Consider the following 57,671-nt stretch of genomic DNA (forward strand, 5'->3'; position numbering starts at 1 on the left):
TGTTTGGTGCGGAGGGTTTTATCGGCTTTCCAGGATTCCTGGCGGGCGCACTGGCGGTCGGGATCACATCGGGTGCGCAGCAGACGGAAGTTTTTCGCGGCGCCTTCAAAGCCGTGCACCGCGGCGAGATCGAGGCGGCGATCGCCTGCGGCATGTCGCGCTGGCTGCGCTTCCGGCGCATCGTCGCACCGTTGACCCTACGGCACGCACTACCCGGTCTCGGCAATGTCTGGCAGGTGGTGCTGAAGGAATCCGCCCTCGTCTCGATCACCGGCGTTGCGGAACTGCTGCGCCAGGCGCAGGTCGGCGCCGGCTCCACCGGCCTGCCTTTCGATTTCTACCTGATCGCCGGGCTCCTTTATCTGGCCATATCGACGATTTCAGGCGAGCTGATGCGTCAGGCGGAACGCTACTTCAACCGCGGCGTCAGGAGGGCCTAATGGACTGGAACTTCCTCAGCGAAACCTTCGTCAGCCTGATCGCGGCCATCCCGCTGACGCTTTCGCTCGCCGGCCTGTCGATCCTCTTCGGCGCAGTACTGGCGCTGGCGCTCGCCATGGCGCGTCTGACAGGCGTTGCGGCCCTCGACTGGTTCGCGCGCTTTTATGTCTTCATCTTCCGCGGCACGCCACTGCTCGTGCAGATATTCTTGATCTACTACGGCCTCGGTCAATTCCCGGCAGTGCGTCATAGCATTCTCTGGCCGATCCTGCGCCAACCCTATTGGTGCGCCGTCCTGGCCCTCACGTTGAATACCGCCGCCTATGCCAGCGAGATCATTCGCGGCGGTCTGCTGTCGGTTCCGCATGGCCAGGTCGAGGCGGCGCGTGCCTGCGGCATGGGGCGCTTCATGCAGTTTCGCCGCATCATCCTCCCACTCGCCATCCGCCAGGCGCTTCCGGGCTATGGCAATGAAATGATCTCGATGGTCAAGGCGACCTCGCTTGCTTCCATCATAACATTGATGGAGGTGACCGGCGTTGCGGCCAAGATCATCTCGGAGACCTATCGCGCCATCGAGGTCTTCGTCGTTGCGGGTGCGATCTATCTTGCCATCAACTTCCTGCTCACCCGCCTCGTCCAACTGCTCGAATATTGGCTGAGCCCGCATCTGCGTCAGCCGCGACCCTTTCTCGTATCGACCACCGAAGGAGATGCGCCATGACCGATACGGCTCCCGCGCTGAGCGTCAGGAACCTGCACAAGAGCTTCGGCCCGGTCGAAGTCCTCAAGGGCATATCGCTTGACGCCCAGGAAGGCGACGTCGTCTCCATTCTCGGCTCGTCCGGATCAGGTAAATCGACCTTCCTTCGCTGCATCAACATGTTGGAAATGCCCGATTCCGGCGACATCACGGTAGCCGGTGAAACCATCCACATGCAGTCCGGCCGGAAGGGCATGCACCCGGCCGATCGCCGGCAAGTGGATCGCATCCGCTCCAGGCTTGGCATGGTCTTCCAGAGCTTCAACCTCTGGAGCCACAAGACCGTTTTGGAAAACATCATCGAAGCCCCTATCCATGTGCAGCGCCGCTCTAAAGCGGAATGCGTCGAGGAGGCGGAGGCACTGCTTGCCAAAGTGGGCATCGTCGACAAACGCAACCATTATCCTTCGCATCTTTCCGGTGGACAGCAGCAGCGCGCCGCCATCGCCCGCGCACTTGCCATGCGGCCGAAGGTGATGCTGTTCGACGAGCCGACATCCGCGCTCGATCCGGAATTGGTGGGCGAGGTCCTGCGCGTCATGCGCGGGCTCGCAGAGGAGGGACGCACCATGCTCATCGTCACGCACGAGATGAGTTTTGCCCGCGACGTCTCCAGCCGTGTGATCTTCGTCCACAAGGGACTGATCGAAGAAGACGGCGAGCCGCATGAGGTTTTCGCCGGCTCGAAATCGGAGCGCTTCCGCCAGTTTATTTCCAAATAAGCCAACCATCCGACAACAAAAAAGGGAACAATGACAATGAAATACATAGGGTTTCTGCTGAAAGCTCTCAGCGTTTTAACGCTTGTCTTCGCGTCCACCGTCGCACATGCGGAGGACAAGAAATGGACGCACGTGACGATCGCCACCGAAGGTGAATTCCGCCCGTGGAACTTCACCAAGTCGGACGGCACGCTGGATGGCTACGAAATCGACCTGATCAAATATCTCTGCGCCCACATGAAGGTGGAATGCACGACCGTCGTCCAGTCCTTCGACGGTATGATCCCGGCGCTGCAGGCCGGCAAGTTCGACGCCATTATTTCGGGCATGTCGGCGACGCCGAAGCGCGAGGAAGTCATTGCCTTCAGTGATTCCTACGGCACGACCGGGCAGACTTTCGCCACGCTGAAGTCCGATCCGCTGGCGCAATTGGCGCTGAAGGACCAGGTCTTCTCGCTCGCATCGAACGAACAAGGCGCGATCGATGCGCTTAAGCAGCTCGAACCCATGCTGAAGGGCAAGACCATCGGCGTGCAAACGGCCTCAATTGCCGAGACCTTCCTGCAGAAATATCTGAAGGACGTCGTCACCATTCAGGAATACAAGACGACTGAACAGCACGACCTCGACCTCAAGGCCGGCCGCGTCGACCTGATCATGGCCTCGACCGCTTACCTGTCGACAGCCGCCACCAAGCCCGGCAACGAGGACTTCGTGCTGACCGGTCCGCGCTTCCAGGGCGGCCTGCTCGGACGCGGCAGCTCCGTCGGCCTGCGCAAGACCGATCCGGAACTGAAAGCAATGTTCAACGACGCCATTGCCGCCGCCAAGGCCGACGGGACAATCGCGAAGCTCTCGCAAAAATGGTTCGGCTTCGATGTAACGCCGCGCTGAGATTTTTGACTTGGGGGATACGGATGCCTCCGTGGCAGCCGTATCCCCAAACCATTGCGAGACCTCATCCGCCAGCAAACTTCTGATCGCCGACAGGAACGGTCACTTGTGAAAAAGTGGCGCCTCGGAGTAAGCTATCCCCGCAAAGCAACGAAAACGCGCCTAAACAACAATCCCATCCTCGCGGCTGTTCCGATGCCGTCACGCCGATAGCTCACGCCACATGCTCGTAAGACAGGGTTCTCATCGTAACGAAAAGATCGACCGCGGGCTTGCGGCTTCGCTTGCCGCGATCGCCGGCGCGCTGAACGCGTCGGCTTTCTACGCCGTCGGCTTCTTCTCCGCCAACATGACGGGCAACGTCTCCACGCTCTCCGATCATCTCGCCATTGGCCAATGGCTCTCCGCGCTGTTCTATGGCGGGATCGTGGTGGCATTCGTGCTCGGTGCGGCGGTGTCGACACTGATCGTCAATGAAGGACGTCGCCGTGACGTCCATGCCATTTATGCCTACAGCATTCTGACCGAAGCGGCGCTGCTCGCCCTTCTCGGCTTCGCGGATCTCTGGCTGCTGGCCACCTGGCGCGTGCCGGTTCTTATTCTCGGCCTTGCTTTCCTGATGGGCGTGCAGAATGCCGTCGTCACCCGCATTTCGGATGCCCGCGTGCGTACTACGCATGTGTCCGGGATGGCCACCGATCTCGGAATCGAGCTCGGGATTGCCTTCGATATTTTATGCGGACGCGAGCCCAAGGCCGAGGCTCGGCACAACCTGACCAAGCTCCGGTTGCACCTATACACAATTGCTGCCTTCCTGATCGGCGGCATTCTGGGCGTCGTTGTCTATCGCGCCGTCGGTGGCTACCTTCTCATTCTGGCCGCGGTCGTACTGACGGTGATCGCACTGGACGCAATTCGGCGGGCGAAATGGACGCTGTCCGCTCCGGGCACCATCCCATCGGACATAAACCAGTGAGCCCACAATCGAGCTCTCTCAAATGCCTTAAGGCAAAGTCCCGATTTGCCCCCTGTCGCTCATCGCCGCTCTGTTCAGATCTGGAAATTGTGTATTTGACTTTGAGGCCGCGATAGTTCTTGCGCCTTCGTCGGTGCAAAGGATATCCGTTGTGATAACAGAGCCTGCCAAGTCGGGAACCGATTTCGACTTCGCCGCATGATCGGCGATGAGGTCGATTGACCTCGCAGATGAGCCTAATGATTTCGGCGTGGCTGGCGTGGCTTAAGGGTGAGATCAGAATGACGAGACCTGTGATCGGCGTAATCGGGAACACTCGCTTCGTGGAGAACCGAATTTCCGCCCAACAGGTTGGAGAAAATAATCTTCGGGCCATAGCCGAGGTTGCCGGCGCATTGCCGCTGATGTTTGCCGGCAATCCGGAACTCACCGACATTCCGGACTTGCTGGCGAGCGTCGACGGTGTGCTGCTGACAGGTGCAAGGGCCAACGTGCATCCAACCCATTTCAACACCGCGCCGGATCCCAAGCATGAACCGTATGACGAGGATCGTGACGCCGTGGCGCTGCCGTTGATCGCAGCCTGCGTTGCGCAAGGTTTACCGGTCTTCGGCATATGCCGTGGTTTTCAGGAAATGAATGTTGCTGCCGGCGGATCGCTGCATCCCGAAATTCGGGAATTGCCCGGACGTATGAACCATCGGATGCCGCGCCTGGAGAATGGCGAAATCCACCCTGATATGGAGGTGGTTTTTGCCGACCGCCACGATGTCCGGCTTGTCCCTGACGGAGTGTTCGCACGCATTTTTGGCCGGGATATAATCCGGGTAAACTCGCTTCACGGACAAGGCATTCTCGAGCTCGGCGAGCGCGTCGTCGCAGAGGGAATTGCCGAGGATGGTACGATCGAGGCGATCCGGTTCAAAGATGCCCGGGGTTTTGCGCTCGGCGTGCAATGGCATGCCGAATACGACCCGCAAACCAATCCCGTGAACCGTGCCCTATTCCAGACGTTTGGCGATGCGGTGAGAATGCATCGGGAAAGCCGTTGAAATTTGGCTTTCCGATACATTTAGAAATTCTGTTTTACCAATATGATATATAAGAATCTTATTGTTAAGCAAAAACTTCAAACAAGCGGCGGATTCAATTTGGCAAACCCTTCCTGGCGCCTGTAGGGGAAATAGGGATAGGGTGCCGTCACCGAACTGGCCCGATCCAACTTGTCGGTCTGCTCCTTCGTCAGCGACCAGCCGACTGCACCGAGATTTTGCCGCAACTGTTCCTCGTTGCGCGCGCCAATGATGACGCTTGAAACGGTCGGTCGGCTGACAAGCCAATTGATGGCGATCTGCGGTACCGTCTTGCCCGTCTCGGTCGCGATACCATCCAGCGCCCCGACAATGTCGAAGAGCTTCTCGTCATCGACCGGTGGGCCGTAGGCCGCGGTGTCGTGCAGGCGGCTTTTCTCCGGGAGCGCTTGGCCACGACGGATCTTGCCCGTCAGCCGGCCCCATGCGAGCGGGCTCCACGCCAGTGCGCCGACATTCTGGTTAGCGGCAAGCGGCATCAGCTCCCACTCGTAGTCGCGGCCGGCAAGCGAGTAGTAGACCTGATGCGCCACGTAGCGCGGATAGGCATGCCTTTCCGAGACGGCCAGCGATTTCATCAGCTCCCAGCCTCCGAAATTGGAGGCGCCGATATAGCGAAGCTTTCCCGCTGTTACGAGACGATCGAGCGTAGAGAGCGTTTCCTCGACCGGTGTCGAGGCATCGAAGGCGTGCAATTGCAGCAGATCGATATAGTCCGTGCCGAGACGGCGCAGGGCATCCTCGACAGATTTGACCAGCCGCGAGCGTGACGTGCCCCAATCGCCTGGTCCGTCACCGGTCGGAAGTGCGGTCTTGGTCGAGATCAGCACGGCATCCCGCCGGCCCCGGATCGCCTGGCCTAGCACCTCTTCGGATGCCCCTGCAGAGTAGACATCAGCTGTATCGAAGAGATTGACGCCGGCTTCGAGGCAGATATCGACGAGACGCCGTGCCTCCGTCGCATCCGTTGTCCCCCAGGCGCCGAACAGCGGGCCGCTGCCGCCGAATGTGCCCGCTCCAAAGCTCAACACCGGCACCCTCAGGCCGGATGCGCCGAGATTTCTGTATTCCATTGATCTGTCTCCTGTCGTTTCAACAGAGATAGACGCTCCCCTTAGCATGATATAGATTGCCTAGACGAAACTCATTTGTGATTTGAATTCATCATGAGCCGACAGGACACTAATCGCTCGGGCGAGATGGAAGTCTTCGTGCGCGCCGTCGAACTCGGCGGCTTCACCGCCGCGGCGGCAGCCTGCCGCATGACGCCGTCGGCTGTCAGCAAATTGGTGAGCCGTCTGGAAACCCGACTGGGCGCACGCCTTGTCAACCGCTCGACGAGGCGCCTGCAACTGACGCCGGAAGGATGCGCTTTCTATGAGCGCAGCGTTACCATCCTCGCAGATATTGCCGAGGCCGAGCGCTACGCTTCAGCCGGTGAGCAGGCTGCGGGACGTATCCGCATCAACACCAGCGGTTCCTTCGGCAATCATGTGCTGGCGCCGCTCATTCCCTCCTTCATGGCGCTGCATCCCGCCGTCTCGCTCGATATCCTTCACACCGACAGGGTCGTGGATTTGATGGAGGAGCGGGCCGATGTTGCAATTCGAACCGGTCCGCTCAAGAATTCGAGCCTGATCGTTCGCAAACTCGGTGCCGCGCGCAAGATCATCGTGGCCTCGCCGGACTATCTCCGCCGCCACGGTGCTCCGAAATCAATCGTCGAGCTCGAAAAGCACTGCAGGATCGGCTTTTCCTATTCTCGCGCCATCGAAGACTGGCCCGTGCGGAGCGGCAGCGAAACAGTGACAATTCCCGGTATGCCGGGCCTGCAGGTCGGCGATGGCGAAGCCATGCGCCATCTCGCGCTTGCGGGTGCCGGCGTCGCACGGCTTACGGCGTTCACAGTCAAAGCGGATATCGATGCGGGCCGTTTGGTGGCCATTCTCGAAGAGCTCAACCCAGGCGATATCGAGGAGTTTTATGCTGTCTACATCGGCCAGGGCGGACCGCTGCCGGCGCGCGTCCGCGCGCTTCTGGAGTTCCTACGCGACAATGTCAGACTGTGACCAGATGGGCCGCGCCTGCATCCCCACATTGCACCGACACGTGAAGCGTAGCTCCCAAACCCTGGCCGTCCCGGCGGGATAAGAGTCACGCTGACAAAAAGTGATATCGATCTCACAATATCTCTTGCCAAAATGTGAGATCGATATCACACTCCGATAAATCCATCGCATTTCTGGCATCAGCGACATGAGCGACAAGTCCGTTACCCTTTCAGACATTGCCAGCCACGCCGGGGTTTCCCGCGCTACGGTGGCGCGGGCCTTGAGCGAGAAGGGCTATGTCGCAAAGGAAGCCAAAGCCCGCGTCGAGGAGTCTGCGCGGCTGCTCGGATATCGTCCGAATGTGCTCGCCCGCGGCCTGCGCGCCAAGCGCAGCTTTACGATCGGGCACATGGCGCTCGGGATCACAGACAATCCGTTTTTCGCGCATGTGGCTCGCAGCGTCGAGCAACAGGCATTGTCGGTTGGTTACAAGGTCTTCCTGTATAATCAGGACGAAACAATGGAACATGAACGTCAGGGCATCGAACGCTTCATAGAGCGTCAGGTCGATGCGGTGATTTTCACCTACGCTCTCGATGCGCGCAATCTCGACCTCCTGCACAAGGCCAGGATGCCGATCGTTCAGATCGAGCGGGACCGGTCGAGCAATACCCATTCCGTTCTGGTGGACAATCGCCCGGGCGCGGAAGCCGCCATGCGGCACCTCGTCGGCCTTGGTCATCGCCGTATCGCATTCATTGGCGGGGATGCCTTGCTCAACCGCAGGTCGGTCAGTCGAGAGAGATCTGTCGAGGAAGAACGGCTGGACGCCTATCTGCATGTCCTCTCCGAAGCCGGAGTCGCGCCGGATCCCGCGCTGATCCGTCTTGGCCACTACATCGTGAGGGACGAGCGGGGGGAAAATGTCGTCGGCTATCGCGATACCCAAGCGCTGCTGCAATTGGCAGACAGGCCGACGGCGATATTCACCGGATGCGACATCATCGCGGCGGGTGCGATGCGGGCGCTCTATGAAGCGCGGCTTCGGATTCCCGATGATATTTCCGTTGTCGGCTACGACGACACGCTGGCGCCGATGTTGGCGCCACGGCTGACGACTGTTGCCCAGCCGATGGAGGAACTTGGGCGGACGGCAGTTCAATACGCGCTTGCGGCGATAGACGATCCCACCATCACGCCGCAGCACATCGCACTTCCGACCCATCTTATCGTTCGCGATTCGACAGGTCCGGTTCGTAAGAACTGATTGAAGCCGGCAAAGGAGGTCGGGAGGAGCATAACGAAGACCGAAGCTTGATTTGCACAATTGGGAGGAACCATCGTGACAAATTTCAATCGCATTGCCTTGACGCGCCGCCAATTGATGGCCTCGGCGGCAGCAACCATGTTCGTCGCAGCATCTCCATTTCCTCTGCTCGCACAGGAAAAGGTCAAACTGAATTTCTGGGACATGATATGGGGGCCGCCGGAATATATCGACGCTGCAAAAGAGCTCGTCCAGAAATTCAACAGCGAAAACCCGTCGATAGAGGTGACCTACCGTTCGATCCCGTGGTCCGACTGGTATCAGACATTTGTCACCGCGATCGGCTCCGGCACCGCACCCGATATCTCCACAGGAGCCGGTTATCAGGCAGTGCAGCTTTATGACCAGGGCGCGATCCGTCCCATGGACGACTATATCAGTGAGATCAAAGGCTCGGGAGAAGCCGACGACTTTCTGCCCAATACGATCGACACCTTGCGCTATGAGGATAAGTACGTCGCCCTGCCGTGGGGACTCGACATCCGCGTCTGGTTCTATCGCAAGGATCTGCTCGAACAGGCCGGTGTCAAACCGCCGAAATCCTGGGATGAGCTCCGCGCTGCGGCCAAGACCTTAACCAAGGATGGGAAATACGGGATCGTCGCTTCCGGCGACACCGGCGGATCGCACTATCTCTACAACGCCATCCTGAACAATGGCGGCGGCCTGTTCGACAAGGATCGCAAGCTCGATCTCCGCAGCGAGCGCAACATGGAAGCTTTCCAGGCGCTCGCCGACATGGTCAAGGACGGCTCGGTCAGTCCGGCGAGCACGGGCTATAGCAGCGATGACCGTCGCGCCGCCTTCTACCGTGGTGAGGCAGCCTTCATGCTGGATGGCCCGGGGGCGATCGCACAGGCCGGCGACGCCGCAGGCAAGATCGGCATCGTCGAACCGCTTGCGGGCAAGCACGGTGACAAGGGAACGATCTTCTGGGTCAACAATATCATGATCTACCAGCAGACCCAGCATCCCGATGAAGTCAAAACTTTCCTGAAATGGTGGTCCAAGAACCAGACGCCGCTGTGGTCGAAAGGCAAATGCGGGCAGATCCCGGCACGCAAGTCGATATCGGCCGATGCCTATTTCACAAACAACCAGCCGCTATCCTATGTGATCGCCAACTACATCCCGACCGGAAAAACAACCGCCACCAATGCGTCGGGAATCTTTCCGTCGTTGAACGATCTCGAAGGTGAAGGGGTGATGCAGTCGTTTGCCCAGGAGCTTTGGCAGGGCAAAGACCTGAACAGTGTCCTCGACACCGCAGAGGCCAGACTGAAATCTGTCGTCAAGGGATAAGACCATGTCCGTCGCACCACCACGGGTGTACGACGGCATCCACCCCCGACGCACCGGCGTCGGGGCTTGGTTGAAGTCGTCCAACAGCTTTCCCTATCTCCTGCTCGCGCCCTCGGTGGCAATGATCGTCGGTGTCATTGCCTATCCGATGATCCTGGGCTTCCTCTATGGTTTTACCGACAGTACGATGCTGAAGCAGGGCGATTTCATCGGCCTCGAAAATTACATCGACTTGCTGGCCGCCCCCGATTTTCGCAACGCCCTGCTGTTCAGCCTGATCTTTGCGCTGTTCAACGTGATTGGCTGCTATGCGCTCGGGCTCGGTCTGGCGCTGCTGATGAACGAGGAATTGCCGTTTCGCGGTTTCTTCCGGGTCGCTCTTCTGTTGCCATGGATCGTGCCCTCGATCGTGTCGATCGTTAGCTGGCGGTGGCTGATTGCCGATCAGAACGCCCTGGCAAACCAGATCATACGCGCCTTCGGCGGCAGTCCCATCTTCTTCCTGAGCGATGCCGGATGGGCTATCGCCGTCGTCATCGTCATCAAGATTTGGCGAAGCTTCCCCTTCATGATGCTGTCGCTGCTGGCCGCGATCCAGGGGCTCGACAGGACGCTTTATGAAGCAGCGGCGATCGATGGCGCCTCACGATGGAAGTCGTTCATCTACATCACCATGCCGCAGCTCAAGAACATTTCGATCGTCCTGTGCCTGCTCATGACCATCTGGACGGTCAACGATTTCGATACGCCGTGGCTGCTGACGCAGGGGGGTCCGGCGAACGCCACTGAGAACCTGGTGCTGCTTGCCTACCGCTACACCTTTGGCCGCAACGATGTCGGCATGGGATCGGCGGTGTCGTTTACGACCCTCATCATCCTCATGGTTCTCATCGTCTTCATGCTTCGCGCGCAAAGGGAGCGTTGATATGGCTTATCCCCGCACCTCCGCCAGGCGACGTCGCATTCTGTTTGTCGTGCTCGCGGCCGCCACGCTGGTCATAAATCTGCCTATCCTGCTGATGGTGCTCAACTCGTTCCAGACGACGGAACAACTGATGACGGCGCGACGCCTCATCCCCGAGCAGCCGACGATCGCCAACTATTTGTATCTCAGTCAGCGCACAGCATTCTGGACCTATCTCTCCAACAGCATGCTGATTTCCTTCGCCAGCACGATCGTCAGCGCCACCATCGCCTCGCTGGCAGGCTATGCCCTGTCCCGCTACCGCGGAGCGGTAACGGCGATCTATTCGCAGGCCTTGTTCGTCGTGCAGATGTTTCCGATCATCCTGGCGCTCATTCCCCTGTTCGTGCTCTTCCGTTCGCTCGGCCTGATCAATAGTCCTCTCTCGGTCATCATTCTCTACAGCGTCGTCCATCTGCCCTTTGCGACCTGGATGGCGCGGTCGTTCTTCGACAGCATTCCGCGCGAACTCGAGGAGGCTGCCCTCATTGACGGCTGCTCGGCATTCGGCGCCTTCGCGCGCATTGTCCTGCCGCTGTCCGGCCCCGGTCTCGCAGCCATCGCGATCTTTTCGTTCCTGTTTTCCTATAACGAATTCTTCGTCGCGAACCTCTTCTTGAAAGATCAAAGCGCCATGACGCTGCCGGTCGGCATCAGGATGTTCATGCAGCAATACTCGACCGATTGGGGGAGTCTCATGGCCGCCGCGACCGTTACCCTGGTCCCGACGTTCATCCTCTTTCTGTTTGTCCAGAAATACATCGCCTACGGGGCCGTCTCCGGCGGCGTCAAAGGCTGATCATAGTTCAACCCGTGAAAGGATATGTTATGGCTGAGCCCATTCGTGTCGGCGTCGTCGGTTGCGGCGAAGTCGCCCAGATCATTCACCTGCCGACCTTGCGAGATCTAGGCGACCTCTTCAGGGTCACCGCGCTGTGCGACGTCAGCCGAAACGTGCTGAATGCCGTGAGCGCCTCGCTTCCCGGCGTCAAAACCTTCACGTCATATCTTGACCTTCTGAACGCATCAGAGGTTGACGCGGTACTGATCGCAAATCCGAATGTCTTCCACGCGGAGGTCGCGCTCGAAGCGATGAAGGCGGGAAAGCACGTCCTCATTGAAAAACCCATGTGCATCACGCTCGACCAGGCCGACGAACTGCTCGCTGCGGAACAAAAATATGGCGTGACGGCGCAGGTCGGCTTCATGCGCCGTCATGCGCCGGCCTTTACCGAGGCGGTCGAACGCATATCGGCTATTCGCGCAGACATCATTCTTGCCCGCGTCCACGATGTCATCGGCCAGAATTCGCTTATCATCGATAGCACTACACCGGTCGTGCGCGGCGACGATGTGGACACCTCGATTGTCGCACAGGGGCGGTCGGCGCTGTCCGACGCGGTGAAGCGAGCGATCGGCTTCTCGGACGGTCCGAAGGCGGCGGCGTATAACCTCCTTCTCGGATTGAGCAGCCACGATATTTCGGCGATGCGCGAACTTATTGGAAAACCCGATAGCGTCATCAGCGCGACGGTTCGCAATGGCGGGCGAGCGATTACCGCAAGCTTCGATTATGGCCACTTCGTATGTCAGTTCCAAACCGCAGTTGACCGCATTCCTCACTTCGATGCGCATCTGGAGGTCAACACTCCCGATGAGGTGGTTCGGATCGACTACGACACACCCTATATCCGCCATCTGCCGGCAACCCTGACGGTGCAGAAGAAGCACGGCGAGGCGGGATGTTCGCAGGATAAAAGCTTCCCGACGCGCTACGACTCCTTTGGCGTCGAGTGGCGTGACTTTCATGCGAATATCGCCCGGAAACGGACGCCAAAGACCTCGATCGCCGACGCCCGGGAAGACCTGGTGATCTTCAAGCAGATGATCGAGCTGATGTAGCCACCGCCGGCCGGCCCATGACGCCTCAGGCATGGACGCCGGCTGTTTACCTCTTCCCTCTGAAGAGCTGTCGTTCAAAAGCAAGCGGATACCATCTCGGCAATCATCCCTGCTATGACCGCCGAGCTCCGTCCGGAACTCCGCTTGCATCGAGGGGATTTTGCACCGCAATAGGCGTCTCTCGTCTCTTGAAGACCATTTTGATCGCACCGTTGCCGCCCAGCTTGCCGCCGCTGCCAAAGACGCGCACCTCGCCTTCCGAGCTGATCTCCACCGAAAGCTCGACCTCATCGAGCGTCAATGCCAGCCTGCTTAGCGGCTGATCGAAGATGTGTTGCACGACCTCGAGCAGGTTGGTCATCTGATCCTTTAGCGCATCCGCGCCGATGCTGACCGCCTTGAACGGCGAGCCCAGGATGGAGCCGAAACCGCCGCCGATATCGTCGCCACTCCGTGCACCCTGATCGCCAATGACAGGCCCGGTAGCAACGCCGGGCGAGGAAGTTGCGTCGGTAATGATCGTAATTTCTCTGTTCATGTCACGTGCTCCTGTCGTGTCCCGTTAACGGACGTACACTGGAAAGTTCATCCGCATGCCGCTCAAATCACACAAACCACCCTGAAACCGACCCTCCCCTCCCATCCCGTCAGGGTCTCCTTCATCCAGTCCCGATATGCCGAGCGACAAATCGCCGGGTTGTGCGAGAAGGAGCCGCCGCGAAGGACACGGACGGAGGATTTGGGATCGACAAAGGGGCTGCCGTCGCGCGGTATCGATCCCAGATCGGGATTCCAGTTGTCGAGGCAATGCTCCCAGACGTTGCCATGCATTTCAAAGAGGCCAAAACGGTTCGGCGGATAGGATCGCACAGGCTTCGTCGACCCGTAAAAGGTGCCTGGCGGCCCCTTGGCATAGGCACCATCAGGATAAGCGACGTCGGCATAGTCTGGGCGGGAGACGTTCTCACCAAAGCTCATTCCGCAAACCGCGCCGCCCGTCCCGCAATAGTTGGCGAGCATCGGCGTCAAGGTTGGCCCGAAGTGGAAGGCCGTCGTCGTGTCCGCCCTGCAGGCACGCTCCCATTCGGCTTCGCTCGGCAACCGAATAATGCGCTCCATCAGATTGGAGAGCCTGGCACAGAATTCGTTCGCCTGCTGCCAGGTGACAGTTTCAACGGGGCGGTCATCGCCAGGAAAAGAGGACGGCGCGGCCAATAAAGAAATGCTAATCTGGTCGGGATGGGCAGCAAGTACGGCACGCCATATTCGCTGGGTGATCGTCGTGCGGCTGACAGCGATGCGGCCGATGGTAACCTCAATCTGCTGCTCAAATTTGCTGACGCGAAGCAGCTCGTCATTTGGCGAACCCATTTTGAAAGTACGGGCCGGCAGGACGCTGAATTCAACGGCATTGTCGGCATCGATCGGCTGGCTGAAGGTTTCAACACTCTCCCAGCGCGTATCAAGCATCTCGCCCATGGCATCGACAGTCGTCACCGGCACCGTCTCCGCGCGCATGGGCGAAGGGCGCAACGTCCCCCTGTTGCGAACCACCCACGCGCTTACCCCGATCGATGCAAGAAGACCCGTGGCCCCTACTCCATAGAGAAGCGTTCGCCGCGGGATCTTCGGAAGAGTGACAGCATTTCCCCGGCTTGCGATCTGCTGAGGCGATCCCGTGACGCCCCGATTATCGCCACTGTCGGGCTCGCGCTTCAAGGTGACGCGCCTGATACCTTCTCTGGTCTGTGCATCCGCCGGCGCGACAGCGTTGATGCGCCACCACAACTGCTCGGCTTCGGCAAAATTTCCGTTCGCTTCAGCCTCCAGCGCTTCGAGCTTCAGCGGCTCCAAGTCTTCGGGCAAGGCGAGCGCAGGAAGCAAAATGAAGTGGCGCTTGGCAAGCGGCTCGACAAACGTCGAGGGCGTCTGACGGGGCTTTCCATATTTGCGACATAGGTCTGGGACCGCGAATTTCAGATAGTTGTCCAGCCGCTCGACCGTCGCACAGTTCTGCTGACCTTCCATTCTGAGACCTTCGAGCAGCCCATAGGTAAAGGCGCCGTGACGAAGTTCGGCGATCTCATAGGAGAATTCTGACGGACTGCAGGAGCAGACGGTGACCGCACCTTGCTGCCTGTCGAGACCGAGACCTTCACCGTCGCGTGCGCCCTCGTTGCGGCATGCATCGAGAAGAAGGACGACATTGTCTGCCCCGCTGCGTTTCAGTCGCTCGGCAATGTGATGTACCGAAATCCCGGTTTCCTCGACATTGCCGGGATCGGCATCGATCGGCAGCAGATAGTCCTGGTCCCGCTCTCGCCGCCCGTGGCCGGCAAAGAAGAACCAGAGATTGTCGCTCGGCCGAAGGAAACGCTGTTCGAAACGCACTCGCAGAAAACGCATCAGATTCCCGAAGGTCGGACGAGACTGCAGCGGGCTTCCGAAATCCGACGGCAGCGGCGGCGCTTCCTCGGCGAGATAGTAGACCCGGCTGAAATGTGCTGTCGTGCTGAAAAAATCGCACATCGCTTGAGCATCTTGTTGAGCGTACTCGAGCGGCCTCAAATTGTCGTAGCGATTTATCCCTATGCAGATCGCCCAATTCTCACTCATGCCCGGATTGCCCGCCCCGTAGACAATGTCGATCAATGCGCACAGCAGTTCCGTATATTCCCGATCGGGCCGGCCCTCGCATGCATTGCTGCCGCCGATCTTTCTCGTTTCGCCGTCTGGGTCTCCGCCAACCGTCGGCTCGAAATCAATTCATTCCGCCGCCTTCGCTGCCGCCAGAGCTGCCGCCGCCCATATTGCCGCCACCGCTCGAGTTGCCACCACCCATGTTGCCGCCACCGCTCTGGCTTCCGCCGCCGGAATTGCTGCTGCCACTGCCTCCAGAACCACCTGATCTGCCGCCGCCATTACCGCCGTTGCGATTTCCATAGCTCCGCTGTGTTTCCCTGTTCGACCTATCTTGGGTCGGCGACGAAGCCCAAGGCCACATGAACGGTCTGCGGACATATTGACTGTCGATAATGAAAGGACCCGTTGGACGATCGGCGGCTTTCCCGTCATTGATCTCCGCAGGAAATGCAAGCTGGGGGGCGGCGGAATCGCTGCCGGCGGAATCCGGAATTCTGATCGGACCAGCGAATATAACACGCTCGGAACGGAATTCGCGGGCATCAGCGCCAACTGCACCCAAACCGGAGCCGACTATCGCCGTTGCTCCCAATATCACGCATAAGTCGTTCATCGCGACCTCCCAAGCTGCGTGAGAAAATTATAATATACAAAACCTCCCCTTGCACTACGGAACGCAAATCACGCCAAAAGGCATCCCGCGTAGTTTGACCAAGCCCAGAAGCGTACACGTGCTCTTATCAATGCCAGTCCTGATGATGGGAGCGGTGGACGTCCGTGAGCCCGTTTCTGAAGAACCGGTCATAGTAGTCGATCTCGACGTGATGCGCCTGCAGCCAGACGCCCGGCACGTGGATCGCATCGCAATGCGCGGGGAACCGGCCATGCGTCTCGTAGATATAGGTGCAGATGTCCCGTGCGCAGCCGATGACGTCGGCATTGTAGACGGCAGCTTCCGCCAGATAGCGCTTGCCGTAGTCATCCTTGTAGATCTCGGCAAAGAGTGCCTGGTCATTGAAGAGACCGTTCTTACCAAACTTCTCCTCGATGACAGCAGTAACGGCGTCAGCCATGCTGTCATAGTAAGGTGGGGACATGCCCTTGATCAGGTGCTCGCCCTTGAAACGCAGTCCGATCGGGTTGCTGCGCAGGTTGGAATAACGCGGCAGCGGCACCTGCCAGCGCAGAATGTCCATCAGGCGCCAGCGTGGCGTCACGACGTCGAAGCCCAGCATGGCGCCGTAAGTCTTCACGAATTTCGGATCGCCGACGAGGACTGGCGGGCTGATGGAGGCATGGATCCAGGCGCCGAGCCCCATGGCGTCAGCGGTCAGGAAAATATTCTGCAAAAGCAGGTCGGCCTCGATCTGCGTGCGCAGCGAGCCAATGACGCCGAGCGGGACCTTGATATCCTTGTTCAGAAAGCCCTTGTCCACCCAGCGCTTCACTCCTGCGAGCCGATAGAAGTTGCGGTCGTCCACGATTGCCGGCCGGGCACCGTCCGGCTGGGTCAGAAGGTACATCATGCCGTTGATATATTGCCGAGAGAGGTCGACGACCGGCAGGAAGATCGTTGTGCCCGGCAGGTTCGACAAGAACCGATTGGAGTCGAGATAAGCCGGAAAGGCGCGCTTGCCGTCCGGAACATCGAGCCGGTGATCCAGAATGCGCACCTTTGCCTCCGCTGCCCGAGCTATCAGCCTTTCCGCCGTCAGCCCTTTTTCGCCCTCTGGTGGCGGCGGCAATTTGCGGATGAAATAGGTGCCGCTGTCGTTGATCATGAAGAAATGCGTGCCCTGAGCGTTGTCGGGGCTGCCGGCGGTGCGGCCCTCCATGACGAGGTTCGGCTTGGCCATGATCGGCCGATGCGTGGCCGGATCCTCGAAGGGGCGGTCGGGCATGGTGAGCCCTGTCGAACCGGTGATGGCGATCAGTATCGCCTCCTCGAGCTCCGAAAGAGGTTCGCGCTGTTGCTCCGACTCGTAGCTCATCGTGCCGGCCAGCACCGAGCTCCCCTGGCTGACGCGATGGGTGCGCCGTCGCCATATCGTCTCGATGAGCGGTCTGCGGAAAAGCGCATCAAGACCGCGGTTACCGGTCGAGGTTCTGGCTGTAGCCTTCCCCGTTGGCGAAAGGTCATCTGCTCCAGGTATATCCGTCATGATGCCCTCTTTTCCAGATCTTGCTTTTCGCCGCCGAAAAGGACCGGCCGCCAGGGCGCAAAGGCGCTGGCGGTGCGCGGCAGCATCGACGCGAGATCCGGGCAATGGCGCAGGATCAGGCTCGTCATGCCGTTGTTGGCAATCCAGTCGATCCCGAAGGGCGAATAGACTTCCGGACGGAAGTCCACTGTCAGGAAGCGATCACTCTGCAGCCGGCGCGAAGCCATGAGGATGAAGATACGGAAAGCGGTGTCGCTAAATCCGAAACCGGTTGGCGGCGGTTCGGCAAAGAGGCCGACCACCGTGTCGACGCGGTCGATGTCGCCATAGATCTCCTTGAGCAGCCGTACATCCTCGGGATTAGTGGACAACTCCTCCCAATGCTTGATCCGCGGCCGGTGCAGGCCGGCCCTGAAATCATTGTAGCGCGGCACGCCACGGCGCCGTGTACGCACGAGGTCGACGACGGAAAGGTCGATGATTTCCTTGTCGCGGGTGAACGCTTGAAGTGCACGGGGGAAGTTGTGCAGCGTGATGGCGCCGGGATGGGCCGTTCCGAAGGAATAGAGCGAGTTGCGAAGACCATATTGGCGCATAATCTCGTCGGCGCCCGGGCCTTGTATATCCATGAAGCTCTTTTCGGCGATCTTGGCGCCCGTCCTATGGTTGTAGAAGCAGTAATCGTCCGGCAGCAGCGGATGCATGCGGTAGACAGTGACGAAATCCTCGGTGAGCGAATAAGGCGTGCCGTGATGGTCCGGCATAGTCTTCGGAATGCCGGTGGATGCATGGGCGTCTACAAGCCAGAGTCCCGCCTTCGTCAGCCAGTCGTTGGCCGGCGGGCCGTTCCAGTTGCTGGAGAGGCCGACTTCGATCGCCTTGGTGGCAAGGATCGCCGGCGTCCATTCGACCGTGTGGATTTTGGCGATCAGTGCCGAGACGATCAGCCTGGCGGTCTGGTAGACGCGTTCGTCATCCCAATTGCCGTATTGGCGTTGGAGCTCGTCACAGAGCAGATTGTGTTCACGTGCAAACAGCGTGTGCATGGCGCTCAAACCGAGCCACCAGCTCTCGTTGAAGCCGGTAACCTCGAAGCCATGAACATCAGTGGGCAGGTGCCCGTTGACCAGGCGTATCTTCGGACCCTCTCGCAGGTCCTTGGCCTTCTTGCTGTCGGGACCGTAAACCTCCGATCCGTCCCACCAATGCGAGGCAGCATTGCCGAAATAGATGGGCGGCTTGCCGTCATAGCCGCCCATCTCCATGTTTCCGGCAATTCGCATGACGTCTTCCGGCTTGCCGCCGACCTCGCTGGTCCATTTCATGCCAGCGGGAAGGTTAAGGACCACGTCCTTTTCCCCAAGGGGATGACGGGCATGATTGACCCAATCATGAACCTGAAACTGGATCCACGCAGCGGCGAGGATGTTGAGCGAGCGCGCCGGAATGAACGTATCTCGATGCAACAATTGCTGCGCGACCACCACCGGATTGGGTGTATCGAACAGTTCGGGCGCGAAAACCGGTTTCAGATTGCGGCCGAAAGTCGAGCCGACGGCGCCCATCTTCGGCGCCGAAAGATCGTTAAAGGTGCCGTCATAGGTCCGCATCTGCCGCTCGCCTTCAGCAATCGCCGGCGGCGGTGTCGGGCGAGCGACCGGCGGCGCTTCGACCGGGTCGGTTCCGATCAGGTTCTCTTCACGCAAGACGTAGCGGAAAGCGTCGAGATTAAGCAGGCTCAGCCGCAGCGGCAGTCGGTGCCAGGCGATGTAGCGGTTGATGACCAGAAAGGCGCGACGCGCAATGCGCCCTGCCAGTTGGTTGCGAAACGGCACCGGGCTTGTCCAGCGGAAGCTGTGGCGATAGGCGGCGCTGGCGTCGTAGACAACCTTGCGCGCCCGGTTGAGATTGCCGAGCGGCCTGAAGGCCTCGGTCGTGTTCCAAGGATTAAAAGCCAGTTCGTCGACAAGGCGGGCATTGGCGATCGCTTCGGCGTCGCCAGTCTTCGGTTTGCTGATCTTGAGGACTGCCACCCTGATCGGAGGCGAGGCGGTCTCCGTCCATTCGATGGACGTGTCCTCGATTGGCGTCTTCTTCGGATCGGCGAAAAGCTGGAGACAGAACTCGTAGCTGATGTCCCCGACCTCCAGACGCCGGGCAAGTTCGGTGGAAAGATAGCCAGGATCGGTCTCGGAGGGATCGGGAGCATGCGGCGCATTCGGTGCTGGACGGAACAGATAGCGCACCGCCAGCTTCTCCCCCCAACAGATCGCGCCGCGGCTCCAGAACGTCTCGAGTGCCAGGCTGCGGATTTTCCTGTTGCGACCGGTCGTGACGTTGCGGATCATGCGCAGGGTTTCGGAGGGTCCGAAGGTGAAGGCCAGACCGATTACCCCCAGGAGGCGGCTTAAGCCTCCTCCCGCAGTCGCCTTGGCGAAGGCAACGAACTGCTTGGCATCGCGAGCATGTGAAACCGGAAAGTTGGTCGCCAACAGATCATGCTGCTCCTGGTCCGAGACATTGATCCGCACCGCCAATCCTCGCAGATCGGGCTTGTAGTCCGGTTGACCGTAGCCGCTGGCATTGGACAGGCGCAGTATCGCGGGATGGCTCTTACCCGGCTCAGCGAAACCAACCCTCAGATCTACGGGCAAATCATCGACGAACGTCAGCTCGGCGTCGATAGCCGCAAAGACGGCCTTGCTGTGAAACGCCCGCTGAATATCGGCCGCCTTGGCATAGCTGCGCGTCTTATATTGGACACGCATCATATCTTGAGCGAGCCGCTCGAACATCAAGCGCTCGGCCTCCACACCCCCTTGATAGGATTCACTCCACTCCATTATCGTTCGCCCTCCATGAACGCATCGGACAATGGCTTTCGGGCACATCGTATCGATGGGAATGCATGCGATTGAAAAGCGGCGGACGATCCCCGTTTCCCGGCGCCGTCCGCGATGCGACAGGGAAACGCCTTCTCATTTCGACGCATCGCGCCGACGAATAAAGTGGCTATTGCGTACCCCGACCGGGGACGATCCGATCCTCGACCATTTCCGCGATACCGGACAGAAGCCCTTTTGGCGAAGGACTGTAGTGGGGCAGCGCAAGTCGTGTGATGTGGGCGTCGATGATTGCCGGCTTGCCTAGTGCGAGTGCCTCGTCGAAGGCGTTTTCGAACTCCTCGATCGTCTCGACCCTGTATCCCTGCGCACCGCAGGCCCTGGCATAGGCGACGTAATCCGGATTGCCGAATTCGACCAGGGCCGATTCCGCGTAGGATTGGAGTTGGTAAAGCTTGATGAGCTTGAACTCGCCATCGTTGAAAATGATCCAGATGACAGGGATGTCGTATTGAACGGCGGTCAGAAGCTCGAAACCCGACAGCAGATAACATCCGTCGCCGCAGCCGACGATTACGGGGCGATCGGGATTGGCGCATTTGGCACCAAGCGCGCCGTTGACATGTCCCGCCATCGGCCCGAACCCGCCGGGCTTCCGGAAGAACTGTCCCGGCGAAAGCTCCAGATAGTAGCCGAGCCAGGCAAGGTGTGTGCCGGCGTCCGCAAGCACAATGGCATTCTGCGGCAGGCGCTTGGAGACCGCTTGGGCGAGCTGTCCGGGATGGATTTCATCCAGGAGATGGACGATCCGTTCCGCGTCATAGTCACGCCCAACGGCAGGTCTCGATGGCACAGCCGCAGCCTTCGGCCATATTTCCTTGTTGAGCGCCGCGACCGCGCGTTTCGCATCGCCGATGATGGTAGCATCGGCCTTATAGACCTTGTCTATTTCACCGATATCGATGTTGATATGGATGAGCGTCTTGCCGGTGAGGAGATCATCGCGAAAATTGAAGGTGGCGTGCTGCGCGAAGGAATTCCCAACCGCAAGGATCACATCGGCCTCAAGGAAGGCCTTCCACGCGGCGCTGTGACCACTATCGCAGAACACGCCGACAGAAAGAGGATGACGCTCCGAGATGATGCCTTTTCCATCGAGCGTCGTCGCGAATGGAATCTGGTAGCGATGCAGGAGTTCCGTCAACTCCGGTCCGGCGCCGCTGCGAACGGCACCGAAGCCGATCAACGCCAATATCTTCTTGTCCTTGGCAACAGCATCTCCAAGAAGCTCGGCAACCTCGCTCACCCGCTTGGAATCCGGTATCACCGGACGTCGCTGGAGATTGATCTCGCGATAGTTGTCCACAGAGATGCCATGATGCGTCAGGTTTTCCGGGACATGGATGTGAACTGGTCCGGGGCGGCCGTCGAAGGCCAGGTTGACAGCCTCTTCGACGACATCGCAGGTCTTGGCTGCATCCGTCAGCAGAAATGACTTCTTCGTGGTCGCCGCAAACATTGCCTGGGAATCCGGGGTGCGACTGACACCGGAGGTTTCGTTCAATGCGCCCTTTCCCTTCCAGTCGAGAGAGGCATAGCCAGAAACGGCCAGTACCGGATAGGAATCAGACATGGCAACCGCCAGCCCGGAAAACAAATTGAAGGCGCCCGGCCCTGCGGTCGCAAAGCAAAAGCCCAAATTATCCGAATGCATCGCATACCCGCACGCCATGAATGACGCCGCCTGTTCGTGCCGGGTAATGACGGGCTTGATTGAGGAATGTTTGAGGGCAAGCATCAAACCGGCGGCATTTTCGCCCGCTCCGCCAAAGGCGGCGCCGACCCCCACTCCCTCAAGTGCCTTCACGATCGCCTCGTAGACTCTCATCGAGAATGCCCTCCAAACGCACAGATTGACCGGCGCGTTTATTTCCCCACCGCACTGTCAATGCGGAAAGACACTGCTGCTGCGTTTCAAGCGTCGCAAAATTAGGAAATATCTATATAAGAGCCGAATCTACTGCCTGGACACATCGCGTTCCGCGCGTGAAATCCAAGCAACCGAAGCTGAAATATGCTGTCGAATGAAACTGCCACTGGGCGGGATGATGGCGCCATCCCTTATCGTTCAGATCATCTTTGCGCATTTTGAAATAAACTTCAACCTCAGATTACCACGAGCAAATAGTACGGAACGGCTGCTCCTGTTTTCTCTGCCATAACAGTACGAAACGCAGGTTTCTAAAGCAATTTATGATCGCATATCCATTCTGTCCTGCCGCAACCGCTGCCGGTCTGCAAATTCAGGAATGGTGTTCGGAGGGCCATGCGCGTCGCGTGCTTCTAGAGTCGTGCGCCAAAGGCAGCGCGCATTGACGTCGGGATGTTGAGCAATGCGAGTGCAGCGGCAAGCTCATCGCTCCAGCCGGCCGGTAAAGCAGATGGCTGTGCGAAATCGTCGGCTCCGCTGAGAAAGTGCTGAACTGCGTGAAAGCCGAGCGCGCGATAAACCTCGAACTGCTCCTCGCTGAAAAATTGGTCGAGTGTCGTTTCGTGCGGAAACGTCGGGTTCCGCCTCTTATAGTCCAAGATGTAGTCGTTTTCGTCGCCGGTCAGCGATGACTTGATGTAGAGCAATATGCCCTTTTCGTCCTCGCCATATTCTATGACTCCGACTGCGGCGTGAGGTCCCTTGGATTTTGTCAGCCCATCTCCGTCGGATGCCATCTCCTTCGTCACTTCCAGAGTTCTTTTCTGGATGTCCTGCCAAGGGAGTTCGATGCGTATACCGAGATCGATACGCGCCATGACCTGGAGCTTCACGAAGGATTCAAAGGTCATGCTCGGATCGGCTTCAGCGTCGATGGCCAGAATGACCTTGCAGCGGCGGCGCAGCAATTCGTATATGCCGAGATTTTCCACATGGCCGCCGTCCGTAAGATAGACGTTCAGCTTCTTCTCGTCCAAACGGCCAGCAGTTTCGTTGGCAAAATACCAGGTACCGAAATTCGACCACCATCGGTTCCACCAGTGCTGCAATGCGTCGAGCTTTGCCGGATTAGCAAGCCAATAGCCGAGGCGGACGTTCAGCAAGGAAAGGCTGAAGGTCAAGATCCTGACGGTATGGTTCCCCATGTTCGCCGATGCCGCCGCACCGGACGTGGCCATCGCCGTAGCAAGACTGAGCGATGGGACGGCATCCTCCATCTCCTTGGTCGCCACATAGCGCGTCGCCTGGCTGCCGACGTACAACGGGCTGAAGATGAAGTTGTCGGCATTGCGGCCGCGCTTGTTGAGGGCTTTCGACGCGATCAAATTGATTGTCGTGTTGACAAGAAGATAGGGCGAATAGGCCGCTCCCTTGTTCCAATGGCCTCTTTCGGCATCGAACTGTTTCAACGACGAGAACTTCCACCGGTCGACATCGATCGACGGCTTGTTGCTTCCAAGACGCACGCGCTCAAATAGGAAGGCTCGGCTGAGACGATCCCGGTAGAGCTGGTTGAGCGAGTTGGAGTTGGGACCGATGAAGAGGCAGACGAAGGCGAGTACCAACGCGACCCATAGATAAAACGAGCCGATCTCGCCGAGTCTCCTAATGGCAGGAACGTGGATGGCGACAAGGGCAGACACGGCTGAGAGCCATGACGGAGCGACTGGAGCGGGCGGAGGAGCGGAGGCCGGATCGGCTGCGGGCATGATCGCCCAGAAACTGAGATAGAGATAGGAGATCCACAGCAGCAAGGGCACGACAACGGCGGCAAGATAGAGGGCCATGCGGCTGGTATATTTCTGCATCGTCGCCGTCCAGGTCGCCTCTCCGAGCGTCGCTCTTGCGATGTTCGCGAGCTTCTGTGCAGCACCTATCAACACAAGGGCTGTAGGAAGCAGAACGCCACCAAGCGCGGGCACGATATGCGCAATCGCCAGAAGGACGCTCTTCATGCCGCCGTCTTCGAGGCCAGCGATTTCAGCGGTAGAGGTCGTTGCCCCCTCGAACATGCCACTGAGGATGAGTGGCTGCAGTTCGACGAGAAAGACGCCGGCGATGAGCGCCACCAGTCCGCCGAGTACCCACGCAAGTCGTTCACGCATCATTAGCCGGCTGGTCTGAAATGTCATGGAGGTCGCGATCGCACTGAGGAACATCAGGAATAACACCACGACGGACACATTGATCGTCAATGTGAAAGCTTCCAGGCCCTTGACGATGATGAAGGGAAGCGTGCTGCCGCTGAGCGGATAGCCCACGATATCCGGCTGCCCCAGATCAGTCGAGCGAGGGTTGCAGAACACAGTGAATACGGCAAGGGCAAGCAGGGCAGGCAGGACGATCAGCGCGTTCACGAGTAATCCACGCATCAGGAGCGCAAAGCTCGTCAGATAGTCGATCGTTCCGTTCGGGACCAGGAAGTTCGAGTAGTTTCGCAGATGCTGGATTTCCGGCGTCTCCTGTGAATCAAGCTTGCTGGCGAAGGGGAACGTATAGGGCTCCTGCATCATGCCCGAGACGATGGATGTACCGACGTAGCAGCCGCCGGACACCGTAGAGAAATAATCGAAGGCGTCGAAAACATGTGGCTCGCCGTCGCGCGTCAACGAATCCAACGCCTGCGAGGCCCCCAAGCAAAAGGCGGCGGATCGGATGCCGCCGCCGGAAAACGAAAGCCCGGTCAGGTTGCTGCCGGTCTCCATTCGGACCGTACCACGTTTGCCTGCCCCGGTATGGTCTTGCGATAGTTTCGCCGGACGACGGGGGACGTGAAACCTCGTGCTCTCAGCGCCTTCCATTGTGGGACGGCGTTCGGCTCGATTCGCTTCCACGCCGCCATTCTGAAGTGACTGACGCCGGAAGTTGACGACATCCAACTCGCGTTTGAAGATCGCTTCGAAATCCAGGGTCATACGCCCCATCCAATCGCCGAGAACGGTTGTCGTCCAAACGAAAATACGCCCTAGAACTGTATCAGAAATGTCTTCAGGCGTAAGACGCATTCTCGTTGATAAAGCCACGTCCGGTCTAGCGTCGGCGCCCGCACCGCCGTCACGGCAAAGCATATCCGTTATGATAGCGTGGCGCGTCAGCCTCCTAACGCGACATATCCGTAAGCGCGTTCCGCATGGACGTACTCGGTATTCCAAAGAGGCCGCCATAGGGTCTGTCGAGATCGGCGATGACGAAGATCACGGTCGAAATCGCCAGCGCCCCAATACCGATCGCAACGATCGTAAAGCGGTTATGTCTTGCCTGGAGGCCAAAGCTGACGAAAACCAACATCAGCCAAAACATCAATACGCGCGAAAAAAGACCTGACATCGTTCCTTCTGCATCCTCGATCACCGCCTCGCGCCGGTGCATGACGTCGTCGTAGGCGAGGCGGCAAGCCGCAAGCTGGCTCTGATGAAATGCATCTTTAGGTTCAAGTGCGGCAAGCGACAGCCCGACGCCGGTAATGAGCGCCCTCAAAGTACGATCCTCACCAACGCGAGCAACGCCTGCCAGATTGGGAAGCGTAACGCCGGTCGGCTTCTCCTCCTCAGGCCAGGTGCTCGCGATAACGCCGGCGGTATATTCGCGTATAACACCTCTCATAGCTGTGGCCTCTGCTCCATAGCCCTGCAGACATTGGTCGAATGCAGCGAGGCTTGCGGCATACATGCGACGATCACGATCTGTGGTATCGAAGGAAGACTTCACCGATGCCAAGAGCAGGCTAAGAACCAGGGCGGTGAAGGTCACAAGCAGACCTGTGACAAGCCGCAGTGCTTCGATATTGTGATCCGAGAGATGCTGATCTGACAGCCGTTGCCTCAGGAAAAATCCGACGGCCGCACTCAACCCCAACAAACCGAACGCCTCGACAGCTATCAGAATCTCGCTCATGATTTCGTTGCCAGCTCGGTTCACTTTCAGTCCTCATCGCGCCGGATCCAGTGCAAATCCGGTCACGCTGTTTCCAAGAAGCCAGAAACAGTCCCCCATTTCATAATCCTGCTATTCCTAGACCAACGCAAGCGAGGGCGCACCGGAGCGAGCACTGCACCGTCATTCTGGCCTGTCCATAAAGGTTCAGTATAAGTACGTCAGGCTAAAACGAAGAACAGTCGCGCGAAAAGAGCGCAATGAGGTCATCGTTTTCCTTCGGAAGGCATGTCTATATTGATCTGCAGCCTATCGCGGCCGGCGAGTTTCGCGCTATAGAGCGCAAGATCAGCGCGTCGGTAAATTTCTGCCAGCGTGTCGCCCTTCCTGGCGACAGCCAGGCCCGCCGAAAACGTGTAGGAAAAACTTGATGACTCCGGAAGGGGCCTGCTGTCACGCACTATTGTAAGGAGGCAGTGAATGATGTTTGCGGCTTCATCAGCCGGCGTCCGTGGCATGACCAGCACGAATTCCTCTCCCCCCACCCTGCCGAAGCAGTCTGTTCGGCGCACGTGAGCCTGGATCGTCCCGGCGAAGTCTCTCAAGATGACATCACCGGTGTGGTGGCCAAGACGGTCATTGATATATTTGAAATTGTCGATATCGAAGACGGCGAGGCATCCGAGCGTTTGATCGGCGGGCGCCGGTATTGCAAGCAGTTCTTCCAGCCGCGCCATAACGAAGCGCCGGTTGGCAACACCCGTCAACTCATCGGTGTGTGCGGCTTTGATCGCTACATCGCGATCCTGCCGCAAGTCGCGTTCGTCCGCCCTGATCCGAGTGATGTCGCTGGCGATACACAACATCCAGCCGTTTTCGCGCACGGTCTCCGTCATCCAGAGCCAACGACCATCGTGTAAGTCCGTCTCGAAGGCGCGAAAGCTCACCTTGCCGCGTCGCGACTGCGTGGAGCGCAGCCACTCTTCGAAATCAGTCGCAGCAATCACGGTCCCTTGCTTCAATCTATAATTGCGCCGCATCAGATCGGCCCAAAACGGATGCTCATCCGCCGCGATAAAGAAGGCCGAGCGAAATGCGGGGTTGGCAAATTGCAGTCGATCCTCGGCATCATAGAGTGCGACCAACACCTGCGTGTCCGTCGCCATTGGGCCGAACTGGTCAAGGAGTTTTCTTGTGCCGTTGTTGTTTGGGGAAATCATTACCCGCTTCTTAGCAAGGACTCAGAGCGTCGAACCTAAATGCGCTGCCGGAGAAAGTTCGTAAAGCTAAAATGCCGACTTGCTTAAAGATCGTCTCCATCTGATGCATTGCCGCCTCATTCCAGCTGCCCGGCCAGTGGGCGGCTTGGCGGTAGCGCTTCGGCAAAAAACAGGGGAAACCGTTGTTTCGGTTCTACTGATTTACCTAATCCTTCCTTTCGTTAATTGATAGTTAACCATAATTGCGCTTATCCTAAATATCGATCCCAGGGGCTTGATTTCAAATTTCATCGCGTAATTTGCCCATGAAAATAACGATAAACGATTGCCGCGATCCCAAAGATGCACCTACTCAAAATAATAGCACTCATAACATTGGCCATTTTGGGGACCAGTTGCACGACAACGGGTAGAGTGCGTCAATTGGCTGGTGCCGAAACCGTCGCTAGCGAGAAAGCGCTGGCATTCCCGCCGCCCGGCGGTCCTGCCATCGTCAGCGTGATCGAACAGAAGCATGGAGGCGATGTAGATCAGACGATCTCGCTCTCCACGTCATCGTCGGTTCCCGGTCAGAATTTCCTCAAGGTACAGTTTCTCGGAGTGTCCGGATCAAACCCTGGATTAGGCAGCACCCCTTATAAAATGATCAGCGAAGGTGCGGTCTCGCGTGAAATGGCTGCGACTGTACCGGGTGTCCGGCTCGCGCGTTCCACAACCTTCGTGCAGAACAGCTACGGCCCCTTTGGCTATGCTTCGGGCCGGAGCCGGGCTGGCGATACGTGCATCTATGCCTGGCAGCAAATCCGTGCGGGTCGCTCTACACCCGCACAGCAGCGCAACTTCAGCATGGTCCAGGTTCGACTCCGGCTCTGTGATGCATACGCAACCGAGCGCCAGCTCCTGGGCACCGTCTACGGCTATACGATCGCCGGCGGATTCGAAGGCGAGAGCTTGAACCCCTATGGTGCTCCTCGGGGAGCCGATGCTTTGCTGGGCCGTCCTGGAGATCCGATTTATCCCGATGCGGGCGGTTATCGCAACGGTGCGATGGCTGTCGGTCTTGAATCCAGGCCGGCTGCGGCTCGCCCCGCAATCGTTAGCCGCCGGGTCGTCGTCCAGCCGCAGGCAGTCACTGTGACTGCGCCTCAAGCGGTCGGCCCTCGCGTACCATTGCCCGACCAGCAAGGTGGCATGCCCCAGACAGGTGTCACGACCGCGCCAGCACAAATACCCGGACAGGGTCAGACGGGAACGATGGGAACCAACGGTACAATTGTACCATCGCCAGACTGTATCGGCGACGCGGTCACCACCGCCGCCTGCCGGAGATAGTGAAATAACCTCGAGCGCCGACAGGCGCCCGGCTTAGCACCGTTGAAGGGACGTCGATGCATACAGCACGAAGCATCTTGATATGGGTTGTGGTTACGCTGTGCGGGATCGTACTGATCACACTGCCGGTTAACCTACAGACTCAACTCATCGCCAGCACTGCGGTCGTCACCTTCATGGCGATCATCAAGATCCTCAAGGCTCAAGGAACCTGGCGACTGATCGCTCTTGCCTTCGGTACATCGATCGTATTGCGCTACGTTTATTGGCGCACGACCAACACGCTGCCGCCATTCAATCAGCCGGAAAACTTCATCCCCGGCCTACTGCTCTATCTTGCAGAAATGTACAACGTCGCCATGCTGATGCTCAGCCTTTTCATCGTTGCGACGCCCCTGCCGTCGCGCCCCGCACGCGCATCCAAGGTACAGCAATTTCCTTCCGTCGACGTTTTCGTCCCGTCCTACAACGAAGATACAAAGCTTCTTGCCAATACGCTCGCCTCCGCGAAGGCGATGGACTATCCAGCCCACAAGCTCCAGGTTTGGCTGCTCGACGATGGTGGTACTTTGCAGAAGCGCAACTCCACCAAACTGCTGGAATCGCAGACTGCGATCGCGCGCCACAACGAACTCAAACAGCTTTGCGAAGAACTCGATGTCGAATATCTGACGCGTGATCGCAACGAGCATGCCAAGGCCGGCAACCTCAATAACGGCCTGAAGCATTCGAGCGGCGACCTAATTGCCGTCTTCGATGCCGACCACGCCCCGGCTCGCGATTTCCTGCTCGAAACCGTCGGATATTTCGAAGACGACCCGAAGCTCTTTCTCGTCCAGACACCGCATTTCTTCATCAATCCCGATCCGCTGGAGCGCAATCTTCGGACTTTCGACAACATGCCGAGCGAGAACGAGATGTTCTACGGCATCATCCAGCGCGGTCTGGACAAGTGGAATGCGGCGTTCTTTTGCGGTTCGGCGGCTGTATTGAGCCGCGCTGCGCTGGAATCCCAAAAGGGCTTCAGTGGAATCAGTATCACCGAGGATTGCGAAACAGCGCTGGCTCTTCATGGCAGCGGGTGGAACAGCATCTATGTCGACAGGCCGCTGATCGCCGGTTTGCAGCCCGCGACATTTGCGAGCTTCATTGGCCAGCGCAGTCGCTGGGCCCAGGGCATGATGCAGATCCTCCGCTTCCGCTTCCCGCTGCTGAAGCGCGGCCTCACGCTGCCGCAACGTCTTTGCTACATGTCATCCACGCTCTTCTGGCTCTTTCCTTTTCCTCGCACCATTTTCCTGTTCGCACCACTCTTCTACCTTTTCTTCGATCTCGAGATCTTCACGGCGTCCGGTGGCGAATTTCTCGCTTATACGCTTGCCTACATGCTCGTGAACCTGATGATGCAGAACTATCTCTATGGTTCCTTCCGCTGGCCGTGGATTTCGGAACTCTATGAATATGTCCAGACGGTGCATTTGCTGCCTGCCGTCATCTCGGTCATGCTCAATCCGCGAAAGCCGACTTTTAAGGTCACTGCCAAGGACGAATCGATCTCCGTCAGCCGTCTTTCCGAAATCAGCCGCCCCTTCTTTGTCATTTTCGCCGTCCAGATCATCGCGGTTGCGGTAACCATATACCGTGTCTATGCTGAACCGTACAAGGCGGATGTAACACTGGTCGTCGGCGGCTGGAATATGATCAACCTAATCCTGTCCGGCTGTGCACTTGGCGTCGTTTCGGAGCGTGGCGAGCGAGCATCCTCACGCCGCGTCAGGGTCAATCGTCGCAGCGAATTCGGCATCAACGGCAAGTGGAATTCCGCCTCGATCGAGGACGTTTCCGTTCACGGCGCGCGGCTGAATGTCTTCAACAAGGAGCTTGACCCGATAGTCGTGGGTGCGGATGGAGTTCTCCGCTTTCAGCCATATAGCGGCGCAGAAATGGAGACGCTGCCAGTTATCGTCCGCAACATCCAGCGATCCGGCGAGATAACGACAATCGGGTGCCAATATGTTCCCAAGGGTGCCTTGGATCATCGTCTGATTGCGGATCTGGTGTTTGCAAACTCTGATCAATGGACAGAGTTCCAGCAAGCGCGTCGCCGCAATCCCGGCATCATTCGCGGAACGATCTGGTTTCTGGGACTGTCGCTTTACCAGACAAGCCGCGGTTTGCTTTATCTCTTCCGCAGCATGCGATCCGAACGTGAGGCGGAGCAGCAAGGGGTAAAGGCGAGCAATTGATGAAAAGCGTCCTTTCCGCGCTGATTTTCCTGCTTGGCGCCGCCACGATCGTTCATGCGCAGACGGCGCCTTTCGACATGTCCGGCGAGCGACCGAAAGGTTCGAAGCCGATCGCGCCGGAAACAGTCGCGCCGCTGGTAATCACACCGCAAAAAACCACCCCGCGAGTGACCACCCCACAGGCGACCACACCCAAAATAACCGCGCCGCCAGCAGTCGTCCCGCAAGCGATCACGCCCGTCATACCGGCGCAAAGCGTTCCGGCGGTGAAACAGGCAACCGCAACGCCCGCGGCCGCCGAATTCCGCCGATATGTGGTGCCGTTCGCAGATCTTCGATTGGAAGGCGAATATGATCGGAAATCATGGTCGCTCTATCTCACTCCCGAACAGGCCGCCGCTCCCGCCAAGTTCAATTTCGCCTATCAGAATGCCGTCGTCGTTGCTCCCGAAGCTTCGCAACTGACCATTTTTCTCAACAATCGTGCAATTGGCCAGCAGCAGATCGGCTCCCCGGATGACGCTTCGGCGATAAGTTTCGACGTCCCGCGCGGCCTGCTGCAACCGGGCGCCAATCTGGTGACCTTTGAAGTGACACAGCGCCACCGAACCGATTGCACCATCCAATCGACCTACGAGCTCTGGTCCGATATCGATCCCGCCAAGACCTATCTGAGCTTCGCCGAACAGGACGCACAAAAGCTATCGAGCACGGATGCGATCCGCGCAATCGGCGTCGATGACGCCGGCAAAACTGAATTTAACCTCGTCGTACCGGCCCTGGCGCAGCCGGGCACCACAAAACCGCTGCTGCGGCTGGCTCAGGGCCTTTCGCTGCTGAGCGGAATGCCGAATGAAACCTTCTCTTTCAGCACGGACTCGTTGCCTCCGGCCGGTCCTGGAAAGATGACGGTGCTTGTCGGGACGCCCGCCGAACTGCAGCCTTTGTTCTCGGCACCTGCGGCAGCACAGACCGCCGCATTGGCAACCTTCGTCAAGGATCCACGCACCGGCTCGACGATCCTTCTCATCAGCGGACCGTCCTGGCAGGCGGTTTCCGGCGCAATCGATACCATCGTCTCTCCGACCGACAGAGACCCGAGCGTCCGTCGCGATATCCTGGTAACCCAGCGCTGGACGGCGCCGGACGCACTATTCCTCTTCTCGGATACGAGCCTTTCATTCTCGCAATTGGGAATCAACACAACGGAATTTTCGGGTCGCCGCTTCCACACCAGCTTCAATGTGGCAGTCCCGTCGGACTTCTATGCCAATGCCTATGGTGAGGCGACCATCCTTCTTGATGCCGCCTATGCGAAAAACGTTCTGCCGGGAAGCCATATCGATGTGTATGTCAACGGCAGCATTGCCACCACGAAGCCGATTACCGCGACCGGTGGCGGCATTTTCCGGCATTTGCCCATTCGCGTGACGATGCGTCACTTCAAGCCAGGCCTCAATACGGTGACGCTGGAAGCGATGTTGCTGACCAACGAAGACCAAGCTTGCGTGCCCGGCACCACCTCCGGCACAACGCCGCGTTTTGCACTTTTCGATACGAGCACGTTTCATATGCCGGATTTCGCCAGGGTCGCTCAGCGCCCCAATCTCGCGGCGCTGGCGGGCACGGGCTATCCATACAACCGCGGCATTGTACCGGTGGCCCTCTTCATCGACCGGGCCGATCCTGACACCTTGTCTGCAACCGCGACATTGCTAGGGCAGATGGCTGTCGTCGCAGGACATCCGATCGCGCTGGATCTCATCGCTTCGCCGAGTGGCATCGGAAACCGCGACGCGATCTTCATGGGCTCGATTTCGCAGATGCCAACGATGACGTTAGCGCAAATGAATATCGCTACGACGAGCCAGGCATCCTGGCGCCCGGTAACAACCGGTCAAGGCGCCCAGCCGGAAACGGCAGTCACATTCGACGAGTGGCGCTCCAGAATTGGCGGCGGTGCGTTGCAGCGCCAGATTTCATTGTTTCAGGATTGGATGCGTCGAAACTTCGACATCTCGCTGAGTTCCCTGCAGTTCATTCCCGGTGCGGAAAAGGTCTTCACGCCCTCGAATCTCAACAGCTTCATGATAGCCCAGGGAACAAGCGCCTCAGGCGAGTCCTCCTGGACGATCGTCACCGCGCCTTCAGCAAAAGACTTGCGAACGGGCGTCGAAGCCATAACGTCCCAGCTCGATTGGCCGCAGATCGCCGGTCACATCACCGTTTATTCCAGCAAGACCGGAAAGGTCGACACGGTACCCGTCAGCCGCTTCGACTTTGTCATGTCTCAGCCTTGGTCGTTTACCAACTACCGTCTGATTGCCGCCAACTGGCTTTCGACCAACATTCTGTCTTACGCATTTCTTCTCATCGTCCTCTTTTTGCTGATCGGCGTCGCAACGTCTGGAATCCTCGCAAAGATCGGCAGGCGCGGATGAGACGCTGGCGCACCATGGCTATCGTCGGTGGCATCGCTCTGATGACGATGTGCCAGCAACTTGCGGCGCAACACGCTGCGATCGATCCGCAGGCATGGGCGGCCTACAAGGCGAAATTCCTCGATGCGAACGGCCGCATCGTTGACAACGGAAACGACAATATCAGTCACAGCGAGGGGCAAGGTTATGGCTTGTTGCTTGCCTATCTTTCCAACAGCCCTGCCGATTTCGAACAAATATGGTATTTCACGCGAACCGAGTTGCTGCTGCGCGACGATGGTCTCGCCGCCTGGAAATGGGACCCGGCGGTCACTCCCCACGTGACGGACACGAACAATGCCTCCGACGGTGACATGCTGATCGCCTACGCCTTGGCCCTGGCGGGATCGGCGTGGAACAAGAATGAATATTTGGAGGCGGCGGCGATGATAGCGCAAGCGCTTCTTTCGCATGCCGTAGTCCACGCAGGCGGACGCACGCTGCTTCTCCCCGGTATCAAAGGCTATACAGCTTCCGAACGCGATGACGGGCCGGTCGTCAATCCCTCCTACTGGGTTTACGAAGCCATCCCTGTTATGGCGCTGCTGGCGCCTTCCGACGAATGGCAAAAGCTGACGGATGACGGCCTGTCCCTGCTTCGCTCGATGCAGGTCGGGCCGCGGAAATTGCCGGCAGACTGGGTGAGCCTGCGCACCAAGCCCAGACCCGCTGACGGCTTCGAGGCCGAGTTCGGCTACAATGCCATTCGCATCCCACTTTACCTTGCGCGAGCGGGGATACCTGACCAGGCGCTATTGACACGGCTGCAGGCGGGTATGACGTTCGAAGGCGATGAGCCAGCCACTATCGATCTGGCGACGGGCAATCCAAAGCAGCCCCTTACGGACCCAGGTTATCGAATTGTTAACGATGTTGTTGCGTGTGTAACAACCGGGGCGAAATTGCCCGCTTCGGTCCGCCAGTTTGTACCGTCACTCTACTACCCGTCGACCCTTCAACTGTTGGGCTTGGCTTTCGTTGAGGAGAAACATCCGGAGTGTTTATAAGATCCTCTCTACTTACGGTTTCCGTGGCCGTCGTTGTGGCAGGTTTTGTCATCGCGATGAAAGACCGTGGGAGCCTTGAAGAGGGGTTGGGTTTGGCCGCGCAGAATCGTCCGGATAGCCAAGTTGCGCAGACCGGAAGCATCAAGCCGACCGATACAGCCTTCAACTCACAATCAATCGATATGAAAGCGGTCGCCGATCGCATCCAAGCGACAGCACCTTCCGCAGTTCTGTCCGACACACCGGCCGCTTCGCAAGCGACATCCGGCACATCGGATGCCATTGCCCAAGCGATGCCTCAATCGACGACACCACAGGCCGCGCCACCGCCGAAAGTCGACGAGAGCGCACTTCGCTATTTTGCAAGCCGCGGCGATAAAGCCCGGCTGCAGGCAGAAATTTCCCGCCTTCAAGCGCTTTATCCGGATTGGGTACCGCCCGCCGATCCGCTGGCCATCCCGCAAAACAGCGACAAGCAGCTCGAGGCGATGTGGCAGCTCTATTCCGAAGGCCGCTACGCCGAACTGCATAAAGCAATCGCGGATCGCCAAGTGGCGGAAGCCGGATGGCAGCCGCCTGCCGACTTGCTGGAACGCCTCGATGTTGCCGAAGCGCGCGCGCGTTTGGTCAACGCGTCTGATCTCAAGCAATATGCAACCGTGGTCGATATCGGTGCCAACACGCCCAGTCTGCTCACCTGCAGTGACATCGACATTCTGTGGCGGGTCGCGGAAGCATTCATCAAGACCAATCGGACTACCCGTGGCCAGGACGCTTATGTCTACATCCTGAAGAATTGCATTAATCCCCAGGAGAGGCTCGCAACCGTTCAAAAGGCGTCGGCCCTGCTGCCCTATGAGCCCATGCAGGAGCTTCTTGCACTGGAAAAACCCGATGGCAATGGTGGCCGGGAATTGGACAGCATCCGGACAGACCTTGCGCGCCGCTTCGTCGCTGAGGGCAACGATGATCCGAAACTGTCCGTGGCGCCGGACTACCTGTCTCAAGTCGAACGCGCGGCTGAGACCCAGGGTCTTGCGTCCGATGCCTTGCTCCTCGGTTGGTACCATCTGCGCCGCGAGAACCATGACGAAGCGGAAAAATGGTTTCGCATTGCCCGCACCAAGGACGATTCTGCCTCGGCATCACAAGGTTTGGCCTTGATCCTGATCGCCGATCACAAGCCAAAGGAAGCTGAAGACGTCATGTACAGATGGCGCAATGAGACAAAGGATGCGACAGCAACTTACCTTGCGGCCACTGCCAATCTGATGGCGCTGCAACCGCCAGCCAATCTTAGCGAAGACGTGCTCGGCCGTATCGCCGCCGAAGTCATAAAGCAAAAATACGTACCGACCGCACAGGAATTCGGCTGGTATGCGCGTTCGCTCAACCAGCCGCAAACCGCTGCGCGCTGGTTCGAAACCGCGTTGCGCTGGAAACCCGACGATGAACCATCGGCCTATGGCCTGGTCATCACCCGCAATCAGTTGAACGACCAGCAAGGTGTGGCGGAAATTCAACGCCTGTGGGCCGGCCGTTCGGAGCGCATCGCCAGGCTCGGCGAAACCACGCCTCGAGCACCCATCGGCTCTGCGCCGCTGCCTTCGCCAAATCAGGCGGTACCGCAAACGACCGTTACGCCCACCAGCCCGCCGCCGCTCGCCACTTCTCCTGCCATGGCTGAGACCAATATCAACACGCGCCAGCGCACGCTCGCGCCCACAGGATATAGCGGACCTCAAAGGCAGATCACGGTTCGACGCGGCGTACGCGGGCCGCGCGGTTGCTCCACAACGATCAATGCCCAGCGCCTCAATCCGGCGGATGCCCTGTCCCGCGGTTGGTGCCTCATGGACCTCAACCGCCCGATGGAAGCGATCGAAGCTTTCGAGGTCGCTTTGAGCGGCCCCGCCGGCAAGGTGCGCGAAGACGCAGCCTACGGGCAAAGCCTCGCCTATCTGCGCGCAGGGCTCGCCAACAATGCCGCTGTCGCTGCGGCCAAGGCCCCTCTTAGTCGCCAACGCGCGGCTGAGCTGCAGGTTGCCATTCTGGCCGATCGCGCCCTCACGGCGTTTGCCGCCAAACGTTATCAGGAAACCCTGATCTATCTTGATCAACGCGCGCAACTGCAGCAAGAGCGCACCGATCTGATGGTTCTGCGGGGCTACTGCTATCTCAATCTCAAAATGTACGACGACGCGGAGCGAATATTCAACGCCGTGGCCGCGACCGGCAACAGGGATGGAAATCGCGGCCTCATCGATCTGAGGCTCGCCACCCATCCGGATCCCAGCGACTGATCACAGGTAAATTCGAGATGGGCCGGCAAAGCCGGCCTATCCACAGTCAGTCCTGTTCGATCGGCTGAGGCGCTGACACCGCCGCCGGCTGAACCTGCCGGCCAAGACGGTCGGTAACCAGCATCGACAGCATCATTTCCACCAGGCCGTTTGCACCACCCTTCTCGCCCCCGGCGCCAAGCTGGATCTGCGGCACGAGCGGCAACCTGCCGTTCTCGATCGCCTCCGCAAACCGCATGAGGACCTGCGAATTGAGCTGATAGTCCGGCCCGCCAAAAGCCGCGACCTTCTTCTCGGTGGCTTCGGCTTCCGCCAAACCCACGGCGCGCACCTTCTCAGCGTCGGCGAAACCGGTCGCCTTGATGCGTTCGGCATCGGCGAGCGCGATGGCCTTGATCCGGTCGGCCTCGCCCTGGCCAGCAAGGCGCACCTTTTCCGCCTCTGCCTTTGCCGTGACCTGAATGGTCTCGGCCTGCTGGCGGGTGCGGGCGAGTTGTGCCTTACCTTCGTTCTCGCTGATTTCGATGGCGAGCGCCGACGAAGTGATTTTGGCCTGCTGCTCGGCGAGCGCCTCTTTCTCACGCAGCGTGCGCTCCTGAATAGCGGCCGCCTCCTGCAATTTATAAGTCTCGACCTTTTCGACCGCGATCTGACGCTCGCGCAGCTGAATCAGGATCTGCTCTATGCTGTTCTGGCCATTGGCAGCGCGCGGCGTACCGATCAACACTTCCTGCAGTTCGAGACTGTAGGAGGCAAATTTTTCGCGCATTTCCTCGCCCGACTTGCGCTGGATATCGCTACGCTCCTGCAAAAGCTGGATCAGCGTCTTTGTCTGAGCGATATTCTTGAAGTAGGCCGAGACCATCGGATCGAGCGTCTGTTCGACCAGCCGCTTGATGTCGCCGAAACGCTGCACCACGAGTGGCGCCTTCATATAGTCGATATGCACGACGACAGAGAGCGGGAGCACAGGCTCGAACGCATCCTTGGTGATCAGCGACACTTCCGACAGGTTCTCGTCCAGCCTGTGTTCCCCGAACTGTTCTTTCGTCCATTTGAGCACGAAGTTGGTGGTCGGCACGGTGACGATATTGCCGGCATAGGTATTGAACGCATATTTGCCCGGCAGCAGCGGCGTCGACCAGACACCGCGGGCGCCCATTTCGACCAGCTCGCCATGACGGTAGGCCTGTCCGGATATATCCGTGCCATGGCGGCCGTTATAGGAGACGACGACGCCAACGGTGCCGACGCTGATGATGGTCTTTTCCACCAGTTCGACGGTCGCAAAAATGCGGTTCAGAAAGTAGCTGCCGTCGGCGAGCACCTGCAGCTGCCGGCCGCGGTAACCGCCAGCGTTGAGAAACTTCTCCGGATCCTGGAAATTGTTGTGGAAGTTCGGGTCCTTCGGGTCGTTGGCGACGGTCGGCGCGATGATCTCGCCATCCGGCAGCGCCGGACCGTCATGGATGGTGACGATGCCGATCATGTCCTCGGCGTCATGGATGACGACCGGCTCGAAGCCGTCCCGCTCCGTGATTATGCTGGACATGTCAGCAAACAGCTTCTGTTCCGACGAGCTCAAATTAACGGCATGGGTCGACTGGGCGGTCAGGACGATGAATTGCGCGAGATTGATGGCATAGGTGCCTTCACGCAGGATCTTGCGCTGCGGTCCCTTCTGTCCGCCTTTTTCGAGAAAGCCGCGCACATCCTGGAAATCATCGGCCTCGGTGTTGGAGGCGAGCGTCTGTGTCGGAGGCAGTGGCTTGCCATCACGGGCAAAGACATAGCCGATCTGACCCTGCGGAATGGTGACGAGATTGGCGCGATGCATCGAATACTGAAACGGCATGAAGAAATGCAGGCCGCCGCGCACGACTTCGGGCTGGAAACCGGCCTCGCCTTTAAGCGCGATAAAACCATTCCTAACGGAGCCGCGAAAACTCCAGAGCTTTTCGAGAATGCCGAGCCTGTCGTTGGGGACATAGCGAACTATGCCGCTCCAGCGAAACAGGATTGCCAGCACGATGATAGGAATAGCGATTTCGATCGCCATCCATTCCGTCGGGCTGAGATATTGCAGGGGGTCCATCTTTTCTCTCCTATGGGCGCACGGGTTCGTCCATCCGACGGCCGCCCGGTTGGTATTGGTTGATAAGACGGGGAGATTGCGCGCGCCTTTACGCTCGACGCACTAAGGGCGTGTCGAACGCTTGGGCTGCTCATTGTCTGGGAAAATGACCGCGCGTCCCGATTCCCCACGAGGGACGGGTGGTCGTGAGTGGTCTCACATCGGTGTTGCCTTGATAGACATAACGATGAGGGAGGTAAGCATTGCGCCTATAGGTTTAAAGATGATCGGCATAGAAATCGGATAAGTATTTCCAACGATTTCATTATATCGAGCATTCAGCTCTACTGAATTACACGGTTTCCGTGTGATTGACTCGATGGATTCCGATTGTGGCTGGCGTCTAATATTCTCCTCTGGCGTGAATCGCGGGAGGCGCTGGAACGTCATCCAAATCAGATGCGGTGACAGCGAGCTCCCTTCTGCCCCCGCTTCTTAAGCACCAGCTATGCCTTATGCCGAGGCGAACAGCTTTGCCTCGTAATATTGCTCCGGCGGAAGCGGGTCTTTGACTGTCCCGAACTCCTGGAACATCTTGTTGAAGTCGGTGAGCCACTTATTGATCGTCCCGTCTTCGGTAAATTTGTCGAGTTCGGCGCTTGTCAGCAGCTTCCGGCTCCGCGCGACTTTGGCGGTCGTGTCCGCCGGTGCCTTGAGGAAAGCCGTCGTCAATTCGATGGAATGGTCGAGATTGGCGGCCCGGTAGTCCATGGCCTTTTTCATGACGCGAAGGAAGCTCGTGACCAGTTTCGGATTTTCCTGGACGATTTCATTGCGAGCGACGAAAGCGTTGATGAACGAAGTGGCTGGATAGAAATCCTTGTTTGCCGCGAGCTCCTTCATATCCGGAACGCGCGGCTTGATCGCGTCAATCAATGGATACCAGATGCCCGCCGCTTCTATCTGCTTGGACGAAAAGGCAGCAACGATAGTGCTCGGATCCATCGGCACGACCTGGATGTCGGAAATGGACATGCCGGCCTTGGTGAGCGCCATGCGCAGGATCATGTCACCGGAAGTGCCCTGCGGCACACCGACCTTCTTGCCTTTCAAATCCTGGATGGAATTTATGCTGGCCTGGGCAATCACACGGTCGCTGAAGCCGATGTCGTTGACACCGATCATTTTTGAACGGCCGCTTGCCGGCAGCCAGAGCGCGCCCGGCCCGATGGTGCCGAAATTCAAACTGCCGGCCCCCATGGCCTGGATCTGGATCGGGCCATTCGTGAAGACCTTGAGGTCGGGCTTGACCCCTTCTGCGTCCCACAGCTTCTGGTCTTCCGCGATTGCAAAGACGCTGGCGTTGGGAAAGTCCGCGATATAGCCGATGCTCATCGTGTCCGATGCTGCGCGTGCCGACCGGGCGATCGGCAGGCTGCCGGCGGCAGCGATTGCTGCCGTCGTCATCATGAAATTACGTCTCGTCAGCATGACCATTTCCTTCTTGTGATCGTCTGCGCACTAATGCGATGCGGGATGATAGACCGCCCGCCAGACCTGATTACGCAACTCGGCAAATTCAGGCGAAAGCCTCATTTCTTCGGTGCGCGGGAACGGCAGATCGACCGGTATGATTTTGTAAAGCCGCCCGGGCCGGGCAGCCATGACGACAACACGACTTGCCAGATAGACCGCCTCATCGACGTCATGGGTGATGAACATCACCGTGCGACGTTCCTTGCTCCACATCGTCAAAAGCTGGTCTTGCAATTGGACGCGGGTCAGTGCGTCGAGCGCACCGAAAGGCTCATCCATCAGCAGAATCTTCGGATTCACCGCATAGGCCCGCGCAATCGCGCAACGCTGCTTCATGCCGCCGGACAAGGTCTTCGGAAGCGAACCGCTGAAATCGGTAAGACCGACAAGCGCAATGAAGTGATCGGCAATCTTGCGGCGCTCTTCTTTGGGAAGTCCCGCGATCTTCAATCCGAACTCCACATTTTCCCGCACGGTGAGCCAAGGGAAAAGCGCGTATTGCTGGAAGATGACACCGCGCTCCGGGCCCGGACCTCTGACCGCGACATCATCGACTACCACCTGACCGGATGAGGGAGCAGTGAGGCCGGCAGCGATATTCATCGCCGTCGACTTGCCGCACCCAGACGGCCCGACGACAGTAATGAACTCCCCGTCTTCAATATCGAGGTTCAGGTTTTGCAAGGCCACGAACGCATTCTGGCCGGTAAGCTCAAAACTCTTCGATACGTTTTGAAACGAGATTTTCGTCGTCATAGTTTTTCCTGCCAGGCCGTCAGCACCCTGTCCGCGGCCATAACGATGCGGTCCATGATGAGGCCGAGGACGCCGATGGCGATCAGGCTCACGAAGATGGTTGGGAGGTCGTAGTAGAGCTGAGCCTGCTGCATCCGAAATCCCAGCCCCGACTGCGCGGCGATCAGCTCTGCAGCCACAACGGTTGCCCAGGAAGAGCCAAGCCCGATGCGGACGCCAACCATGATGTAAGGCGTGGATGCGGGAATGATGACGCGTCGGAAGATGGTGAAATCCCCTGCTCCCAGGACGCGCGCCGCATTAATGAGGGTTTTGTCGACGCTGATCACCCCCTGATAGGTCGCGACCACGCTCGACAGGAATGCCGCCAGAAAGATCACGAAAATCTTCGGCGTTTCCTCGATGCCCATCGTGACGATGGCAAGCGGAATGATAGCGAGTGGCGGAATGGTCCGGAAAAACTGCACGTAAGGCTCGATGATGGCGCGCGCGACACGATACCAGCCCATCAAAAAGCCAACCGGAATGGCGACGATAACGCCGAGCGCAAAGCCCGTCAGAACGCGACCGACGCTCGCCAGCGCATCCGAAAACAACTGACCGTTCTCAGCCTGAGTTATGGCCTGGGAGGCCACCGCAATCGGTCCGGGCAGCCCGACCATACCCTGCGATGTCACAGCACCCCAGAAAAGGATGCCCGCAAGGACCGCAAGCACATTGACTGCGAACATGCCAACTGGGCGGGACAGAAACGGTCGGACCGAACGGTCCTTGCCGGTTGAAGTCTCAGTCGTTGTTGCGCTCATCCATCAATCCCTTCGACGGCGCCGGCAAAGCTGCCATCGCCTGGTTTGCTCCGGACGACGCAACGAAAGCCGACATGGGTCGTCGCGCTGTCGATCATTTCCGGATGGCGCGCGGCCGGCCGGTAGCGCCGGCAATAGGTCGGTGCGCAGAGGTGAGATCCGCCTTTCAGCACCTTTCGCGGAACGCGAATTGCCGCCTGTTGCCGGTCGAAGCTCTGCGCGGCGTCGCTGATCCTCGGATTGACCGGAACGCAGCAAGGTTTCGCCGCATCGTCGGTGTGCCGGTCCATCCAATAGTCGTCCGTCCATTCCCAGACGTTTCCGATCATATCGAAGACGCCGAAGGCATTCGGAGGATAGGAACAGACGGCAGATGTGCCGAATGCTCCGGCGCCAGTCGATTGCATGGGGAACGCACCGTTCCAGACGTTCGCCATCTTCCGGCCGTCCGGCTCGAATTCGTCGCCCCAGCCATAGTCGGCACCATCAAGTCCGCCGCGCGCGGCAAATTCCCACTCGGCCTCCGTCGGCAGTGACTTGCCCGCCCATCGTGCATAGGCTACGGCATCGGCATGGGCGACATGAACGACGGGATGGTCCATCAGTTCATCGGAAAGATCGGATATGCCGTCGGGCCGACGCCAGTACGCGCCTGGAACATAGTGCCACCAGTCGCCCCAGAACCGCATATCCTCGCGGCGCTTCGGCCCCCGGAAAACGAGGGAGCCCGGTCGAAGCATAGCCGGATCAGCACCGGGATAAAGGGCCGGATCCGGTGGAAGTTCGGCGACCGTGATATAGCCGGTCTCCGTCACGAAGCGGGCGAACTCATGATTGGTCACCGGCGCGGGATCGATCCAGAAGCCATCGACACGGACGCGATGAACTGGCCCTTCTTCGGGATAGAAATTCTCGGCGCCCATGTGGAAACTGCCGCCTTCTATCCAAACCATGGTGTCGGGCGAACCCACCGCGGTTGGGTGATGTGACAAGTTGGCGGATGTCACCGTGCACCTGCCATCACATCCCGCGTCCGGAAATTCGATTCAATCAGCCAATCGCGCAGCACGTCCAGCAATTCTTGCCGCTTGCCGGCGTAAGCAGGATCGCTCCAAAGATTGTGTACCTCTTTCGGATCGTTCTCGAGGTCGAATAGCTGGCCTTCCTCCGATCCCTTGAAATGCACGAGCTTCCAGCGGTCGCTGCGAACGCCGGTGATGAAATCAGTGCCAGTGAGCGTGACGTCGCCGGCCTGCTCGCAGAAGACATGCGTCCGCGGCGTCCAGTCTCCCCCTTCAAGGGCCGGCCTGAGGCTGCGTGCCTCGAAGGATTTCGGCGGCTGGATGCCCGCATATTCAAGAATCGTCGGACCGAGATCGAAAAGCTGGCAAAGGCCGTTGACCTCACGGCCGCCCTGGAACCGGCCGGCCGTCGACCAGATGATGGTCGGGACGCGCGTGACGACGTCATACATCGACCACTTCTGGATCAGTCCGTGGTCGCCAAGGCATTCGCCGTGATCTGATGTGAAGATGACGATCGCATCGTCAAGATAGCCGCGCTCTTTCAACGCTTCGAGCAATTCGCCGATCTTTTCGTCGATGAGCGTCACATTGCCGAGATAGTGCGACCAAAGACGCTGCATCTGTTCAGGCGTCGGATCGAGGCTCCAGACGACGGAATCGTGATCCACTTCCACGTCATGGACGCGCTTTTCCTTCAGCACCGTCGGCAACGACTCCAGCTCTTCCTTTGTCGGCTTCGGCAGCGGAAGATCATCGCGCTGCAAATAGGCTTCGGAGTAGTGCGCGGGCGGATCGTAAGGCGGATGCGGACCTGGCAAGCCGACCTGAAGGAAAAGCGGCTCTGTCGGTGGATAGGTATTGACCCACCACTTAGCCATGTTGGCAACGAAGGCATCCGAATGCAGCTCCTCCGGCAGTTCCCAATCGAAGGCGCCGAGCCGTTCCCTGTAGTCGTCGCGCTTGCGGTAGAATTCGCGTTGCTGCTTGACCAGTCCATGTGCCGCGAGCGCCTTGTCCCACTCATCGAAATACCAGCGCCCCTCCATGAAGCGGTCCTTGTTTTCGACGACATAACGCTCATGAAAGCCGGAATCGGAATTGTAGGGAATGGTGTGCATCTTGCCGACATTCACACAACGATAGCCGGCATCGCGCAATTGCTCGACCCAAGTGCGCTGCCAGGCCTGACCGTTGCTGAGAACGCCGGTCGTGTGCGGGTAATATCCGGTGAAGAGGCTGGCTCGTGATGGAACGCAGCTCGGAGCCGTTATGTGGCAGTCCGTGAAGGTGACACCGTTTTTGGCGAGTGCGTCCAAATTGGGCGTTGAGGCATAGGGAAATCCGAGCGCCGCGATGGAATCATAACGCTGCTGATCGGTCATGATCAGAATGATGTTCGGCTTGTCAGCCATCAGCACACATGCTCCCTGGAATGATGTGTTCGGGACGCCCGCACTGTGAATTCTTGACCAGTTCCCCAGTGGTCGCACTTGGCTCGATTGGGCATCCGCTCTTGTCTCCTCACTGAAACGATGGCATAAAGTTACCGCTAACGCAACGCTCACTTTCCGACATTTTGCGAGAGGTTCTCCGCCCTGATGAATGCCGACACGGAGGAAAACGAGAGCCGAGCCGCACCGACACTTGCATCGATTGCGGGCAAAGTCGGCGTTTCGGTCAATACGGTGTCGCGGGCGTTGAGAGCGCCTCATACCGTACGGACAGAACTCCGGCGGCAGATCAACAAGGCGATGGAAGAGCTCAACTACGTTCCCAATCGCTTGGCGGGAGGACTGGCCGGAACCCGCTCCGACATCGTCGGCGTGGTGGTGACGTCTCTCTACTATTCCGAATTTGCGACGATCATCGACACGCTACAGTCCGCCCTCCTCGAAAGCGGCTTGCAGGTGATGCTCGCCAACACACGTTACGATCCCGACCAGGAAATCCGGCTTGTCCGCTCGATCTTGAGCTGGCGACCAGCCGCCGTCGCGATCATCGGCATCGACCACCCGCCCAAGGTCGTTGAGCTTCTTCGTGCCTCCGGCATGCCGGTCATCGAGATGTGGGATATCGGCGGCGACATTATCGATTCCGCTGTCGGCATCGATCACGAGGCAGTTGGTGCCGCACAGGCATCACACCTGATTGAACGTGGCTTCCGCAAGCTCGCCTTTGTCGGAAGTGTCCGCGACAACGACACGCGGGCGCAAAAACGCGCCCGGGGCGTGGCGCGGCGTATTTCCGAAGCCGGGCTCCGTTCCGTCGTTAAATCGACCAGCCAGGAGAGCGGAAACCCCGACCTGGGCGAAAGGCTTGCAAACGACCTTCTGGATGCCGATCCGGAAATCGACGGCATCGTCTGCAACAGCGATGTCGTTGCCTTCGGCGTCCTGCGCGCTCTAAGGAAGCGCGGAAAGAAGGTTCCCGATGATATCGGCGTCATCGCGTTCGGCGACAGCGAAGCGTCCAATTGCATGTCTCCGACCCTTTCGACCGTGCGGCCGAACCGCCAACGGATCGGCCAGCTCACCGCCGACGCCATTCTCTCACGGATCAACGGCGGCGAACCTCGAACTGTTGCGGTCGAATGGGAGCTCATCGCTCGGGAGAGCACCGGCGAAATCTAAAAGGCGGCCTCACACGGTCCGATACACGGAGAATGAAGTGCCAGACGGGAAAAAAGCGCCCAATATCGTTTTCATCATAACCGACCAGCAGCGTTACGACACGATCGCGGCGGCCGGATTTGACTATATGGACACGCCCAATCTCGACCGATTGGTGCGCGAAGGCGTCTGCTTCAGCCATATGTTCGTAACCTCGCCCTCCTGTGCCCCGTCTCGGGCGAGCCTCTTCACCGGCCTCTATCCTCACACCAACGGCGTCTTTCGCAACGACGAGCGATGGACGCATACCTGGGTTCAGCAGCTTGCGGAGGCGGGTTATCGTTGTGTGAACGTCGGCAAGATGCATACCTCGCCATTCGAGGATTCTTTCGGCTTTCACGAACGCCATGTCGTCGAAAACAAGGACCGCGCCACCGAGCGCCTGCCTTTCTATCTCGACAACTGGGACAAGGCCTTCTGGGCAAGGGGCTACGAGAAACCCAGTCGCGTCACCTACCGGCAGCGGGAGGACTACCGTGAAAGGCTGGGGGCCTTCGTCTGGGAGCTACCGGAGGACCTGCACTCCGACAATTTCGTTCCAGAATTTGCGGCGATGTGGCTTGATAGATATCGCAGCGAGGAGCCTTTCCTGCTGCAGATCGGCATTCCCGGCCCGCATCCGCCGTATGACCCGACCCAGGACTATATCGACAAATACCGGGATCGCGATTTGCCGGAAGCCATTCGCGACCAGGCGGCGATCGATCGTCAGCCATCCGCATTGAAAAAGCTCCGCGAACAGCACATTGCCGTCGACCATGACGCCATCGTGCACCTGGTCAATCCCACACCGGAGCAACTGCGCCGCCAGCGCGAGCACTATTTCGCGAATGTCTCGATGATCGATACGCAAATCGGCAAGCTGATCGAGGCGCTCGACCGGCGCGGCGTACTGGAAGACACCGTCATCATCTTCACATCCGACCATGGTGATTGCCTCAACGATCACGGACATAGCCAGAAATGGACGATGTACGAGCCAAGCGTACGCATTCCCGCCATCGTCTGGTCGCCGGGCCGCGTCGAGTGCGGGCGTATCGTCGACGATCTCGTATCGCTGTTCGATTTCGGGCCGACGATCCTGGAACTAGCGGGCCTGCAGAAACCCAAATGGATGGAAGCCCGCTCGCTGCTTCCCTATCTGACAGGCAAGCATACGGAAGGGCGAGAATTCGTTTTCGCTGAACATGCGGGTGACCGCATCCTCAGCGGCACCGAGTTCATGACGATGATCCGCGACAGGCGCTGGAAACTCGTCCACTTTGTCGAGAGCGACGAAGGTCAGCTTTTCGACCTTGTCGCCGATCCGCAGGAGGTAGACGATCTGTGGGATAAAGCCGAACATCAGGATACGAAACGTTCGCTGATCAACGAAATTCTCAAATGGCGTATCCGCAGCGATCTGAAGACACAAGGCTGGACGGAAGCGATCGTCCAAGCCGGTGCCGGTCACAGCCCAATCAAAAAGACACAGTAAGGGCCGGCAAGAAGTAACGGGGCAGGCTCTGGTAAGACCGTTTGATATCGGGGTGGCGGTTTTGAGGAGGTCCATGATTCAGGCGATGTGGACAGCAGCGATTCAGGCCCGGATGGCCGCCGGTGTTGGGGGCACCTCAAGCGTCCGTTGTTAGACTAGGCGACACCTTGTAGATTTAAAGGACACCTTGGAGATTGGAAACATGGCGCTCAAGCGGATGGACAACGTAGGAATCGTCGTCGAAGACCTCGCAGGGACGATTGATTTCTTTCGCGAACTCGGCCTCGAGCTCGAAGGGCGGGCCACGATCGAAGGAGAATGGGCCGGACGTGTCACTGGACTGGGCGACCAGCGTGTCGAGATTGCCATGATGCGCACACCGGACGGCCACAGCCGGCTCGAGCTCTCCCGCTTCTTCACACCGCCTGTCGTCGCAGATCACCGAAACGCCCCGGTCAACGCCCTAGGCTACCTCCGCGTCATGTTCACGGTGGACGACATCGACGAGACGCTTGAAAGGCTCCGCACGCGCGGTGCGCAGCTCGTAGGCGAAGTAGTCCAGTATAAAGACGCGTATCGGCTCTGCTACATCCGTGGGCCTGAAGGGCTTCTCATCGGACTCGCCCAAGAACTCAGCTGAGCGCAATACAAAGACAAATGGTGAAACCGCCACCCGCATCGACGTGTCAGAAGCCATGATCCATGTCGCAATGGGCGGTCTTCTGCTCCGACGTATCAGCCACTGACGTTCTCAAACGGACTCTGAGCCCCTGCTTAGAAGCCAGATCATCGAGATGGGGAACGCGACCTAGATCAAAGCCGCGTTCCGGACGTGGCCCGCTTACGCCGACGGCTGCTTCGTCTTGCGAAGATAGGGCAGAACCGTATCGAACGAACCAAAACGTGTGATGGCGTCCTCGTTGGATACGGCGGCGGTGATGATGACATCTTCGCCCTGCTGCCAGTTCGCCGGCGTCGCCACCTGATGTTTTGCCGTCAATTGAATGGAGTCGATGGCGCGCAGGATTTCATTGAAATTGCGGCCCGTGGTCATCGGATAGGTGAGGATCAGCTTGATCTTCTTGTCGGGGCCGATGACGAAGACCGAGCGCACGGTGGCGTTGTCAGCGGGCGTGCGGCCTTCCGAGCTTTCACCAGCGCCGGCCGGCAGCATGTCATAGAGCTTGGCGACATTGAGGTCCTTGTCGCCAATCAGCGGATATTCGACATCGAAGCCGGTCGCCGTCTTGATGTCGTTCTTCCACTTGCCGTGGCTTTCAACCGGATCGACAGAAATGCCCATGATCTTGACGCCACGTTTGGCGAATTCCGGCTCGAGACCTGCCATTGCCCCGAGCTCGGTCGTGCAGACCGGCGTGAAATTCTTGGGATGCGAGAACAGCACGCCCCAGCCGTTGCCAATCCAATCGTGGAATTGAATCGGTCCGCGGGTCGTGTCGGCGGCGAAATCGGGTGCGATATCGTTGATACGCAGGCTCATGGTAGGTCCTCCAATTATCGGATCGTCGTCCCTGCCGAAATTGCTGACGACGAAAGTTGGGTTAAAGAATCTGCCACAGGATGGCGTTTAATGCTTTCAAAGAAAAGCCTCTTCTTAAACGGTCGCGGCCGTCACCGAGGTCGAACCCCGTGGTCTCCGGTGCCGGGCGCGCGCCTTCAGCATCTCGAGCAAGCCATATCCACTCGGCCAGCGCCCAAAACCGCTCGCGACGTTGATATGGCCCGCAAGACCGATATTCCGGATATCGGAGTTCCAGAGGCGCCCGAATATCGTAAGGCGGTCAAGCGTCATGTATATGTCATTCAGGCTGCCGATTGTCATGCTGGGAAAAGGCAATGCCTCGGTGGGCATGGTGCCGAAAGAGATATGCCCCGGATGAAGCGCCTCGGTCGCCGGAAGATCACAGGGCGCGACGAGCAGCGCGCCCTTGACTCGTCGCGCCGCTGCCCGGTCGGCCAATCTCGCCGTCAGAAGGCAGCCGAGGCTGTGAGCAACGATGTAGGCTTCCCCCGCCTCCTCCAGCGCCGCATCAAGCCTCGCCATCCAGTCTTGAAGGTTTGGATGATCCCAATCCCCCTGATCCACCAGACGTCCGTCCGGGTGATCCTGTAGCCAGTAATGTTGCCAATGCCCTTCTCCCGACCCGAACAGACCCGGCAAGATCAGCACTCTGCTCATTGCGGCCTCATCATCGCGATTTGAGGGTATGGCCGGCACCGCGCAAAGCGTTCACAATAAGGAGGGAGGAGCATCAGAACACTCCTGCCACGAGCGCGAAAAGAAATACGAAGGACGAGACGACGGAGCAAACTTCGATACTATAAACAAGATGGGATCGAATGCCGTTCGGAAGCCGTTTTGCAACCGGTCGTCGCAGATCGAAAGCCAGCGCCATCACCTTTTTCCTCTCAATACCAGGGTGCCGGCGTAGAGCACCAATAATAGAACTCGTAATCGCGAGCCGATCGCTCACGGCCGTCGTCTGAAGCGATCGTTTCTTTGATCGGTGTGCTGGAAGCGCTCGGCTCGCGTGCCCGGTGAAGCGCAAGACGGCTGAAGGCTATCTTCAAGCGGCTGATGAAATCAAATTTCATGCGGTCCTCCATCTTGTTGAGCCTGGTCTCGTGATGCAAAGCCCGAAGCCGCCTTTCCATCGGTCACTCAGCGGCAGCGGATGACCAAATATTGTCTATAAAAATAGTGGATTAAAAGAAACGACCATCTTTCCTTGCTTGGAAAACGAGAAATCTGTTCCGTCCTCAGGACGTCTGTTTCGGCCGCCAGCGCAACAGATAGGATTCCAGGACATGGGCGAGGCGGTTCAATGAGAAGCCGACAAGACCGAGAACGAGGACGCCGACCATCACGAGAGCCATGTCGAACCGCTCGCGGCCGGCGATGACCAGACCACCAACGCCTCGGCCGACGGCGAGGAAATATTCGGCTCCCACGGTCGCAAGCCATGCATAGATCAGGCCGAGATGCACGCCCGTTGCGATCGACGGCATGGCTGAGGGAAGATAGATGCGCAGGACCCGTTGCCGGGCATTGAATTTCAAGGCGCGCCCGACCTCGATCAGATCGTCTGGCGCGTCCCGCATGCCGTCATAGGTATTGAGAACGATAGGAATGAAAGAGGCCAGCGCCACGAAGACGATCTTCGCCTGCTCCCCGAAACCGAACCAGACCGAGATCAGCGGTATCCAGGCAAGAAGGGAGATCTGCTTCAGGCCGTTGAAGGTCGGCATCACCAGCCTGTCCGCACGGCGCGAGAGCGCCAGCAGAGTCGCGAAACTGACGCCGAGAACGCAGCCGATCAGAAAGCCGGCGATGTTGCGCATCAGACTGAAGCCGAGTTCGCCAATGAGATCGTTGTCGATCAGCTCGCGCTTGGCCGTGCGGGCGACGTCTTCGAGGGATGGCAGGAAGCGTGGGTCGGCGAGGCCGGTTCGGCTCGACACTTCCCAGGCAATGAGCATCAGGATCGGTAAGGTTATGCCCCGGCGTAACCGGACAGCTCTGCTTGCGGTGGCCATCGTCAGATCTCCTGTCGCTTCCAGCGCTGGATCAGCGTCTCGGTGCGGTCCAGGCCCTTGTCCATGATGAAACCGACGACGCCGATGGCGATCATCGCGACGATGACGGTATCGAGCCAGAACATCTGCCGTCCCCATACCAGCAGGTAGCCGAGCCCTTCCGAGGAGGCCAGAAGTTCGACGCCGACGAGCGAGGTCCAGGAATGGGTGAGGCCATAACGAATGCCGGTGAAGATCGAGGGCACGGCGCCGGGCAGGACGATCAGCCGTAGGGTCTGCCAGCGGCTGAAGCGCAGCGCCTTGCCGACCTCGAGATATTTCGGGGAGACACCGCGAATGCCCGTGAAGGTGTTCAATGTCATCGGCACGATCGCGCCCTTGGCAATGATGATGATCTTCAGGGTCTCCTCGATGCCGACGAGCAGCATGAGAAGCGGTATCCAGCCAAGGGTCGGAATCTGCGCGAAGGCGAGGAAAAGCGGCTTTACATAATCCTCGACCTTCTCCGAAAGCCCCATCGAGATGCCGAGAACGAGGCCGGCGCTCGCACCAAGGGCAAAGCCGATGACGACGCGGCGCAGGCTGACGCCTGTATGATAGAGGAGCTCACCGCTGGCGATCATGTCCCGCGCCGTTTGATAGACGTAATCGGGCGGCGGCAGGATCTGTTCGGGAAGCCAGCCTCTGGCGGAGGCGATCCACCAGAGGACGAACAGCGCAAGAGGCAAGATCAGGCCGGTCCCGGCAATGACCAAACGCTTGCGCCATGGCGAGGACGTTTGAATGCCAGCATGCCCGGCTGTTTCGAGAAACGCGGTCATGCCCGCCTCCTTCACCCTGTCCAACGATTTGCGGTCAGGATGCGACCGGTTTTCCATCCGCGCCATAGGGCTGCCAGAATGTCTTGAGGCCCAACCGCTCTAGCGAATTGTTGAGGTATTTCGGCTCGAACCAGCCGTTGAGATCGACATCGCGGCGAATGAGGCCGTATTCCTTGCTCTTTACCGCCTGCTCCTTGTACAGCGAGACGAGCAGATCATCGATCAGCGGAGAGTTGCGGTAGGCCAGCTTGTCGTTGCGGAAAAATTCGTCGAGCACGGGGATCGGTGTTCCAGCCTTGTGCCAGAGCTCCAGCAATGCGCCGCGATTGGACTCGTCGGAGGACCATTGGGCCGCTTTCACGAAAGCGTCGACGACGCGCTGCGTGATATCCGGATGCGCGTCGATGAAGGCTTCGCGGCCGATGATCCCGGCGTTGCGGCCGAAGCGCGGATCGTCGCCCTTCGTCGTGTAGACGATGTCGGCGGAGCCCTTGGCTGCAAGATTGATCAGGTCGGTGTCGCCGAAAGCGGCGTCGATATCTTTGCTCGCGAGGGCCGCCACCGTTTCGGCGCTATCGAGATTGATGACCTGGAGGTCGCGCTCGGTAAGCCCATGCGCCTGCAGGATCTTGATCGCAGCCAGGTGGCCGTTCGTGCCGCGCTGCAGGGCAACTTTGCGGCCCTTCAGATCCTCGATTTTTTTGATGCCCGAGTCCTTGGCGACAGCAAGGTAGAGCGGTTTACGCGCGCCGCTGGCGAGAAGATATTTGGTCTTGAGACCGGTAGCACGCCCGATCAGCGACGGCAGGTCGCCTTGATAGGCAAAGTCGAGCTGGTTGTTGGCAAAGCCCTCGTTCACCGCCGGGCCTGCGCCCTTGAAGAAGGTCCATTCGATCTTGACGTTCGGATCATTGGCGAACTCCTTCTCCAGATATTCACCGGCGCGGGCGGTCGCTGCCGAGGTGCCTTCCGAATAGGGGCGATTGTCGACACCGATTGCGGCGTAGCCGATATGGATGACCAGCGGCTCCCCCGCATGGGCGGACGCGGCAAAAATGCCGAGGGCCAATGCCACTCCGGCCGCCAGACGGGAAATATTTGTCAGTTTCATATGGATGCTCCGTTTTCTGATTTATCTTGCGACCGCGATGGCCGGTCTGGCATCGGCCTGACGCTGACCCGCACCGGTCGGAATGGCACGTGGGCCAGGCGCGGGTTGCGTCGTGGCATTGAGACTTTCCAGAACGCGATTGCGCACCTCGGCGAGCGCGTTCGAGGTCCGTTCGCGCGGGCGCGGCAATTCCACCGGAATGATTTCACGGATGCGGCCGGGCCGCGGCGACATGACGACGACGCGGTCTCCGAGATAAGCCGCTTCGTCGACATCATGCGTCACCAGCACCATGGTGATCCGCTCCTTGGCCCAGATCTCCTGCAACTCGTCCTGGAGCCGCGCCTTGGTGATGGCGTCGAGGGCGCCGAAGGGCTCATCGAGAAACAGCACATCCGGGCGATTGACCAGTCCGCGGGCAATGCCGGCGCGTTGCGCCATGCCGCCCGAAAGCTGATGTGGATAGGCCTTGGCGAAGCCGGAAAGCCCTACGAGTTCCAGATGCTCGTCGACGAGCCTCTTCTTGTCCGCCTTGCCATGCCCGGAATTTTCCAGCCCGAGCGCCACATTGCGGGCGACCGTCAGCCATGGAAAAAGCCGGGGCTCCTGAAAGACGATGCCGCGGTCAAGGCTGGGTTCGGTGACGGGCTTGCCGGCATGCGTGATCGAACCGGACGTGGCGGCATCGAGGCCGGAGCCAAGGCGTAACAGCGTCGATTTTCCGCAGCCGCTGGCGCCGACGATGGTGACGAATTCGCCCGCCGCGATATCGAGGCTGACATCGTCCAGTGCCGTCAGGCTTTCGCCATTGACCTGGAATCGCCGCGTCACATGGCTGATCTTCAGATGCGAAGGATTGCTCATCGTCTCCTCCCGCCTATTCGGCAGCAACGGCCGCATGGGCCGGATGTTGCGGCACGCGCAGGCCGAGATTTTCCCGCAGCGTCTTGCCTTCGTATTCGCTGCGGAAAAGGCCGCGGCGGCGGAGCTCAGGCAGAACGTGCTCGACGAAATCGTAGAGACCTGCCGGCAGATGCGGTGGCATGACGTTGAAGCCGTCGGCGGCGCCGGTCTTGAACCATTCTTCCATCTGGTCGGCTATCTGCACCGGTGTTCCGACGATCTGCCAGTGGCCGCGGGCGCCGGCGATACGCAGATAGAGCTGGCGGATAGTCAGATTTTCACGGCGGGCAAGATCGAGAAGGAGCTTCTGCCGGCTCTTGCTGGCGTTCGTCTCCGGCAGGTCCGGAACAGGGCCGTCGATGGGATATTGCGAAAGATCGACCCCGCCGGACATGCCGGCGAGCAGGGAGAGACCGACAACGGGATGGATAAGACCCTGGATCTGCTCGAATTTCTCCCGCGCTTCCGCCTCCGTGCGGCCGACAACGGGAAAGATGCCCGGCATGATCTTGAGGTCATCCGGACGGCGGCCATATTTCGCAAGGCGCCCCTTGAGGTCGGCGTAGAAGGCCTTCGCATCGCCGATGGTCTGATGGGCCGTGAAAACGACTTCGGCAGTGCGGGCCGCGAGCTCCTTGCCGGGATCGGAGGAACCCGCCTGCACCAGCACGGGATGACCTTGCGGCGCACGCGCGACATTCAGAGGACCGCGGACCTTGAAGTGCTTGCCCTTGTGGTTGAGGATGTGCTGCTTCTCCGGATCGAAATAGATCCCGCTCTGCTTGTCGCGCGGAAAAGCGTCTTCCTCCCAGGTATCCCAGAGACCGCGCACGACGTCGGCGAACTCCTCGGCCCGCTCATATCGTTCGGCATGGGCGTAGTGCTCGTCCCGCCCGAAATTGTGAGCTTCGTGGTCGCTGGAGGAGGTGACGAGATTCCATCCAGCGCGTCCGCCGCTGATATGGTCAAGCGAGGCGAATTTACGGGCGATGTGATAGGGTTCGTTGAAAGAGGTCGAGGCTGTTGCGACGAAACCGATATTCTTGGTGACGGCGGCAAGAGCCGACAGCAGGGTGATCGGCTCGAACTGCGCTACATAGCGAGTGGCTGTGCGATGCAGGGCTTCCGTGTCTGTGCCACGTGTACCGACGCCGTCCGCCATGAAGATGAGATCGAATTTTGCCGCCTCGGCAATCTGCGCAAGCTCGACATAATGCGCAAAATTCGAACCGGCGTCGGCCTGCGCATCGGGATGACGCCATGCGGCGATATGGTGGCCGGTCGGATAAAGGAAAGCTCCAAGCTTTAGCTGGCGTTGTCTGCCGGTCATCATTCTCTCCTCGATAGCTGTGAGGAGAGGCTAGCAGCAAATACTATAATCTATAGAAATTATATTCTATTTATGAGAACCGCTTCGGATTTTGTCGCTTCTGGCAAGGCCGATCGCGCGGACAACTTTCCGACCTGGTCATTGCGGCCGGCTGGCACGCAATCGGGCCGCCCGGACCTCCCCGTCTGCAAAAACCTGAAGCGCGCCGACCTGGACTATTCGTCCACCCCGTGTTCAATCAGGGCGTCTCTCATGGCGCGCAAAATAATGACCGCCGAAGCTGCACCCGGATCCATATGGCCGAGCGATCTTTCACCAAGACGTGCTGCCCTTCCACGGGTCGCGACCATGGATCGCGTGGAGTTCGCACCCGCCTCGGCAGCGTCCAGAATGCCGTCCCACATTTCCGATAGGCCGGCAGCGCGCGCCCGCGCGCCGACGGCCGCCTCGGTTGCGGGAATCCAGGCATCCAGCATCGTCTTGTCGCCGCGTTGCCCCTTGCCGCGCTCCTTGATGCCCGCCGTGATGGCCTCGACTATCGCGGCTTGGCCGGCGGGCGAAAGGCTTTCCTCCTGCTTCAGGGCCTGTGCCGCTCGTCGGAATGCAGTGGCATAAAGCGGCCCCGTGGACGCTCCGACAGCATCGAGAAAGGCTGTCGCCGCGACCGTGAACACGTCAGACGGAAGCATGTGGTCGAGGTCGAGCTTCGCCAGCTCTCCGTTTACCGCCTGGAAACCGAGCGCCATGGTAATCCCATGATCGGCATCGCCAATGGCGCCGTCCAGATCCGAGAGATGATCCTTCTCTGCCGCAATCGCAATGGATATGCGATGAAACATCCTGCTAAGGCGGCGCGCCGCATTTTCCGACATCGTTGTCCTCCCAATTCGAGCAGGATGCGGCCCATGTCAGCCGGGCGCATCTCTCACATTTTCAGTTCGTGATCCGCAGGAAAGCGGTATCGCAGGGATGATGCAGCAATTCCGCCAGCTCCTGATCGAGATGCAGAATCGTTATTGATGCGCCAACCATGTCAAGCGAAGTGCAGTAGTGCCCCACCCAATTTGCCTCTATCCTGATACCTTTCGCACTCAGCCGCTGTTCGACACGCCTGAAGAGAATATAGAGCTCCATCAGAGGCGTTCCCCCGAAGGAATTGACCAGCACCGCAACACGATCGCCCGCCACAGCCTTCATCTCGGCAAATATCCGGTCCATGACGATGTCGACCACCGCATCGGCGGTCATCATCTTTTCGCGCATCACGCCGGGTTCGCCGTGTATACCCATCCCGATTTCGATATCATCGGGACCCATTTCGAAATTATGGCGACGGGTCTGCGGGAGCGAACTTGGTTCCAAAGCGACGCCCATCGTAAATGTCCGCGCATTCGCCTTGCGTGTCGCGGCCTCGCAAGCATCGAGCGACAGGCCACGGTCGCAGGCGGCGCCTGCGATCTTGAAAATGAAGAAGTTGCCGGCAACGCCGCGGCGGCCGTCTCTGTCCTCCCGCGGCGACGAGGCAATATCATCCGTCGTGACGACTGTGCGGACCTCGATATTGTCCTCGGCGGCCATTTCAGCAGCCATTTCGAAATTCATGACGTCGCCGGCATAGTTGCCGTAGACAAAAAGCACACCGTTGCCGCCGGACGCCGCCTTCGCGCATTGCAGGATCGGGCCAGGCGGAGGCGACGAGAAGATATTCCCTACGGCGACGGCATCCGCGAGACCCTTGCCGACGTAGCCGAGGAACGCAGGCTCATGTCCTGTGCCGCCGCCAATCACCAGGCCGACCTTTCCGGGCCTCGGGCCCATGCGAGCGACAAGTGCGCGGTGGGCGCTGTCGATCGGGGTAATATAGGCGGCGTGCGCCTTCACCACGCCGTCGAGCATTTCCTCGACAACATCGTCCGGATCGTTCAGGAACTTCTTGATATGGGTGCGGACAGCGCTCGGCAGCGGCACGATGTCGGTCTTCGGGCGCTGGGAAAGTTTCTGATCGACCTCGGTAACGCCGTCGGCGTTGAGGATACCGCGACCGGTGGCGGCATCGGTGATGAGGACATTGACGTAGCCGCCGCGAAGCGCGGCAAGGATTGCCGGAACCTTGTCGAACCCGCCGGCAACGGCAATACGCAAGCCGATCCTCTTCAGCATGTCGAGCGATATCCCGATCGTCCGCTCGTCAAGCGGCCCAGCGACCGGGTGCCCTTGCCCATCGATAAAACGCCCGGCGACGACGCCTGCGGCATCCTTCGCCAGATATTGCTGCAGGGATACCGACTCGAAAAATCCACTGGTGTGGATGGTTGAATTCGGGCGCATCGAAGCGATGCCGAAAATCACCTTGTTGGCCTGCGAGAGCGCCGCAAATTGGCTTTCGATCAGAGGCTCGCGCAACAGGATATCCCGAACCTCCGAAGCGGAAACGATGGCGGGGGCGGCGATGTTGATCAGCTTCGCATCGACGGCGCCGGCAAAGGCGGCCGCGCAAAGCTCCGGCGTATAACCGAACGTTGCGCTGGTTCCACCCGTTGCCTGTACCACCGTCATATCCTGCAGGCCTGCGATCGATGCATGCTCGCCGACAGCCATGACCGTGCGACCCCAGACGACCGCCAGTGTGTCGCCGGATTTCAAAATTCGTTGCAGCGCCTGCGCGCCTGCGACGCCCAAACGATCGATGAGCGGACGGCTATTGTCGTCGCTCGGCACGACAAGACAGTCCTGCAACCCGAAATGCCGCTTCAATTCCTGGGCAATCGTCAGGGAACTAAGCCGGGACGGCTCAATGGAAATATTGACGATGCCGCGCGCGCGCGCATCCGCGAGATAGCTGTTGACCGTCGCTCGGGAGATACCCATCGTCTCGGCGATATCGCCCTGCGTCATGCCGTCTTCGTAATAGAGCCAGCACGCCCAGACATAAGGGTCATCGCCGAAACGCAGCGGAATAGGCTCTGCCGCTTCGGCGGTGCCGCCTCGCGCAATCCCATTCTTTCGTGCCGATGATGTCTTGGCGGTCATGCTGTCCGGTTTCCCTTTATCCACAATCGACCGCGAAGATGAG

46 protein-coding genes (1 of these 46 cut by a window edge) are annotated in these 57,671 nt (G+C 59.0%); 20 read left to right on the forward strand and 26 right to left on the reverse strand.

Annotation, left to right across the window (positions count from 1 at the left end; genetic code table 11):
* From FHT86_RS32660 to FHT86_RS32685, 6 genes are all read left to right on the forward strand, one after another.
* Positions 1-440, forward strand: partial view of an ABC transporter permease gene (locus FHT86_RS32660; protein ID WP_133711072.1) — the 3' portion only. 280 nt of this gene lie to the left of the window's left edge; only the last 440 of its 720 coding nucleotides appear in the window; the start codon falls outside the window, past its left edge; the stop codon is at positions 438-440.
* Positions 440-1,165 (forward strand): ABC transporter permease, encoded by a 726-nt coding sequence (locus tag FHT86_RS32665; RefSeq protein WP_133711073.1) that lies wholly within the window; start codon positions 440-442, stop codon positions 1,163-1,165. Before FHT86_RS32660 ends, FHT86_RS32665 begins: the two co-directional genes overlap by 1 nt.
* Positions 1,162-1,926 carry an ABC transporter ATP-binding protein gene (locus FHT86_RS32670; RefSeq protein ID WP_133711074.1) on the forward strand — a complete coding sequence of 255 codons (765 nt, stop codon included), beginning with the start codon at positions 1,162-1,164 and terminating at the stop codon, positions 1,924-1,926. The genes FHT86_RS32665 and FHT86_RS32670 overlap by 4 nt, the downstream gene beginning before the upstream one ends.
* Positions 1,927-1,962: 36 nt before the next feature.
* Positions 1,963-2,820, forward strand: coding sequence for a transporter substrate-binding domain-containing protein (locus tag FHT86_RS32675; protein WP_133711075.1), 858 nt, complete (start codon positions 1,963-1,965; stop codon positions 2,818-2,820).
* A gap of 223 nt (positions 2,821-3,043) precedes the next feature.
* On the forward strand, positions 3,044-3,796 hold the full coding sequence (locus FHT86_RS32680; protein WP_133711076.1) for a YoaK family protein: 753 nt from the start codon (positions 3,044-3,046) through the stop codon (positions 3,794-3,796).
* 281 nt (positions 3,797-4,077) lie between these two features.
* On the forward strand, positions 4,078-4,848 hold the full coding sequence (locus FHT86_RS32685) for a gamma-glutamyl-gamma-aminobutyrate hydrolase family protein (RefSeq protein WP_133711077.1): 771 nt from the start codon (positions 4,078-4,080) through the stop codon (positions 4,846-4,848).
* Between the two features lie 77 nt (positions 4,849-4,925).
* Here the strand turns inward: FHT86_RS32685 and FHT86_RS32690 are convergent, their stop codons facing one another.
* A complete protein-coding gene (locus tag FHT86_RS32690) occupies positions 4,926-5,960 on the reverse strand; it encodes an aldo/keto reductase (protein ID WP_133711078.1) in 1,035 nt (344 codons plus the stop codon).
* 93 nt (positions 5,961-6,053) lie between these two features.
* On the opposite strand from FHT86_RS32690, the gene FHT86_RS32695 reads away from it, so the two are divergent.
* The 6 genes from FHT86_RS32695 to FHT86_RS32720 all read left to right on the forward strand — a co-directional run bounded on the left by FHT86_RS32695 (position 6,054) and on the right by FHT86_RS32720 (position 12,433).
* Complete coding sequence (locus tag FHT86_RS32695) at positions 6,054-6,956, forward strand: LysR family transcriptional regulator (protein ID WP_133711079.1); 903 nt, start codon at positions 6,054-6,056, stop codon at positions 6,954-6,956.
* Positions 6,957-7,143: 187 nt separating this feature from the next.
* A complete protein-coding gene (locus FHT86_RS32700) occupies positions 7,144-8,205 on the forward strand; it encodes a LacI family DNA-binding transcriptional regulator (RefSeq protein ID WP_133711080.1) in 1,062 nt (353 codons plus the stop codon).
* A 75-nt stretch (positions 8,206-8,280) separates the two neighbouring features.
* Positions 8,281-9,567, forward strand: a complete 1,287-nt coding sequence (locus FHT86_RS32705; RefSeq protein WP_312862616.1) for a sugar ABC transporter substrate-binding protein — start codon at positions 8,281-8,283, stop codon at positions 9,565-9,567.
* A gap of 4 nt (positions 9,568-9,571) precedes the next feature.
* On the forward strand, positions 9,572-10,492 hold the full coding sequence (locus FHT86_RS32710; protein ID WP_133711081.1) for a carbohydrate ABC transporter permease: 921 nt from the start codon (positions 9,572-9,574) through the stop codon (positions 10,490-10,492).
* Between the two features lies 1 nt (position 10,493).
* Positions 10,494-11,330 (forward strand): carbohydrate ABC transporter permease, encoded by an 837-nt coding sequence (locus FHT86_RS32715; RefSeq protein WP_133711082.1) that lies wholly within the window; start codon positions 10,494-10,496, stop codon positions 11,328-11,330.
* Between the two features lie 29 nt (positions 11,331-11,359).
* Positions 11,360-12,433 carry a Gfo/Idh/MocA family protein gene (locus FHT86_RS32720; RefSeq protein WP_133711083.1) on the forward strand — a complete coding sequence of 358 codons (1,074 nt, stop codon included), beginning with the start codon at positions 11,360-11,362 and terminating at the stop codon, positions 12,431-12,433.
* A 112-nt stretch (positions 12,434-12,545) separates the two neighbouring features.
* Here FHT86_RS32720 and FHT86_RS32725 read toward each other — a convergent pair whose 3' ends face one another.
* The 9 genes from FHT86_RS32725 to FHT86_RS32765 form a co-directional block, all read right to left on the reverse strand.
* Positions 12,546-12,971: a hypothetical protein gene (locus tag FHT86_RS32725; protein ID WP_183868996.1), complete on the reverse strand. Its 426-nt coding sequence runs from the start codon at positions 12,969-12,971 to the stop codon at positions 12,546-12,548.
* Positions 12,972-13,033: 62 nt separating this feature from the next.
* Entirely contained in the window at positions 13,034-15,049 is a 2,016-nt protein-coding gene (locus FHT86_RS32730) for an SUMF1/EgtB/PvdO family nonheme iron enzyme (RefSeq protein ID WP_133711084.1), read from the reverse strand.
* A gap of 145 nt (positions 15,050-15,194) precedes the next feature.
* Positions 15,195-15,689, reverse strand: a complete 495-nt coding sequence (locus FHT86_RS32735; protein ID WP_133711085.1) for a hypothetical protein — start codon at positions 15,687-15,689, stop codon at positions 15,195-15,197.
* 127 nt (positions 15,690-15,816) lie between these two features.
* A complete protein-coding gene (locus FHT86_RS32740) occupies positions 15,817-17,238 on the reverse strand; it encodes a hypothetical protein (protein WP_210298129.1) in 1,422 nt (473 codons plus the stop codon).
* Positions 17,235-20,081, reverse strand: a complete 2,847-nt coding sequence (locus FHT86_RS32745) for a peroxidase family protein (RefSeq protein WP_133711086.1) — start codon at positions 20,079-20,081, stop codon at positions 17,235-17,237. Before FHT86_RS32745 ends, FHT86_RS32740 begins: the two co-directional genes overlap by 4 nt.
* Positions 20,082-20,250: 169 nt before the next feature.
* Complete coding sequence (locus FHT86_RS32750; protein WP_133711087.1) at positions 20,251-21,969, reverse strand: thiamine pyrophosphate-binding protein; 1,719 nt, start codon at positions 21,967-21,969, stop codon at positions 20,251-20,253.
* Positions 21,970-22,424: 455 nt separating this feature from the next.
* Positions 22,425-24,986 (reverse strand): patatin-like phospholipase family protein, encoded by a 2,562-nt coding sequence (locus FHT86_RS32755; protein WP_166657003.1) that lies wholly within the window; start codon positions 24,984-24,986, stop codon positions 22,425-22,427.
* Between the two features lie 184 nt (positions 24,987-25,170).
* Positions 25,171-25,965 carry a hypothetical protein gene (locus tag FHT86_RS32760; protein WP_133711089.1) on the reverse strand — a complete coding sequence of 265 codons (795 nt, stop codon included), beginning with the start codon at positions 25,963-25,965 and terminating at the stop codon, positions 25,171-25,173.
* 245 nt (positions 25,966-26,210) lie between these two features.
* Entirely contained in the window at positions 26,211-27,164 is a 954-nt protein-coding gene (locus FHT86_RS32765) for a GGDEF domain-containing protein (RefSeq protein WP_133711090.1), read from the reverse strand.
* Positions 27,165-27,506: 342 nt separating this feature from the next.
* Here FHT86_RS32765 and bcsN point away from each other — a divergent pair, with 342 nt between their 5' ends.
* From bcsN to FHT86_RS32790, 5 genes are read left to right on the forward strand one after another with little or no spacing between them, the layout of a single operon-like run.
* The gene (bcsN, locus tag FHT86_RS32770) at positions 27,507-28,496 is read left to right on the forward strand and encodes a cellulose biosynthesis protein BcsN (RefSeq protein ID WP_133711091.1); all 990 of its coding nucleotides are present in this window, start codon (positions 27,507-27,509) and stop codon (positions 28,494-28,496) included.
* A gap of 56 nt (positions 28,497-28,552) precedes the next feature.
* Complete coding sequence (gene bcsA / locus FHT86_RS32775; RefSeq protein ID WP_133711092.1) at positions 28,553-30,742, forward strand: UDP-forming cellulose synthase catalytic subunit; 2,190 nt, start codon at positions 28,553-28,555, stop codon at positions 30,740-30,742.
* Positions 30,742-33,183: a cellulose biosynthesis cyclic di-GMP-binding regulatory protein BcsB gene (locus FHT86_RS32780; protein ID WP_133711093.1), complete on the forward strand. Its 2,442-nt coding sequence runs from the start codon at positions 30,742-30,744 to the stop codon at positions 33,181-33,183. The genes bcsA and FHT86_RS32780 overlap by 1 nt, the downstream gene beginning before the upstream one ends.
* Complete coding sequence (locus FHT86_RS32785) at positions 33,180-34,229, forward strand: glycosyl hydrolase family 8 (protein WP_133711094.1); 1,050 nt, start codon at positions 33,180-33,182, stop codon at positions 34,227-34,229. The genes FHT86_RS32780 and FHT86_RS32785 overlap by 4 nt, the downstream gene beginning before the upstream one ends.
* Before the next feature lie 56 nt (positions 34,230-34,285).
* Entirely contained in the window at positions 34,286-36,532 is a 2,247-nt protein-coding gene (locus FHT86_RS32790; protein WP_210298142.1) for a cellulose synthase, read from the forward strand.
* A gap of 46 nt (positions 36,533-36,578) precedes the next feature.
* Here FHT86_RS32790 and FHT86_RS32795 read toward each other — a convergent pair whose 3' ends face one another.
* The 6 genes from FHT86_RS32795 to FHT86_RS32820 all read right to left on the reverse strand — a co-directional run bounded on the left by FHT86_RS32795 (position 36,579) and on the right by FHT86_RS32820 (position 44,141).
* Complete coding sequence (locus tag FHT86_RS32795) at positions 36,579-38,627, reverse strand: SPFH domain-containing protein (protein ID WP_133711095.1); 2,049 nt, start codon at positions 38,625-38,627, stop codon at positions 36,579-36,581.
* A 492-nt stretch (positions 38,628-39,119) separates the two neighbouring features.
* Positions 39,120-40,094, reverse strand: coding sequence for an aliphatic sulfonate ABC transporter substrate-binding protein (locus FHT86_RS32800; RefSeq protein WP_409527640.1), 975 nt, complete (start codon positions 40,092-40,094; stop codon positions 39,120-39,122).
* A 33-nt stretch (positions 40,095-40,127) separates the two neighbouring features.
* Entirely contained in the window at positions 40,128-40,898 is a 771-nt protein-coding gene (locus tag FHT86_RS32805) for an ABC transporter ATP-binding protein (protein WP_133711097.1), read from the reverse strand.
* Positions 40,895-41,704, reverse strand: a complete 810-nt coding sequence (locus tag FHT86_RS32810) for an ABC transporter permease (protein ID WP_133711098.1) — start codon at positions 41,702-41,704, stop codon at positions 40,895-40,897. Before FHT86_RS32810 ends, FHT86_RS32805 begins: the two co-directional genes overlap by 4 nt.
* A complete protein-coding gene (locus FHT86_RS32815) occupies positions 41,701-42,711 on the reverse strand; it encodes a formylglycine-generating enzyme family protein (RefSeq protein ID WP_409527639.1) in 1,011 nt (336 codons plus the stop codon). Before FHT86_RS32815 ends, FHT86_RS32810 begins: the two co-directional genes overlap by 4 nt.
* Entirely contained in the window at positions 42,708-44,141 is a 1,434-nt protein-coding gene (locus FHT86_RS32820) for a sulfatase (protein ID WP_133711099.1), read from the reverse strand. Before FHT86_RS32820 ends, FHT86_RS32815 begins: the two co-directional genes overlap by 4 nt.
* Positions 44,142-44,327: 186 nt before the next feature.
* On the opposite strand from FHT86_RS32820, the gene FHT86_RS32825 reads away from it, so the two are divergent.
* The 3 genes from FHT86_RS32825 to FHT86_RS32835 all read left to right on the forward strand — a co-directional run bounded on the left by FHT86_RS32825 (position 44,328) and on the right by FHT86_RS32835 (position 47,515).
* Positions 44,328-45,359 carry a LacI family DNA-binding transcriptional regulator gene (locus FHT86_RS32825; RefSeq protein ID WP_133711100.1) on the forward strand — a complete coding sequence of 344 codons (1,032 nt, stop codon included), beginning with the start codon at positions 44,328-44,330 and terminating at the stop codon, positions 45,357-45,359.
* Between the two features lie 37 nt (positions 45,360-45,396).
* Complete coding sequence (locus FHT86_RS32830; protein WP_133711101.1) at positions 45,397-46,875, forward strand: sulfatase; 1,479 nt, start codon at positions 45,397-45,399, stop codon at positions 46,873-46,875.
* A gap of 202 nt (positions 46,876-47,077) precedes the next feature.
* Positions 47,078-47,515 carry a VOC family protein gene (locus FHT86_RS32835; protein WP_133711102.1) on the forward strand — a complete coding sequence of 146 codons (438 nt, stop codon included), beginning with the start codon at positions 47,078-47,080 and terminating at the stop codon, positions 47,513-47,515.
* Between the two features lie 201 nt (positions 47,516-47,716).
* On the opposite strand, the gene FHT86_RS32840 is transcribed toward FHT86_RS32835, so the two are convergent.
* The 10 genes from FHT86_RS32840 to FHT86_RS32885 form a co-directional block, all read right to left on the reverse strand.
* Positions 47,717-48,376: a peroxiredoxin gene (locus FHT86_RS32840; RefSeq protein ID WP_133711103.1), complete on the reverse strand. Its 660-nt coding sequence runs from the start codon at positions 48,374-48,376 to the stop codon at positions 47,717-47,719.
* A 114-nt stretch (positions 48,377-48,490) separates the two neighbouring features.
* On the reverse strand, positions 48,491-49,075 hold the full coding sequence (locus tag FHT86_RS32845; RefSeq protein WP_133711104.1) for an alpha/beta hydrolase: 585 nt from the start codon (positions 49,073-49,075) through the stop codon (positions 48,491-48,493).
* 230 nt (positions 49,076-49,305) lie between these two features.
* The gene (locus tag FHT86_RS32850) at positions 49,306-49,491 is read right to left on the reverse strand and encodes a hypothetical protein (RefSeq protein WP_246779774.1); all 186 of its coding nucleotides are present in this window, start codon (positions 49,489-49,491) and stop codon (positions 49,306-49,308) included.
* Between the two features lie 165 nt (positions 49,492-49,656).
* Positions 49,657-50,433, reverse strand: a complete 777-nt coding sequence (locus FHT86_RS32855) for an ABC transporter permease (RefSeq protein ID WP_133711105.1) — start codon at positions 50,431-50,433, stop codon at positions 49,657-49,659.
* Positions 50,434-50,435: 2 nt separating this feature from the next.
* Positions 50,436-51,254 (reverse strand): ABC transporter permease, encoded by an 819-nt coding sequence (locus tag FHT86_RS32860; RefSeq protein WP_133711106.1) that lies wholly within the window; start codon positions 51,252-51,254, stop codon positions 50,436-50,438.
* A gap of 34 nt (positions 51,255-51,288) precedes the next feature.
* Positions 51,289-52,365: an ABC transporter substrate-binding protein gene (locus FHT86_RS32865; protein WP_133711107.1), complete on the reverse strand. Its 1,077-nt coding sequence runs from the start codon at positions 52,363-52,365 to the stop codon at positions 51,289-51,291.
* 21 nt (positions 52,366-52,386) lie between these two features.
* Positions 52,387-53,229, reverse strand: a complete 843-nt coding sequence (locus FHT86_RS32870; protein ID WP_133711108.1) for an ABC transporter ATP-binding protein — start codon at positions 53,227-53,229, stop codon at positions 52,387-52,389.
* Positions 53,230-53,242: 13 nt separating this feature from the next.
* Positions 53,243-54,598 (reverse strand): LLM class flavin-dependent oxidoreductase, encoded by a 1,356-nt coding sequence (locus tag FHT86_RS32875; RefSeq protein WP_133711109.1) that lies wholly within the window; start codon positions 54,596-54,598, stop codon positions 53,243-53,245.
* Between the two features lie 215 nt (positions 54,599-54,813).
* Complete coding sequence (gene dhaL, locus FHT86_RS32880) at positions 54,814-55,470, reverse strand: dihydroxyacetone kinase subunit DhaL (protein ID WP_133711110.1); 657 nt, start codon at positions 55,468-55,470, stop codon at positions 54,814-54,816.
* Positions 55,471-55,531: 61 nt separating this feature from the next.
* A complete protein-coding gene (locus tag FHT86_RS32885) occupies positions 55,532-57,628 on the reverse strand; it encodes a bifunctional sugar-binding transcriptional regulator/dihydroxyacetone kinase subunit DhaK (protein WP_133711111.1) in 2,097 nt (698 codons plus the stop codon).
* Positions 57,629-57,671: the final 43 nt, after the last annotated feature.

It is taken from the genome of Rhizobium sp. BK313 (assembly GCF_014193655.1).
Lineage (GTDB): Bacteria > Pseudomonadota > Alphaproteobacteria > Rhizobiales > Rhizobiaceae > Rhizobium.

What these genes read in the sequence shown, in the direction of transcription:
- FHT86_RS32665 (WP_133711073.1), top strand. Translation starts at nt 440, where the DNA reads ATGGACTGGAACTTCCTCAGCGAAACCTTCGTCAGCCTGATCGCGGCC.
- FHT86_RS32670 (WP_133711074.1), top strand. Translation starts at nt 1,162, where the DNA reads ATGACCGATACGGCTCCCGCGCTGAGCGTCAGGAACCTGCACAAGAGC.
- FHT86_RS32675 (WP_133711075.1), top strand. Translation starts at nt 1,963, where the DNA reads ATGAAATACATAGGGTTTCTGCTGAAAGCTCTCAGCGTTTTAACGCTT.
- FHT86_RS32680 (WP_133711076.1), top strand. Translation starts at nt 3,044, where the DNA reads ATGCTCGTAAGACAGGGTTCTCATCGTAACGAAAAGATCGACCGCGGG.
- FHT86_RS32685 (WP_133711077.1), top strand. Translation starts at nt 4,078, where the DNA reads ATGACGAGACCTGTGATCGGCGTAATCGGGAACACTCGCTTCGTGGAG.
- FHT86_RS32690 (WP_133711078.1), bottom strand. Translation starts at nt 5,960, where the DNA reads ATGGAATACAGAAATCTCGGCGCATCCGGCCTGAGGGTGCCGGTGTTG.
- FHT86_RS32695 (WP_133711079.1), top strand. Translation starts at nt 6,054, where the DNA reads ATGAGCCGACAGGACACTAATCGCTCGGGCGAGATGGAAGTCTTCGTG.
- FHT86_RS32700 (WP_133711080.1), top strand. Translation starts at nt 7,144, where the DNA reads ATGAGCGACAAGTCCGTTACCCTTTCAGACATTGCCAGCCACGCCGGG.
- FHT86_RS32710 (WP_133711081.1), top strand. Translation starts at nt 9,572, where the DNA reads ATGTCCGTCGCACCACCACGGGTGTACGACGGCATCCACCCCCGACGC.
- FHT86_RS32715 (WP_133711082.1), top strand. Translation starts at nt 10,494, where the DNA reads ATGGCTTATCCCCGCACCTCCGCCAGGCGACGTCGCATTCTGTTTGTC.
- FHT86_RS32720 (WP_133711083.1), top strand. Translation starts at nt 11,360, where the DNA reads ATGGCTGAGCCCATTCGTGTCGGCGTCGTCGGTTGCGGCGAAGTCGCC.
- FHT86_RS32725 (WP_183868996.1), bottom strand. Translation starts at nt 12,971, where the DNA reads ATGAACAGAGAAATTACGATCATTACCGACGCAACTTCCTCGCCCGGC.
- FHT86_RS32730 (WP_133711084.1), bottom strand. Translation starts at nt 15,049, where the DNA reads ATGAGTGAGAATTGGGCGATCTGCATAGGGATAAATCGCTACGACAAT.
- FHT86_RS32735 (WP_133711085.1), bottom strand. Translation starts at nt 15,689, where the DNA reads ATGAACGACTTATGCGTGATATTGGGAGCAACGGCGATAGTCGGCTCC.
- FHT86_RS32740 (WP_210298129.1), bottom strand. Translation starts at nt 17,238, where the DNA reads ATGACGGATATACCTGGAGCAGATGACCTTTCGCCAACGGGGAAGGCT.
- FHT86_RS32745 (WP_133711086.1), bottom strand. Translation starts at nt 20,081, where the DNA reads ATGGAGTGGAGTGAATCCTATCAAGGGGGTGTGGAGGCCGAGCGCTTG.
- FHT86_RS32750 (WP_133711087.1), bottom strand. Translation starts at nt 21,969, where the DNA reads ATGAGAGTCTACGAGGCGATCGTGAAGGCACTTGAGGGAGTGGGGGTC.
- FHT86_RS32755 (WP_166657003.1), bottom strand. Translation starts at nt 24,986, where the DNA reads ATGACCCTGGATTTCGAAGCGATCTTCAAACGCGAGTTGGATGTCGTC.
- FHT86_RS32760 (WP_133711089.1), bottom strand. Translation starts at nt 25,965, where the DNA reads ATGAGCGAGATTCTGATAGCTGTCGAGGCGTTCGGTTTGTTGGGGTTG.
- FHT86_RS32765 (WP_133711090.1), bottom strand. Translation starts at nt 27,164, where the DNA reads ATGATTTCCCCAAACAACAACGGCACAAGAAAACTCCTTGACCAGTTC.
- bcsN (WP_133711091.1), top strand. Translation starts at nt 27,507, where the DNA reads ATGCACCTACTCAAAATAATAGCACTCATAACATTGGCCATTTTGGGG.
- bcsA (WP_133711092.1), top strand. Translation starts at nt 28,553, where the DNA reads ATGCATACAGCACGAAGCATCTTGATATGGGTTGTGGTTACGCTGTGC.
- FHT86_RS32780 (WP_133711093.1), top strand. Translation starts at nt 30,742, where the DNA reads ATGAAAAGCGTCCTTTCCGCGCTGATTTTCCTGCTTGGCGCCGCCACG.
- FHT86_RS32785 (WP_133711094.1), top strand. Translation starts at nt 33,180, where the DNA reads ATGAGACGCTGGCGCACCATGGCTATCGTCGGTGGCATCGCTCTGATG.
- FHT86_RS32790 (WP_210298142.1), top strand. Translation starts at nt 34,286, where the DNA reads ATGAAAGACCGTGGGAGCCTTGAAGAGGGGTTGGGTTTGGCCGCGCAG.
- FHT86_RS32795 (WP_133711095.1), bottom strand. Translation starts at nt 38,627, where the DNA reads ATGGACCCCCTGCAATATCTCAGCCCGACGGAATGGATGGCGATCGAA.
- FHT86_RS32805 (WP_133711097.1), bottom strand. Translation starts at nt 40,898, where the DNA reads ATGACGACGAAAATCTCGTTTCAAAACGTATCGAAGAGTTTTGAGCTT.
- FHT86_RS32810 (WP_133711098.1), bottom strand. Translation starts at nt 41,704, where the DNA reads ATGAGCGCAACAACGACTGAGACTTCAACCGGCAAGGACCGTTCGGTC.
- FHT86_RS32820 (WP_133711099.1), bottom strand. Translation starts at nt 44,141, where the DNA reads ATGGCTGACAAGCCGAACATCATTCTGATCATGACCGATCAGCAGCGT.
- FHT86_RS32825 (WP_133711100.1), top strand. Translation starts at nt 44,328, where the DNA reads ATGAATGCCGACACGGAGGAAAACGAGAGCCGAGCCGCACCGACACTT.
- FHT86_RS32835 (WP_133711102.1), top strand. Translation starts at nt 47,078, where the DNA reads ATGGCGCTCAAGCGGATGGACAACGTAGGAATCGTCGTCGAAGACCTC.
- FHT86_RS32840 (WP_133711103.1), bottom strand. Translation starts at nt 48,376, where the DNA reads ATGAGCCTGCGTATCAACGATATCGCACCCGATTTCGCCGCCGACACG.
- FHT86_RS32845 (WP_133711104.1), bottom strand. Translation starts at nt 49,075, where the DNA reads ATGAGCAGAGTGCTGATCTTGCCGGGTCTGTTCGGGTCGGGAGAAGGG.
- FHT86_RS32850 (WP_246779774.1), bottom strand. Translation starts at nt 49,491, where the DNA reads ATGAAATTTGATTTCATCAGCCGCTTGAAGATAGCCTTCAGCCGTCTT.
- FHT86_RS32855 (WP_133711105.1), bottom strand. Translation starts at nt 50,433, where the DNA reads ATGGCCACCGCAAGCAGAGCTGTCCGGTTACGCCGGGGCATAACCTTA.
- FHT86_RS32860 (WP_133711106.1), bottom strand. Translation starts at nt 51,254, where the DNA reads ATGACCGCGTTTCTCGAAACAGCCGGGCATGCTGGCATTCAAACGTCC.
- FHT86_RS32865 (WP_133711107.1), bottom strand. Translation starts at nt 52,365, where the DNA reads ATGAAACTGACAAATATTTCCCGTCTGGCGGCCGGAGTGGCATTGGCC.
- FHT86_RS32870 (WP_133711108.1), bottom strand. Translation starts at nt 53,229, where the DNA reads ATGAGCAATCCTTCGCATCTGAAGATCAGCCATGTGACGCGGCGATTC.
- FHT86_RS32875 (WP_133711109.1), bottom strand. Translation starts at nt 54,598, where the DNA reads ATGACCGGCAGACAACGCCAGCTAAAGCTTGGAGCTTTCCTTTATCCG.
- dhaL (WP_133711110.1), bottom strand. Translation starts at nt 55,470, where the DNA reads ATGTCGGAAAATGCGGCGCGCCGCCTTAGCAGGATGTTTCATCGCATA.
- FHT86_RS32885 (WP_133711111.1), bottom strand. Translation starts at nt 57,628, where the DNA reads ATGACCGCCAAGACATCATCGGCACGAAAGAATGGGATTGCGCGAGGC.